The 57,671-nt window shown below is 58.8% G+C and carries 50 protein-coding genes and 3 pseudogenes (1 of these 53 running past the window's edge); 32 read left to right on the forward strand and 21 right to left on the reverse strand.

Annotation, left to right across the window (positions count from 1 at the left end; all coding sequences use genetic code 11):
* Window positions 1-50: 50 nt before the first annotated feature.
* A complete protein-coding gene (locus tag AC2W7L_RS10060) occupies window positions 51-506 on the reverse strand; it encodes a DUF3093 domain-containing protein (RefSeq protein ID WP_167196850.1) in 456 nt (151 codons plus the stop codon).
* Window positions 507-570: 64 nt separating this feature from the next.
* Between AC2W7L_RS10060 and dut the strand changes: the two genes are divergently transcribed.
* From dut to AC2W7L_RS10075, 3 genes are read left to right on the forward strand one after another with little or no spacing between them, the layout of a single operon-like run.
* Window positions 571-1,044 carry a dUTP diphosphatase gene (dut, locus tag AC2W7L_RS10065; RefSeq protein ID WP_486004346.1) on the forward strand — a complete coding sequence of 158 codons (474 nt, stop codon included), beginning with the start codon at window positions 571-573 and terminating at the stop codon, window positions 1,042-1,044.
* A gap of 6 nt (window positions 1,045-1,050) precedes the next feature.
* Window positions 1,051-1,887, forward strand: a complete 837-nt coding sequence (locus AC2W7L_RS10070) for a DUF3710 domain-containing protein (RefSeq protein WP_486004347.1) — start codon at window positions 1,051-1,053, stop codon at window positions 1,885-1,887.
* Window positions 1,888-1,893: 6 nt separating this feature from the next.
* Window positions 1,894-2,271: an OB-fold nucleic acid binding domain-containing protein gene (locus AC2W7L_RS10075; protein WP_486004348.1), complete on the forward strand. Its 378-nt coding sequence runs from the start codon at window positions 1,894-1,896 to the stop codon at window positions 2,269-2,271.
* A 76-nt stretch (window positions 2,272-2,347) separates the two neighbouring features.
* On the opposite strand, the gene AC2W7L_RS10080 is transcribed toward AC2W7L_RS10075, so the two are convergent.
* Complete coding sequence (locus AC2W7L_RS10080) at window positions 2,348-3,034, reverse strand: potassium channel family protein (protein WP_167196838.1); 687 nt, start codon at window positions 3,032-3,034, stop codon at window positions 2,348-2,350.
* A pseudogene (locus AC2W7L_RS10085) lies at window positions 3,031-3,704 on the reverse strand (potassium channel family protein). The gene AC2W7L_RS10080 and the pseudogene AC2W7L_RS10085 overlap by 4 nt, the downstream one beginning before the upstream one ends.
* 136 nt (window positions 3,705-3,840) lie before the next feature.
* On the opposite strand from AC2W7L_RS10085, the gene AC2W7L_RS10090 reads away from it, so the two are divergent.
* The 5 genes and pseudogenes from AC2W7L_RS10090 (at window position 3,841) to AC2W7L_RS10110 (ending at window position 7,129) form a co-directional block, all read left to right on the forward strand.
* A complete protein-coding gene (locus AC2W7L_RS10090; RefSeq protein ID WP_486004349.1) occupies window positions 3,841-4,131 on the forward strand; it encodes a hypothetical protein in 291 nt (96 codons plus the stop codon).
* On the forward strand, window positions 4,107-5,750 hold the full coding sequence (locus tag AC2W7L_RS10095; protein WP_486004350.1) for an APC family permease: 1,644 nt from the start codon (window positions 4,107-4,109) through the stop codon (window positions 5,748-5,750). The genes AC2W7L_RS10090 and AC2W7L_RS10095 overlap by 25 nt, the downstream gene beginning before the upstream one ends.
* Window positions 5,751-5,757: 7 nt before the next feature.
* A pseudogene (locus AC2W7L_RS10100) lies at window positions 5,758-5,844 on the forward strand (hypothetical protein); the annotation flags it as partial.
* Window positions 5,845-6,071: 227 nt separating this feature from the next.
* A complete protein-coding gene (locus tag AC2W7L_RS10105) occupies window positions 6,072-6,578 on the forward strand; it encodes a hypothetical protein (protein WP_486004410.1) in 507 nt (168 codons plus the stop codon).
* Window positions 6,575-7,129 carry a class I SAM-dependent RNA methyltransferase gene (locus tag AC2W7L_RS10110; protein ID WP_486004351.1) on the forward strand — a complete coding sequence of 185 codons (555 nt, stop codon included), beginning with the start codon at window positions 6,575-6,577 and terminating at the stop codon, window positions 7,127-7,129. The genes AC2W7L_RS10105 and AC2W7L_RS10110 overlap by 4 nt, the downstream gene beginning before the upstream one ends.
* Here AC2W7L_RS10110 and AC2W7L_RS10115 read toward each other — a convergent pair.
* Window positions 7,110-7,349 (reverse strand): hypothetical protein, encoded by a 240-nt coding sequence (locus tag AC2W7L_RS10115; protein WP_486004352.1) that lies wholly within the window; start codon window positions 7,347-7,349, stop codon window positions 7,110-7,112. The genes AC2W7L_RS10110 and AC2W7L_RS10115 overlap by 20 nt on opposite strands.
* Window positions 7,350-7,623: 274 nt before the next feature.
* Between AC2W7L_RS10115 and acnA the strand changes: the two genes are divergently transcribed.
* Both acnA and AC2W7L_RS10125 read left to right on the forward strand, forming a co-directional pair.
* The gene (gene acnA, locus AC2W7L_RS10120) at window positions 7,624-10,308 is read left to right on the forward strand and encodes an aconitate hydratase AcnA (RefSeq protein ID WP_486004353.1); all 2,685 of its coding nucleotides are present in this window, start codon (window positions 7,624-7,626) and stop codon (window positions 10,306-10,308) included.
* Between the two features lie 329 nt (window positions 10,309-10,637).
* Entirely contained in the window at window positions 10,638-10,781 is a 144-nt protein-coding gene (locus tag AC2W7L_RS10125) for a hypothetical protein (RefSeq protein ID WP_486004354.1), read from the forward strand.
* A 168-nt stretch (window positions 10,782-10,949) separates the two neighbouring features.
* Here the strand turns inward: AC2W7L_RS10125 and AC2W7L_RS10130 are convergent, their stop codons facing one another.
* From AC2W7L_RS10130 to AC2W7L_RS10145, 4 genes are read right to left on the reverse strand one after another with little or no spacing between them, the layout of a single operon-like run.
* Window positions 10,950-12,095, reverse strand: a complete 1,146-nt coding sequence (locus AC2W7L_RS10130) for an NAD(P)/FAD-dependent oxidoreductase (protein WP_486004355.1) — start codon at window positions 12,093-12,095, stop codon at window positions 10,950-10,952.
* Window positions 12,092-13,528, reverse strand: coding sequence for a sodium:solute symporter family protein (locus tag AC2W7L_RS10135; protein WP_486004356.1), 1,437 nt, complete (start codon window positions 13,526-13,528; stop codon window positions 12,092-12,094). The genes AC2W7L_RS10130 and AC2W7L_RS10135 overlap by 4 nt, the downstream gene beginning before the upstream one ends.
* The gene (solA, locus tag AC2W7L_RS10140) at window positions 13,525-14,676 is read right to left on the reverse strand and encodes an N-methyl-L-tryptophan oxidase (protein WP_486004357.1); all 1,152 of its coding nucleotides are present in this window, start codon (window positions 14,674-14,676) and stop codon (window positions 13,525-13,527) included. Before solA ends, AC2W7L_RS10135 begins: the two co-directional genes overlap by 4 nt.
* Window positions 14,663-15,373, reverse strand: a complete 711-nt coding sequence (locus AC2W7L_RS10145) for a GntR family transcriptional regulator (RefSeq protein WP_486004358.1) — start codon at window positions 15,371-15,373, stop codon at window positions 14,663-14,665. The genes solA and AC2W7L_RS10145 overlap by 14 nt, the downstream gene beginning before the upstream one ends.
* Before the next feature lie 407 nt (window positions 15,374-15,780).
* Between AC2W7L_RS10145 and argH the strand changes: the two genes are divergently transcribed.
* From argH to AC2W7L_RS10175, 6 genes are all read left to right on the forward strand, one after another.
* A complete protein-coding gene (gene argH / locus AC2W7L_RS10150) occupies window positions 15,781-16,863 on the forward strand; it encodes an argininosuccinate lyase (protein WP_486004359.1) in 1,083 nt (360 codons plus the stop codon).
* Window positions 16,821-17,297, forward strand: a complete 477-nt coding sequence (locus AC2W7L_RS10155; protein WP_486004360.1) for a hypothetical protein — start codon at window positions 16,821-16,823, stop codon at window positions 17,295-17,297. Before argH ends, AC2W7L_RS10155 begins: the two co-directional genes overlap by 43 nt.
* Window positions 17,275-18,003 (forward strand): GntR family transcriptional regulator, encoded by a 729-nt coding sequence (locus AC2W7L_RS10160; RefSeq protein WP_486004361.1) that lies wholly within the window; start codon window positions 17,275-17,277, stop codon window positions 18,001-18,003. Before AC2W7L_RS10155 ends, AC2W7L_RS10160 begins: the two co-directional genes overlap by 23 nt.
* Before the next feature lie 130 nt (window positions 18,004-18,133).
* Window positions 18,134-19,558: a sodium:solute symporter family protein gene (locus AC2W7L_RS10165; protein WP_486004362.1), complete on the forward strand. Its 1,425-nt coding sequence runs from the start codon at window positions 18,134-18,136 to the stop codon at window positions 19,556-19,558.
* Window positions 19,559-20,362: 804 nt separating this feature from the next.
* On the forward strand, window positions 20,363-21,016 hold the full coding sequence (locus AC2W7L_RS10170) for an HdeD family acid-resistance protein (protein WP_486004363.1): 654 nt from the start codon (window positions 20,363-20,365) through the stop codon (window positions 21,014-21,016).
* A gap of 55 nt (window positions 21,017-21,071) precedes the next feature.
* Entirely contained in the window at window positions 21,072-21,473 is a 402-nt protein-coding gene (locus tag AC2W7L_RS10175; protein ID WP_486004364.1) for a phage holin family protein, read from the forward strand.
* A 301-nt stretch (window positions 21,474-21,774) separates the two neighbouring features.
* Here AC2W7L_RS10175 and AC2W7L_RS10180 read toward each other — a convergent pair whose 3' ends face one another.
* Window positions 21,775-22,203, reverse strand: a complete 429-nt coding sequence (locus AC2W7L_RS10180; protein WP_486004365.1) for a DUF7144 family membrane protein — start codon at window positions 22,201-22,203, stop codon at window positions 21,775-21,777.
* A 208-nt stretch (window positions 22,204-22,411) separates the two neighbouring features.
* On the opposite strand from AC2W7L_RS10180, the gene AC2W7L_RS10185 reads away from it, so the two are divergent.
* A complete protein-coding gene (locus AC2W7L_RS10185; protein ID WP_486004405.1) occupies window positions 22,412-23,476 on the forward strand; it encodes an AI-2E family transporter in 1,065 nt (354 codons plus the stop codon).
* Window positions 23,477-23,937: 461 nt separating this feature from the next.
* Here AC2W7L_RS10185 and AC2W7L_RS10190 read toward each other — a convergent pair whose 3' ends face one another.
* Window positions 23,938-24,162 (reverse strand): hypothetical protein, encoded by a 225-nt coding sequence (locus AC2W7L_RS10190; protein WP_486004366.1) that lies wholly within the window; start codon window positions 24,160-24,162, stop codon window positions 23,938-23,940.
* A gap of 667 nt (window positions 24,163-24,829) precedes the next feature.
* Between AC2W7L_RS10190 and AC2W7L_RS10195 the strand changes: the two genes are divergently transcribed.
* The 6 genes and pseudogenes from AC2W7L_RS10195 (at window position 24,830) to AC2W7L_RS10220 (ending at window position 31,588) form a co-directional block, all read left to right on the forward strand.
* Complete coding sequence (locus tag AC2W7L_RS10195; protein WP_486004367.1) at window positions 24,830-25,516, forward strand: GAP family protein; 687 nt, start codon at window positions 24,830-24,832, stop codon at window positions 25,514-25,516.
* A gap of 117 nt (window positions 25,517-25,633) precedes the next feature.
* Window positions 25,634-27,343 carry a SulP family inorganic anion transporter gene (locus AC2W7L_RS10200; protein WP_486004368.1) on the forward strand — a complete coding sequence of 570 codons (1,710 nt, stop codon included), beginning with the start codon at window positions 25,634-25,636 and terminating at the stop codon, window positions 27,341-27,343.
* A 39-nt stretch (window positions 27,344-27,382) separates the two neighbouring features.
* Window positions 27,383-28,021 (forward strand): GAP family protein, encoded by a 639-nt coding sequence (locus AC2W7L_RS10205; RefSeq protein ID WP_486004369.1) that lies wholly within the window; start codon window positions 27,383-27,385, stop codon window positions 28,019-28,021.
* A 153-nt stretch (window positions 28,022-28,174) separates the two neighbouring features.
* Window positions 28,175-28,240: pseudogene (locus AC2W7L_RS10210) on the forward strand (mechanosensitive ion channel family protein); the annotation flags it as partial.
* A gap of 9 nt (window positions 28,241-28,249) precedes the next feature.
* On the forward strand, window positions 28,250-28,951 hold the full coding sequence (locus AC2W7L_RS10215; RefSeq protein WP_423059377.1) for a mechanosensitive ion channel family protein: 702 nt from the start codon (window positions 28,250-28,252) through the stop codon (window positions 28,949-28,951).
* Window positions 28,952-29,113: 162 nt separating this feature from the next.
* Complete coding sequence (locus AC2W7L_RS10220) at window positions 29,114-31,588, forward strand: LuxR C-terminal-related transcriptional regulator (RefSeq protein WP_486004370.1); 2,475 nt, start codon at window positions 29,114-29,116, stop codon at window positions 31,586-31,588.
* Between the two features lie 9 nt (window positions 31,589-31,597).
* Here the strand turns inward: AC2W7L_RS10220 and AC2W7L_RS10225 are convergent, their stop codons facing one another.
* From AC2W7L_RS10225 to AC2W7L_RS10235, 3 genes are read right to left on the reverse strand one after another with little or no spacing between them, the layout of a single operon-like run.
* Window positions 31,598-32,020, reverse strand: coding sequence for a DUF6325 family protein (locus tag AC2W7L_RS10225; protein WP_486004371.1), 423 nt, complete (start codon window positions 32,018-32,020; stop codon window positions 31,598-31,600).
* Window positions 32,021-32,059: 39 nt separating this feature from the next.
* Window positions 32,060-32,236 carry a hypothetical protein gene (locus tag AC2W7L_RS10230; RefSeq protein WP_486004372.1) on the reverse strand — a complete coding sequence of 59 codons (177 nt, stop codon included), beginning with the start codon at window positions 32,234-32,236 and terminating at the stop codon, window positions 32,060-32,062.
* A gap of 17 nt (window positions 32,237-32,253) precedes the next feature.
* Window positions 32,254-32,445: a PLDc N-terminal domain-containing protein gene (locus AC2W7L_RS10235; protein ID WP_486004406.1), complete on the reverse strand. Its 192-nt coding sequence runs from the start codon at window positions 32,443-32,445 to the stop codon at window positions 32,254-32,256.
* Between the two features lie 202 nt (window positions 32,446-32,647).
* Here AC2W7L_RS10235 and AC2W7L_RS10240 point away from each other — a divergent pair, with 202 nt between their 5' ends.
* The 3 genes from AC2W7L_RS10240 to AC2W7L_RS10250 are packed head-to-tail and all read left to right on the forward strand — an operon-like array spanning window position 32,648 to window position 34,572.
* Window positions 32,648-33,787: an AI-2E family transporter gene (locus AC2W7L_RS10240; protein WP_486004373.1), complete on the forward strand. Its 1,140-nt coding sequence runs from the start codon at window positions 32,648-32,650 to the stop codon at window positions 33,785-33,787.
* 22 nt (window positions 33,788-33,809) lie between these two features.
* Window positions 33,810-34,241, forward strand: coding sequence for a DUF6325 family protein (locus AC2W7L_RS10245; protein WP_486004374.1), 432 nt, complete (start codon window positions 33,810-33,812; stop codon window positions 34,239-34,241).
* Window positions 34,231-34,572 carry an SHOCT domain-containing protein gene (locus tag AC2W7L_RS10250; RefSeq protein ID WP_423059267.1) on the forward strand — a complete coding sequence of 114 codons (342 nt, stop codon included), beginning with the start codon at window positions 34,231-34,233 and terminating at the stop codon, window positions 34,570-34,572. Before AC2W7L_RS10245 ends, AC2W7L_RS10250 begins: the two co-directional genes overlap by 11 nt.
* 776 nt (window positions 34,573-35,348) lie before the next feature.
* On the opposite strand, the gene AC2W7L_RS10255 is transcribed toward AC2W7L_RS10250, so the two are convergent.
* The 3 genes from AC2W7L_RS10255 to AC2W7L_RS10265 form a co-directional block, all read right to left on the reverse strand.
* Complete coding sequence (locus AC2W7L_RS10255; RefSeq protein ID WP_423059268.1) at window positions 35,349-35,843, reverse strand: DUF1269 domain-containing protein; 495 nt, start codon at window positions 35,841-35,843, stop codon at window positions 35,349-35,351.
* 158 nt (window positions 35,844-36,001) lie between these two features.
* Complete coding sequence (locus tag AC2W7L_RS10260) at window positions 36,002-37,873, reverse strand: alkyl/aryl-sulfatase (protein WP_486004375.1); 1,872 nt, start codon at window positions 37,871-37,873, stop codon at window positions 36,002-36,004.
* Between the two features lie 129 nt (window positions 37,874-38,002).
* Entirely contained in the window at window positions 38,003-38,551 is a 549-nt protein-coding gene (locus tag AC2W7L_RS10265; RefSeq protein ID WP_486004376.1) for a hypothetical protein, read from the reverse strand.
* A gap of 580 nt (window positions 38,552-39,131) precedes the next feature.
* On the opposite strand from AC2W7L_RS10265, the gene AC2W7L_RS10270 reads away from it, so the two are divergent.
* The 4 genes from AC2W7L_RS10270 to AC2W7L_RS10285 all read left to right on the forward strand — a co-directional run bounded on the left by AC2W7L_RS10270 (window position 39,132) and on the right by AC2W7L_RS10285 (window position 51,353).
* A complete protein-coding gene (locus AC2W7L_RS10270) occupies window positions 39,132-43,997 on the forward strand; it encodes a COG1361 family protein (protein ID WP_486004407.1) in 4,866 nt (1,621 codons plus the stop codon).
* A 46-nt stretch (window positions 43,998-44,043) separates the two neighbouring features.
* Window positions 44,044-47,811, forward strand: coding sequence for a DUF5979 domain-containing protein (locus AC2W7L_RS10275; RefSeq protein WP_486004377.1), 3,768 nt, complete (start codon window positions 44,044-44,046; stop codon window positions 47,809-47,811).
* Window positions 47,812-48,030: 219 nt separating this feature from the next.
* On the forward strand, window positions 48,031-48,921 hold the full coding sequence (locus tag AC2W7L_RS10280) for a formylglycine-generating enzyme family protein (RefSeq protein ID WP_486004408.1): 891 nt from the start codon (window positions 48,031-48,033) through the stop codon (window positions 48,919-48,921).
* Between the two features lie 107 nt (window positions 48,922-49,028).
* The gene (locus tag AC2W7L_RS10285; RefSeq protein ID WP_486004378.1) at window positions 49,029-51,353 is read left to right on the forward strand and encodes an arylsulfatase; all 2,325 of its coding nucleotides are present in this window, start codon (window positions 49,029-49,031) and stop codon (window positions 51,351-51,353) included.
* A 359-nt stretch (window positions 51,354-51,712) separates the two neighbouring features.
* Here the strand turns inward: AC2W7L_RS10285 and AC2W7L_RS10290 are convergent, their stop codons facing one another.
* From AC2W7L_RS10290 to AC2W7L_RS10305, 4 genes are all read right to left on the reverse strand, one after another.
* Complete coding sequence (locus tag AC2W7L_RS10290; RefSeq protein ID WP_486004379.1) at window positions 51,713-53,341, reverse strand: SulP family inorganic anion transporter; 1,629 nt, start codon at window positions 53,339-53,341, stop codon at window positions 51,713-51,715.
* The gene (locus AC2W7L_RS10295; RefSeq protein WP_486004380.1) at window positions 53,338-54,306 is read right to left on the reverse strand and encodes an HAD family hydrolase; all 969 of its coding nucleotides are present in this window, start codon (window positions 54,304-54,306) and stop codon (window positions 53,338-53,340) included. The genes AC2W7L_RS10290 and AC2W7L_RS10295 overlap by 4 nt, the downstream gene beginning before the upstream one ends.
* Before the next feature lie 223 nt (window positions 54,307-54,529).
* Window positions 54,530-54,949 (reverse strand): DUF7144 family membrane protein, encoded by a 420-nt coding sequence (locus AC2W7L_RS10300; RefSeq protein ID WP_486004381.1) that lies wholly within the window; start codon window positions 54,947-54,949, stop codon window positions 54,530-54,532.
* A gap of 360 nt (window positions 54,950-55,309) precedes the next feature.
* Window positions 55,310-55,912 carry an HIRAN domain-containing protein gene (locus AC2W7L_RS10305; RefSeq protein WP_486004382.1) on the reverse strand — a complete coding sequence of 201 codons (603 nt, stop codon included), beginning with the start codon at window positions 55,910-55,912 and terminating at the stop codon, window positions 55,310-55,312.
* Between the two features lie 232 nt (window positions 55,913-56,144).
* Here AC2W7L_RS10305 and AC2W7L_RS10310 point away from each other — a divergent pair, with 232 nt between their 5' ends.
* Window positions 56,145-56,486 carry a histone-like nucleoid-structuring protein Lsr2 gene (locus AC2W7L_RS10310; protein WP_486004383.1) on the forward strand — a complete coding sequence of 114 codons (342 nt, stop codon included), beginning with the start codon at window positions 56,145-56,147 and terminating at the stop codon, window positions 56,484-56,486.
* 51 nt (window positions 56,487-56,537) lie between these two features.
* Here the strand turns inward: AC2W7L_RS10310 and AC2W7L_RS10315 are convergent, their stop codons facing one another.
* Window positions 56,538-57,188, reverse strand: coding sequence for an ABC transporter permease (locus tag AC2W7L_RS10315; protein ID WP_486004384.1), 651 nt, complete (start codon window positions 57,186-57,188; stop codon window positions 56,538-56,540).
* A 27-nt stretch (window positions 57,189-57,215) separates the two neighbouring features.
* Between AC2W7L_RS10315 and AC2W7L_RS10320 the strand changes: the two genes are divergently transcribed.
* Window positions 57,216-57,671, forward strand: the 5' portion of a protein-coding gene (locus AC2W7L_RS10320; protein ID WP_423059279.1) for an endonuclease/exonuclease/phosphatase family protein. It continues 6 nt past the right edge of the window; only the first 456 of its 462 coding nucleotides appear in the window; the start codon lies at window positions 57,216-57,218; its stop codon lies beyond the right edge, outside the window.

Genomic DNA, 57,671 nt, shown 5'->3' on the forward strand with positions numbered 1-57,671 from the left:
CAGCAACCTCGCGCGAGGTTGCTGGGCCGCCGTCAGGTAGTAATTGGGGGTTAGGGGTTGAGGGCGGCTGCCAGTTTGTGGGGGTGCCGTGACGACACGAGCCAGTACGGGGTGGGGTCCGAATCATCGTCGAGGTGGATGCGGACGACGGACTTCGCCCATGGGCGGATCTTGAGGAAAGCGCGAGCATCGAGGTCGACGCCCCGGGCCTGGCGGGCCTCCTCGCCGTCGAAGGCTTCCGCACTCGGAACGAATGTGCGGTCGATATGAGCCTCGCCCACGAACAGCTGTCGTTCGGTGACGATGATCGACAGCGTCAGCGAGTTCAGCCACCAGGCGAAGAGGATGAAGCTGACGACGGGAAGGATGATGGTGCCGAGCTGCCAGACGGGCATGACCATGAGCGCCGTCGACGCAGCGGCGACCACGACGAGGATCCACATGCCGATCGAGGGGCGGACCTTCTCCTGATAGACCACATGGGTTCCGGATTGAGTTGTTGCCATGGGGCCATTGTCCCATAGCGAGAAGTTTGGCCACGCTCAGGCTGGAGCGTTAGAGTGCATCTTTGTGACGGAAACCGTGAAGATCAACCTTCAGCTCCTCGACGCGGGCATGAGCGCGCCCGGCTACGCGCATGCGAGCGATGCCGGGGCGGACCTGTGTTCGACGATCGATTTCGTGCTCGAACCCTTCGAACGCCGAGTCGTGCCGACCGGAATCGCGATCGCCCTGCCGGAGGGCTACGCCGCTTTCGTGCACCCGCGGTCCGGGCTGTCGAGCAAGCACGGGGTCACCGTCGTCAACGCACCGGGCACCATCGACGCCGGGTATCGCGGCGAGATCAAGGTGCCGCTGATCAACCTCGATGCGAAGACCCCGCTGCGCGTCGTCCGCGGCGACCGCATCTCTCAGCTCGTGATCCAATCGATCGCCCACGCCGACTTCGACATCGTCGAATCCCTTGAAGACAGCGCCCGCGGCGCCGGGGGATTCGGATCCACCGGCGGAATCGACGCCGGCCTCAGCGAAAAGGAGAAGTGAGGACTCATGGGACTGTTCTCCCGGTTCAAGAAATCCACGCCGACGAACGAAGACGACGTCCGCGCCGATGAAGAGTTCACCGACGATGACGAGCTCGACGCTCAGGACGCGGACACCGACACCGAGGATGCCGACACCGCAGACGACGATGTCGACGAAGCCGATGCGTCCGAGTCCGATGACGACATCGACGAGGAAGAGGCGCTGCTGGAGAAGTCCGCGCCCTTCGACCGGTCCGAGAAGGGCCCGTTCGACATCTCCGAGGAATACCCTGAGCATGATCGTCTCGACCTCGGCGCGCTCAAGGTGCCCGTCGTCGACGGAATGCAGGTGCGCCTGGACACGGACGACGATTCCCAGCGCGTGCTGGCAGTGACCCTCATCCACGACGGCGGAGGCATCCAGCTGCAGGCGTTCGCGACACCGCGCTCCGAAGGTCTGTGGAACACGGTGCGGGCTCAGCTCGCCGAGTCCGTGACCAAGCAGGGCGGGGAATCGACCGAACTGCATACTTCGCTGGGCAAGGAACTGGCCATCGAGGTTCCGGCAAAGACGGAATCCGGTCGGCCCGGCAAACGCGCTATGCGCTTCGCCGGCATCGACGGACCGCGCTGGTTCGTCCGCGCCGTGTTCTCCGGCAAGGCTGTGACCGATGACGATGTGCGTGCCGAACTCTCCGCACTCTTCCGCGGAGTCGTCGTCGACCGTGGTGCGGAAGCCATGGCTCCCCGCGAGCTCATTGCGCTGACCGCCCCACAGGTCGACCAGGACGAGACGGAGGAGAAGGACGAGGACGAGCTCAACCCCTTCGAACGCGGCCCCGAGATCACAGAGGTCCGCTGAACGCCGATGCGCAACCTCATTCCTCGCCTCGTGCGTGACTTCGGATCCCGTGAGGCCGAGGCCCGGGCCGATCTGCGTCTGGTCAGTCAGATCCCCGGGGCCGTCCCGGTCGAAGAGCTGGAGGCGCGGAAGACCTCACGCATCGCCGGAGTCGTCTCGGCGACGACGCAGTCGTGCAGCGGCGACAGCCCCAGGCTCGATATCACCGTTGCCGACGGCACGGGCGAAGCCCGCGCCCAGTTCCTCGGACGCCGGGAGATCAGCGGCATCCGTCCCGGATCCCTCATCGTTCTGGAAGGACGATTCTGCGGCAAGGACGGAGTGCTCACCGCACATAACCCCGTCTACGAACTCCTGCAGACGCGCGACGACTCGGACGACTGACCGGGCTCAGGGGCTGAGCTGACCGGTCACAGGGACTGAGCGGCCTCGACCACTCGATGCCCACAGACGACCGAACTCAGCCGTCGGCGTTCCCTTCCGTCTTCGCGGTCTCCTGCAGCAGCGCGAGCAGCGCCGGCTCCTGATCGGGGGAGGAGAGGAAGAACAGTTCGTCTCCGGCCTCGATGACATCATCGGCACTCGGAGCGAACGCCCGCGAGTTGCGGATGATCGCCACCAGCACCGTATCGAGCGGGAAGGTGATCCCGCCGATGCGCTCGGCCACAAGCTCGGCGTTCTCGTGCACGGTGAACTCGAGCAGTCCCGCCTGGCCGCGTTCGAAACTCATGAGGTGGACCAGACCGCCGACTTCCACGGCCTCCTCGACGAGCGCGGTCATCAGGCGCGGAGTGGAGACCGCGACATCGACTCCCCAGTTGTCGTCGAAGAGCCATTCGTTCTTCGGATTGTTCACTCGCGAGACCGTCCGCGGCACCCCGAACTCGGTCTTCGCGAGCAGCGAGAGCACCAGATTGGTCTTGTCGTCTCCCGTCGCGGCCACGACGACGTCGGCCTCCTCCAGTCCCGCCTCGGCGAGTCCGGCGAGTTCACACGCATCGGAGAGCAGCCATTCGGCACCGGGAATGCGCTCATGACCCAACGCTTCCTTGCTCTGGTCGATGAGCAGGACCGAATGGTCCTTGTCCAGCAGCTCCCTGGCCACCGACCGTCCGACGGAACCGGCTCCGGCGATGATGACCCTCATTCTTCTTCCTCCACGGTACGCACGGGCTGATCGAGGATCCGTTCGATCTCGCCGAGGCGTCGACCGGAGCCATGAGATGAACGAGATCCCCGTCCTGGAGGAGCAGATCGTCGTGGGCGACGATGCCCTCGGACAGGCGGGTGACGTAGGCGACGCGAGCCTTGGTCCGTGTTTCGATCTCCTTGATCGGTCGCGCCACCCAGCCCGGATCCAGATGCACCTCTGCCAGGACGAGGTTGCCCGAAGGCTCACGGTATTCGGTGATCGACCCCTGTGGGACGAGCTTGCGCATCACCTGCTCGGCTGTCCACCGCACGGTGGGCACGGTGGGGATGCCGAGACGTTCGAAGACCTGCGCACGGTTGGGATCGTAGATGCGGGCGGCGACATTGCTCACCCCGAAGGTCTCGCGGGCGACACGCGCGGCGAGGATATTCGAATTGTCACCGCTGGAGACGGCGGCGAAGGCGAAGGCATCAGCGGTCTTCGCCTGGGACAGGGTCTCACGGTCGAAACCGATCCCCGTGATCGTCGAACCGCTGAAATCCCGACCGAGCTTGAGGAACGCGTCGGGGTCTCGGTCGACGACGGCGACGGAGTGCCCATTCGCATCAAGGGCTTTGGCCAGGGAAGCCCCGACTCGGCCGCAGCCCATAATCACGAAGTGCATGGGTAATCCTTCCCGCAGTGATCTACCATTGGTTGCCGTGGCCAGCAGTTTTTCTGATGCCGTCAAAAGACTACTCGTTGGACGGCCCTTCCGCAGTGAGGACAGGCGTGCGCCTGCGCTGAAGAAGCGCATTGCGATGCCCGTCTTCGCCTCCGACATGCTCTCCTCGGTGGCCTACGCGCCCGATGAGATCCTGCTGGCGCTGTCGCTGACCTCGCTGGTTGCTCTGACCGTGGCCCCGTGGATCGGTGTGGCCGTCGGCATCGTCATCCTCGTGATCGTCGCCTGCTATCGCATCAACGTCAAGGCGTACCCCTCCGGCGGCGGAGACTACGAGGTCGCCTCGAAGAACCTCGGCTCCGGTGCCGGACTCGTCGTGGCCGCGGCCTCCTCGTCGACTACGTGCTCACCTTGGCCGTGTCGATGACGGTCTTCGCCGCCTATATCACCACAGCGTTCCCGATGCTCGCGCCCTACCGTGTGCCCGTGGCCATCGTCGGCATCCTGCTCATCTGCTTCGCCGGTCTGCGCGGCTCACGAGCCACTCCGATGCTGCTGGCCGTGCCGACCTATCTGTTCCTGGGTGCCGTCTTCCTCACAATGTCGGTCGGTCTCATCCGGGTCGGACTCGGCGACACCCCACAGGCCCAGACCGCCGACTATACGGTCGTGCACAGCAACATCGGCGACCAGGCGACTCTCGGCCTGGCCACCGTCCTCATCGTCCTGCGCGCGTTCTCCTCCGGAGCGGTCGCCCTGGCCGGTGTGCAGACCGTGGCCACAGCGGTTCCCGCGTTCAAGAAGCCACGCGGCAAGAACGCCGGCAACACCCTGCTGCTCTCAGGCCTGCTCGCCGCTCTCATGCTCACGGGGCTGACCTATCTGGCGTCGGTCACCGGCATCAAATACGTCGACGATCCGCATCTCTACCTCGTCCGCGGAGACGGCAGCCCGGTCAGCGCCGAGTACGAACAGGAACCCGTTCTCGCACAGCTCGCTCACGCGATCTTCGACAACGCGCCGGTGATGTTCTTCATCGTCGTCCTCATCACCGCCCTCGTCCTCCTCGCCGCGGCGAACACCGCGGTCGAAGGCTTCCCGGGACTGGCCTCGCGTCTGGCACGCGACGAGTTCCTGCCACGGCAGCTCGCGACGAAGGGCGACCGACTCACCTTTTCAAACGGCATCCTGCTGCTGGCCGCGGCGGCGATCGTCCTCGTCATCGCCACATCCGCCTCGGCGACGGTGCTCATCCAGCTCTACCTCGTCGGGGTCTTCGCCAGCTTCGTCCTCGGCCAAGCGGGAATGGTCCTGCACTGGCGCAAACGCCTGCGCCTGGTCATCGACTCGAAGGCCAAGTTGCGGATGCACTTCAACCAGGTTGTCAACACCATCGGCTGTGTGCTCGCCGCCGGCGTGCTCATCGTCGTCATCGTCTCGAAGTTCCTCGCCGGCGCCTGGCTGGCGGTCGCCGCCATGGCCGGGCTCTACCTCGTCATGGGCGCCATCCACCGCCACTATTCGCGTGTGGCCCGCGAGCTCGCTCCCGACGCGGACGTGAACTCACGGACGATCCCGTCGAACACGCACGCCATCGTCGTCGTCAGCGAGATCGACAAACCCACCCTGCGGGCTCTCTCCTATGCCCGAGTGACCCGGTCGAGTCAGCTCGAAGCCGTCACCGTGGCCGTGGACGAAGAGGCCGCTGCCGATCTGCAGAAACGGTGGAACGAGATGGAGCTGCCGGTGCCGCTGACCGTGCTCGGCTCCCCGTACCGCGAACTCGTCCGCCCGATGCTCGCCCATATCCTCGCCATCCGCCGCAGGTCGCCCAGGGACCTCGTCATCGTCTACATTCCGCAGTTCGTCGTCGGCCGCTGGTGGGAGCACCTCCTGCACAACCAGGTGGCCCTCAAACTGCGCACCCGGCTGCTGCTGGTGCCCAATGTCGTCGTGGTCTCCGTGCCCTGGCGACTGAAATCCTTCTCTCGACAGTACGGCGGAGACGGACTCGATTCCGACCCCTCGCTGTACAGACAGGCCTAGAACACGCATGAGCGACACTTCGGTTCCCGCCCGGGAACTCACCCTCGACATCGAGGCACCGGCGGCCGGCGGCACCACCGTCGCCCGACACGACGGACAGGTTGTCTTCGTCTCCGGAGCCCTGCCCGGTGAGAAGGTCCGAGTCCGCAGTGAGGCAGGACCGCCCGCCCGGTTCCTCCGCGCCGCCGTCACCGAGGTGATCGAAGCGTCGGCCCACCGCGTGATGGACCGACGCCTCGAGTATCTCCCCACCGCCTCGGCCGTCGACCCTGCTGGGGGCGGCGCGCCGAGACCCCGCCCGGTGCGGCAGGATTCGGCGGAATGGAATACGCCCACGTGGACCTCGCCCACTCCCGCATACTCAAGGCCGAGGTGCTGCGCGACCAGCTCTCACGCATCGGCCACATCGACTTCGACGCCGAGGTGCTGCCGGCACCGGGCGAGACCGACGGCACGGACTGGCGCACGCGTGTGCAGCTGGCCGTCGACGACGAGGGGCGGGCCGGAATGCTCGCCCCCAGATCGCACGAGGTCATCCCCGTGACCACCCCACCGTTGGCCGCCGGAGCGCTGCACGACCTCGACCTCCTCAGCCTGCGTGTGCCCGGGGTCCGCCGTCTCGAATTCGCGTGGGCCGGCGATCACGGTGCGCTCATCGTCCGCGGTCGGCCCAACGCGCAGGTCCTCGACGCGATCGAATCCTGGTTGCCGACCTCCTTCGCCCTCCTCGCCGAGCGGCCGAACCGGAGAAGAGCCGTGGCCGTGGCCGCGGCGCTCGTCCCCGCGGGCGCGGTCGTTCCCATGCGCCCGCTCCCGCCCTGCGCGTGATCCGCGGCGGGGCCACCCTGACCGAAACGGTCGACGGGCGTGACTTCGTCGTCGGCGCCGACGGCTTCTGGCAGGTCCACCGTGAAGCAGCCGCACTGCTCAGCTCCACGGTCGTCGAGGCACTGCCGGCCGATGTCGAGGCCATCACCGACCTCTACTGCGGGGTCGGACTCCTCGGCATCTCCGCTGCCCGGGCCACCGGTGCACCCCTGTTCGGGGTCGAAGGAGTGGAGGCGGCCATTGCGCATGCTCGAGACAACGCCGCTGATCTCGACGCCCGGTTCCTCGCACTCAGCGTGGATCGGGCCCGTCTGCCCGATTCGGACGTCATCATCCTCGACCCGCCACGGGCGGGCGCAGGGAGGAAGGCCACCTCGGCGATCATCGAATCCTCCGCACGCACCCTGGTCTACGTGTCCTGCGACCCGGCCACGCTCGCCCGGGACCTTGCGGCGCTCACGGGCGGGGGATTTGAGATCGAGAGTCTCACCGGCTTCGATCTCTTCCCGTTGACCGCGCACCTGGAGACGGTCACGGTCCTGCGGCGGTGACCGGCCGGCGGGGGAGGAGGACGAGCGCGATGAGGGCGATGAACGTCGTGAGGAAGCCCCATAGCCCCCACCAGCCGCCCGATCGGCCCTTCTCCTTTGCGAACGAGCTGCAGACGACGGCGAAGATGATGCCGACGAGCAGTGCGCCGAAGCCGAATCGGCGCCTAGGGTGAACGGGTCCATGGGGTCTCCTCGGTGGTGGCACGCTGGTGCGATGCATCGTGTGACTGTGCTTTCCACGCTAGGCCGTGGGACCCGGCCGCGGCCCTGGTGGTGCCCGCACGACGGCGTGCGGAAAACCCGATCGAAGCGAATCGCGACGCCGTGTGCCATGGTGGTCAAAGCCCCTCAAATGCGATAGAATTTATCTTGACGTCAAGATACTTTTGGAAACATATGTGTCGCGTAAATCGGTGCGTGATGCAAGGGTCCGACCGCCGAGTCGGGCGGATCCGGTTTCTTGGTTGAGTGTCGGATGAAACAGGAGAATCACGATGAGCAACGTCGATACGTTCAAATCGAAGAGCACCCTGACCGTGGGCGATAAGGATTATGAGATCTATCGCCTGGATCAGGTCAAAGGGTCGGAGAAGCTTCCCTTCAGCCTCAAGGTGCTGTTGGAGAACCTGCTGCGCACGGAAGACGGCGCAAACATCACTTCGGAACATATTGAAGCCCTCGGCAGCTGGGACCCCAATGCCGAACCCGATACGGAGATCCAGTTCACCCCGGCCCGCGTGGTGATGCAGGACTTCACCGGTGTGCCCTGCATCGTCGACCTCGCCACCATGCGCGAGAAGGTCGTCGAGCTCGGCGGCAGCCCGGATCAGGTCAACCCGCTGGCTCCGGCCGAGCTGGTCATCGACCACTCGGTGCAGATCGACCGCTTCGGCACCGCCGACGCCGTCGAACTGAACATGGACATCGAATACCAGCGCAACGGTGAGCGCTACCAGTTCCTGCGCTGGGGCCAGACCGCATTCGAAGACTTCAAGGTCGTGCCTCCGGGCATGGGCATCGTCCACCAGGTCAACATCGAGCACCTGGCCCGCGTGGTCATGCCGCGCGAGGTCGACGGAGTTCTCCGGGCGTACCCGGACACCCTGGTCGGCACCGACTCGCACACCACGATGGTCAACGGCCTCGGTGTGCTCGGTTGGGGCGTCGGCGGCATCGAGGCAGAGGCTGCCATGCTCGGCCAGCCGGTGTCGATGCTCATCCCGCGCGTCGTCGGCTTCAAGCTCACCGGTGAGATCCCCTCCGGTGTCACGGCCACGGACGTCGTCCTCACGATCACCGATATGCTCCGCCAGCACGGAGCCGTCGGCAAGTTCGTCGAGTTCTACGGCAAGGGCGTCGCCGAGGTGCCGCTGGCCAACCGCGCCACCATCGGCAACATGAGCCCCGAGTTCGGTTCGACCGCCGCGATCTTCCCGATCGACGAGGTCACCATCGACTACCTCAAGCTCACCGGCCGCACGGATGAGCAGATCCAGCTCGTCGAGGACTACGCCAAGACGCAGGGACTCTGGCACGATCCGGAGAACGAAGTCGAGTACTCCGAGTACCTCGAACTCGACCTGTCCACCGTGGTGCCCTCGATCTCCGGACCGAAGCGCCCCCAGGACCGCATCGAACTCTCCGATGCCAAGAGCCAGTTCGCCAAGGACATCCACAACTACGCCGCTCCCGGCGAAGAGAACAAGTCCGTGGACGTCAGCACTGCCGACGGACGCAACTTCGAGCTGGCCAACGGTGCCGTGGCGATCGCCTCGATCACCTCCTGCACCAACACCTCGAACCCCTCGGTGATGATGGCCGCCGGCCTGCTGGCACGCAATGCCCGCAAACGCGGACTCAACTCGAAGCCGTGGGTCAAGACCTCGATCGCACCGGGTTCGAAGGTCGTCACCGAGTACTACAACAAGGCCGGCCTCATCGAGGACCTCGAAGCGCTGAACTTCTACATCGTCGGCTACGGCTGCACCACCTGCATCGGCAACTCCGGTCCGCTGGACTCGGAGATCTCGAACAGCATCCAGGACAACGACCTCTCGGTCACGGCAGTCCTGTCGGGCAACCGCAACTTCGAGGGCCGCATCAGCCCCGATGTGAAGATGAACTACCTCGCTTCGCCTCCGCTGGTCATCGCCTACGCGCTGGCCGGAACCATGGACTTCGACTTCGAGAACCAGCCCCTGGGCAAGGACTCGGATGGCGTCGACGTCTACCTGGCCGACCTCTGGCCTTCGCCTGAAGAGGTCGAGTCGGTCATCTCCTCGTCGATCTCGACCGACATGTTCGACAACGAATACGGTCGCATCTTCGATGGTGACGAGCGCTGGCAGCAGCTCGACACCCCCGAAGGCAAGGTCTTCGAGTGGGACGACGAGTCGACCTACGTGCGCAAGCCCACCTTCTTCGACGGCATGGGCCTCAAGCCCGAAGCCGTCAAGGACATCAAGGGTGCTCGCGTGCTCGCGAAGCTCGGCGACTCGGTGACCACCGACCACATCTCGCCCGCAGGTTCCTTCAAGGCCGACACCCCGGCCGGCAAGTATCTCGTCGAGCACGGCGTCGAGCGCAAGGACTTCAACTCCTACGGCTCGCGCCGCGGCAACCACGAAGTCATGATCCGCGGAACGTTCGCGAACATCCGTCTGCAGAACCAGCTCCTCGACGGAGTCCAGGGTGGCTTCACCCGCGACTTCTCGCAGGAGGGCGGACCGCAGACGACGATCTACGACGCCTCCGTGAACTACCAGGCCGCCGGCACCCCGCTGGTCGTCCTCGGTGGCAAGGAGTACGGCTCGGGATCCTCGCGTGACTGGGCTGCCAAGGGCACCAAGCTGCTCGGCGTCGAAGCCGTCATCACCGAGAGCTTCGAGCGCATCCACCGCTCGAACCTCATCGGCATGGGCGTTCTGCCGCTGCAGTTCCCCGCCGGCGAATCCGCTGATTCGCTCGGACTCGACGGCACCGAGACCTTCTCCATCGAAGGCGTCACGGAGCTCAACGAGGGCAAGACCCCGGCGACCGTCAAGGTCACCGCCGAGAAGGAAGACGGCACGAAGGTCGAATTCGACGCCGTCGTCCGCATCGACACCCCGGGTGAAGCCGACTACTACCGCAACGGCGGCATCCTGCAGTACGTTCTGCGTCAGCTCGCAGAAGCCTGATCGCAGGAGACGCGCTGAGGCGCTGTGAGTCTGTGACTCGCGGCAGTCGGTTCGTGCTGAGGCGCTGAACCGGAACACAGCGAGGGCCGGTGGGACTCTTCCCACCGGCCTTCGTCGTGCCCGGATGCGTGCGGCCGCGCCGTTGATCGAGCATCCCTCACCGTTCGTGTCACGTCCTCCACTCAGTTCGGCATCCGTCACCGTTCGTGACAAAAACACACCGCTGCCAAGGAATCCGTCACCGTTCGTGGCAAATCGCCTCGGTGCAGCGGTGCGCTGTGCGGCGAAGGGTGAGGGACGGTCGCTGTCGGTCAGTAGCTCGAGGGGGCGTGAGCGTTTCAGCAGCAACCGACGGTCGGGGATCGGTCGCCAAATGGGTCAAATCTGACGACTTCGGCCAGTATGCGCAAGTATTCGATGCCGGTTATGTTGCGCCTGCGGCACTCAGGTTTGAGGTGAATTACCTCAACTGACGATGCACCAAAATCACAGCTGGCGTGGACGAGCCGGGTTCAGCCCAACTCAGCTCCTCCTCCGATGCGCAAAAATTGGGTCTGCTGCTTTGAGACTCGGCTGATACTGGAATCTGGCTTGTGCCCGGGAAAGGAACTTGCCCGGGCACTCGACTCTGGCTACGGCTACTATTGTCGGCCGATAAAGTTCGCCGGTGATTCCTGAGTGATTCCCTTTGTGAAGCGTGACGGACGAAACGTACTGAGGAGGTGCGAGCTGTCACCTCGTAATTCGTCAGCGACGAGCCGTCCTAGCAGGGGAGCCATTGTCATTCCACTGTGAGTGACAAGCGAGTAAGCCCGGTGGTGTTCGTCGAGATAGCCGACGATGCTCAGTCCGTCCTCGGGGAAGCTGCGTCCGCTGAAGATGACCCTATCGACCGGAATGCGTTGTCCGAACACCGACTCGAGTTCGGCCTCCATGACGGCCCGGACCTCGTCGAGCAGCTCGTGACTCTCTCCTTCTTCCGTACGCGCTTCCACGGAAGGAATCTGGACGAACATGCTACCGTCGCGACGCGGACGAACGTTGATCTTGTCCGAAATGATGATCCGGTTGAGGTTCACGTCCGTGGGAGCAGTCACACCGAGCAGACTGTGCGTCCGTGGTCCGGGCTGAGACAGATCGGCCACGGGCAGCAGGAGACCCGATCGATCTGCGATAGCTCCGGAGTCTGCGCCGGCTGCGATGATCACTTGGTCGAAGTTCCGAGTGCCTCCGTCGGCGAATTCCACGGCCGCCCCGTCTGCGTTGGTCTCCACGCGGATGACTTCTGCAACTTCCGGTGCAATGCCGGCCTCGTCGAGGAAGCCCTCGACGAGGCTGCCGAACGCTTCGTTGTCCAGGTGGGCTTCGAGAGGAAAGAACAAGCCTGAGTCCGTCGGCCAGTTGACGGTGGGTTCGAGCTCGCGTAGGCGGTCGGAGCCGATTCGCTCGACCGGGTAGTCGAGCTCAGCCGATTCAGTGAATCTCTCGTCATATCCGGTCACGTTGTCCGGCGAGCTGTCGAACATGATGCACCCGTGCTGGTGGAACCAGGTTCCATGACTGGCGAATCGTTTCTGGAACTCCTCGTGAGCTGCGATTCCGGCACGGTTGAGTCGGTGGTAATCGGCGGGCAGCTTGTGGTTGGCGTTGATCCAGGCGAATGACCGACTGCTTGCTTGTGCGTAGGGGCCGGTCTTGTCGACGATCGTGACGTCATGGCCGTCTTCGACGAGGTTGAACGCGGTGGTGAGTCCGAGGACTCCTGCACCGACGACGAGTATCTTCATGAAAGGGCTCCTTCTTCTTCGGAGAGTGTTCGGGCTTGCGGTTTCTTCACGGCAAGCATGATCAGGTAGGCGATGAGGCTCGCGATGATGCCGAAGACTGCGTAGGGAATGGTGGTTCCTGCGATGTGGGCAACCGCGCATACGACGAGGCCGGCTGCCATAGAGACGTATCCGATTGAAACGTCGAGGATCCATTTGTTGGTCAGGACCATGCCGAGCAGGAACGGTACAGCCAGCATCGAAGCCGAGTAGGCGTAAGTGGCGACGAGCCAGTTGAGCGCTGTGGGGAAGACGATGGCAAGGACTGCAGCGATTGCAGAGACTGCGACGGTGCACCAGCGAGACATCGCAACGAGGTCGGAAGATGTGTCCTTGTTCTTGACGAATGCTGGCCTGAGATCATTGACCAAGTTGACCACGACCGAGTGCAGTGCCGACCCGGTGGTCGAGACGATCGTGGCCATGAGGAACGCACCGTAGGCCGCAATGAGCCAAACGGGCAGCTGGGCGAGGAACCACCCTGCCGCCTGTTCGCGGCCGTCGATGCCGAATTGGTCAGTCATGCTGCGAACTGAAGCCCCGATGATGAGCGCATAGACACCGGAGATTCCGATGAGGATGCAGCTGAGGTAGATGCCCTGTCGGGCCTGTTTGACGTTGCTGGCAGCGAAGATGCGCTGATAGTAGAGCTGGTTGGTCAGCGTTCCTGGAAGGATGGAGAACAGCCACAGCAGGATCGTCAATCCGCCGGCAGCAGTGAGTCCGGTGGGCATCGTGGTCAATTCGGCCGGGAGGTTCTTCACGATCGTCGACGGTCCGCCGGCGTTGATGATCGCGTATGCGCCGACAACCACTGATGCGATGACCATGAAAACGCCGAAGAAGAAGTCCGACCACGCGACTGACGTCAGCCCGCCGGGGAGGACGAAGGCGATGGAGACAACTGCCATGATGATGATCAACGGTGTGATCCCGATGCCCGTGACCGCGTTGAAGAGGTTGGCGAAGGCGATGAACTGTGTGGCCAACCAGCCGAATGGGACAACGATGACGGCCAGCGCGACCATGGAGAGCATGAGTCGGTGCTCGCCGTAGAGTTTCGTGAAGACTTCGGGGATGGTCGAGAACGTTCGGCGGCGCAGCCATCCTGCGAAGATCGCAATGATGAGGAGACCGACGATGACGAAGATCTCGTACCAGAACACTGATAGGCCCCATGCGTAGGCGATGCCGACGTGGGCGACGAGTACGCCGCCACCGACTGCGGTGGCGTATTGGGTGAAGGCGATGACGTAGAGCGGGAGGTTACGGCCGCCGACGACCCAGGAGTCATTGGATTTGGCTCGTTTGCCGACATAGAACGAGATGAGTGCGCCGATCCCGATGACGATGGCAGCAGTGACTGAGATGAGTACTGTGGTGCCGATGTTCATGATGAGCTCCGATCAAAGCGCTGAGAGTCCATGATGGCGATCGCATCTGATGAGGTGCCCGTTTCGACGAAGTCGCTGACGATGGAGCCCATCATCGGTGAGAATTTGAATCCTTGACCGGACATGCCCACAGCTAGAACGATGCGGGAGTCGGCGCTCGAGGGACCGACGATCGGTGCACCGTCGACGGTGAATCCTTCTGTCCATGTGGACACCCGGTAGGGAATGGGGTCGACTCCTGGCATGAGGCGGGCCACGGCGTGTTCGGTTGATTGGACGACTTCGTTTTCGATGAATCGGGGGAGGTCATCGACCGAGTCAAGTGTTTTCCAGGCGAGGTGGTGGGGAAGAATTTTGATTCCGAGTCCGTCGAGGGCAGGGAAGCAGGAGAATCCGCCTTCTGGATGTCGACGGATGGAGATCGGCATGTGTTCTGGCGTGTGCAATGGGACGTCTTTGGCTGGGAACCACATGGCGACCAAGCGCAATGCTTCGACGGTGCTGGAGTCGAACTCGGTCAGTTCGTTCACCCACGGGCCGGTGGAGACGACGATCTTGTCGAACGCGTGAGCGCCATCGGCGGTGTCGACCATGACCGAGTGGCTCAGTGATCGGATGTTGAGCACTCGGGTATAGGGCTTGAAGTTGGCCCCGAGTCGCTCGGCTTCCTTGCGTGCAGCCAGTACAGCAGCTTCTGGTCGAAACACTCCGGCAACCGGATCGAAGACGCCGACTTCGTCGCTGTCGAGCCCGAACTGCGGGTACCGCTTCGCCATCTCCGTTTGCGAGAGCACTTCGTGGTCGAGGTCCGCGGCCTGAGCACAGTCGATGACGGCGGCAACGTCTTCGATGTCGGGATGGCCGATCATGAGACCTCCGCACATGGTGAGTACGGAGGTGTTCTGATTCGACTGTAGCTCCTGCCACTTGTCGAAGGACTTCCTCAGGATGGGCACATACTCCGGGCCCTCTTTATAGATGGTCCGAAAGATTCGCGACTCGCCAGCCGATGCGCCTCGGTCGTTGGGGGAGTTCCACTGGTCGAATACGGTGACGTCGTATCCGCGTGTGGCGAGTTGCCATGCGGTCATTGTTCCGATGATGCCGGCTCCGACGACGGCGATTTTCTCGGGGTTAGCTGTTGTCAATTTGACTGACCTCCAGAGTCATATTTCGGGGGTGGATGTAGAACTCGGCGACCTCGATGATGGAGTCATCGGCCAAGTGAGTGGTGCGCTGTTGGCAGACGACTGGTTCCGAGGAAGAAATTTCGAGGTGGCTGGCATCGAACGTCCCCAGGAGAGCTGCTCTGAGGACGGTGTTTGCCCGTCTGATCCCAAGGCCGAGTGAGTTGTAATAGGCGATCGTGGTCAGGTGCTCCAGGTTCTGCGAGAGGACTTCTGGCGCACGGCTGAGATTGATGCAGCACCGTTCGAGAGCCAGTGGTTGACCATCAGCGCTGTACTTCATCCTCGTCAGCGCAGCAGTTGGTTGCCCTTTTGGGAACACGTTCCGGCTGAGTGGAAATGATTCGGCTGAGGAGACTTCGACGCTGACGACTTTATGGTCGCCGTCGACTTCAGGGCTGGTCAGCGAAGGATCCATCATCCGGAGCAGGTTGGTGCGCAGGCCAGTTGAGGCGACTACCGTTCCGGAACCGCGTTTGCGAGAGACGAGGCCAGCTTCAACCAGGGCGTTCATGGCCTTCTGCACGGGGTTGCGACTGACGCCAAAACGCTCCATGAGTTCCTTCTCCGTGGGGAGTTTCTGCCCCACGTCGAAGAGCCCTCTGTGGATGTCTGCTTCGATGCTCTCGCGGATCTCTAGGTGCTTCGCCGTCGCCATACTGTGATGCTAGACACGTTCAAACGTAATGACAATAGGTTATAAGTAATTACTTTTTGGTGCCGGCCGGACGCGCGCAGTTGGTCTTGGATGTTCGTCGGCGGCGGGACTCGATGCTGTGCGATCGAGGGGTGGGGAAGTGCCCAGGCTTCCCGCTCATGCGAATGGGACTGCGAAATGTTGCGGCGTCTCTGCGGCTTCTTGGAAGGGGAGGTTCCATCGTGCCGCTTGGTCGAGCCGTGCCTGGTCTCGGGCTGTGAGGCAATTCTCGAAGTGTCTGATCGGCTTATATGCAAGTAGCGAATCGGCGGTGATTTGAAAGCACCCAAGCTGAGCCATTGCGGAGTTCGCGCAATAGTGTAGTGTGTATCACGTTGTACGGACATTCGGATGTTAGGACTTTATCTGTGAGTAGACTCGACCGCACTCCCGATGGTGTGGTGCATCGCCTTCTGATTGATCCCGCCATGAAGCGCGATCTGGCCGCGAGCTTCGAATACTTCATCGAAGTCAACAAAGTCCACATCGCCATGTTGCAACTGGTTGGCGAGCTCGATGCGCGGACAGCATCGGCCTTGAACACTGCAAACGACGCCATTCTCGGCGAGGGCGCGCAGGCGTTGCCCTTTGACCCGAGGCACGAAGACCTCTACTTCACCATCGAAGCGGCAGTCATTGCCAAGGTGGGTCCAGAGATCGGTGGCTCAATGCATACCGGTCGAAGCCGCAACGACATTCTCGCGACTATTGCTCGAATGCGGATGCGAGAAGAACTGATTGAAGTTCTCGAACTCGTTAACCGACTTCGAGACACCGCGCTGTGTCTCGCTGACCGGCACGAGCGAGATGTGGTCAGCGGGTATACCCATCTCCAAGCAGCTGAGCCGATTACGCTGGCTCACTATTTTGCTGCACTGTTCGAGGCCATTCAGCGGGATCATCAAAGGATCCTTGCGACTGCAGAGAGAGCCAACCAGTGCCCTCTGGGCAGTGGGGCCATGGCTTCGACGACGTTTCCCCTCGACAGAGAGTTTACGGCAGAGGCGCTTGGGTTCGACGGGCCGATGGATAATTCACTCGACGGGGTCGCTTCACGCGATTACGCGGTCGAGGCGCTTGGCGCATTGGCGATCCTCACGAACAATCTCAGTCGCTTCGGGGCTGAACTGCAAGTTTGGGCGACCGCTGAGTTCGGCTACCTTGAGGTCGATGCCGACATCGCCGTGACGAGTAGCATCATGCCGCAGAAGAAGAACCCTGTGACGCTCGAGCACATCAAGGCGAAAGCCGCGCATGTCGAGGCTGCTTGGATTTCGAGCCTCACGGCACTCAAATCCGCTCCTTACTCTCATTCGCGCGATCCAGTGTCGAATCACTCAGCTGGGTCTGGAATGGCATTGCCGAGGCGAAGGCTTCGATCGAACTCTTCACCCACACTCTCGAGCACATGTCTTTCGATACCGAACTCATGCGACGTCGTGCATCGATGAACTTCAGCTGCGTGACCGAACTTGCGAACGGCATCGTCCGAGAGCACGATCTGTCCTTCCGAACGGCCCATCACATCATCGGGACGCTAGTGAAGGACACCCTGGCAGCAGGAAGGGCTTCCGAATCCATCACCGCCGAAGACATTGCCGCTGCATCCGAAGACGTCGTCGGCTACCGCCTCCATGTCTCTGAGGACATGGTCGCAAAAGCTCTCGATCCGGACCAGAACGCGCAAGCTCGTGTGACTCACGGTGGACCTGCGACTAAAGAGACCGGACGTCAACGACGTGTCGAAAAGGACGTACTTGCTCGCGATCGGGCTTCGGTAGCTCGACTGATCAAACAGAGGAAGGAGGGGCAAGCCATGATGAAGCACCGTAAGCTGATACCAACGGAAGGTAGACAGCGAAGTGACAGAGCAACAGTTGGATGAAACGAGCGCGGAACCTCTCCATGCGCAGTTGCGGAAGATCTTCATCGAGAAGATTCGCACTGGCAGCTGGGAACCCGGAGAACGAATCACAGCAGAGTTGGAGTTGAGCGAAGAGTACAAGGTAAGTCGCTCAACGATTCGTCAAGCCGTGCTGGCGTTGGTCAACGAAGGGTATCTTTCTCGCAAACGCGGAAGGGGTACATTCGTGAACCCGGAGAAGCGAGATCTTTCAGTCTTGGACCTGAAGTTCTCGATTCCTTCCGACTCGGAGCACCAGCTCCTGAAAGTCGCTGCGGACCAGGTCAATTCGACCATGGCACGCCATCTATCGGTAACGGATGACGAGCCACTCACATTGTTGCAGCGTGTGCGCTATATCGACGGTGAGCCCGCCGCGCTAGAGTCTTCCTGGCTCGTTACCCGTCGTTTCCCCAACTTGTTGAACTCAAATATGTCACTGCCTCTGTGGGACATCCTGCAGAACGATTTTGATACACAGATCAACTATGACAGCACCGCGATCGAACCGGTGATCCTCACTGAGGAAGAAGAGCATCTGCTCTCCTGCCCGACCTCGCCGACAGCAGCCCTGCTGATTACACGATTGGGCTCGACGAGTGACGGGCAACCGGTGGTCTACAGTCAAAGCCTCTTCCGTGGAGACACGAGCCGAGCGATATTCCGCTCGAATGCAGGCGGTCACTGACCGTTACTCGAACAATGAGAACCTGAAATTTGGGTAGCGGCAACAGAACTGTCGCGCACACAGTTCGCTCCACAGCGCTGATTGGTAGGCATCGATCTACAAACACACCAGCCTGTTCAAGGGAGCCCTCATGTCTGAACCCACACTCTATTTGGCGACCAACGCCTTGGTCCTCACCGCGACAGTTCTCTTTGCAATTTGGATCAGTCGGAAATCACGAAACGCCGAAGGATGGTCCGTCGGTGGGCGCAGCCTCCCGTTCATTGTGGTTCTCTTGACTCAATTCGCCACAGCCTCGGGTGGAGGAATGCTCGTCGCTCAAGTGGGCCTGGGCTATCAGTTCGGGTGGGGAGTAATCACATATGGACTCTTCTCTGCCGGCGGAGTAATGGGGCTCATCTTCTTAGCAAAATGGCTTCGCGCTCACGATTTCGTCAGCCTGCCAGACATAATCAAGAAGCTCTACGGTAATCACAAGTTCTTGACTACGATCATCACATTGATGACCATGGTCGTCCCTTTCGGCTGGCTGTGCACGCAGCTCGTTGCTTTCGCCAATCTCTTTAGTACGTTCACTGGCATCAGTCCGACTCTCCTCGCCATCGGATTTGCGATCGTCGGACTTATCTTCATACTGCCAGGAGGAATGACCTCGGTGGCCTGGACAGATGCCCTGTTCGGAGGGCTCATGGTGATCATGGGTGTCACGACGGTGTTTTTCGCCCTCAACAGCTCCGGCGGGTGGACAGAAGTCATGGCAACGGCCACACCGGAACGCTCCAGCTGGTACGGCTTCATTGCTCCTGGCCTACTCACCATCGCGCTGTGGTTCATGTCCGTATTGCCAGGGACGATGACAAACCAGATGTACTTCCAGCGAATCTACGCCGCAAGCACGCTCAAAGCCGTAGTATGGTCGCTCATCGGCACTGGCGTTCTGCTCCTAGGCACCAAGTTTTATGCAGCCATACTTGGCATGTCTGCATACTCGATGAACCCGGATCTCGCCAACCCCGAAGACGCCGCCGGCACCGTCATCTCTCAAATGCCGCTGATCCTCGCCGTCCTCTATTCGACCTTTATCTGTGCGACACTGTTGTCGACCGTGACCAGCGCTGTTCAGTCGGTTGTCGTCAACGTGACACAAGACCTCGTGAAGTCATACTCAAAGACGGAGGTTTCACCTGGCCGAGAACTGTCGCTTTCACGAGTGTTCAGTGTGGTGGTCCTTGCTCTCGCACTTGTACTCTCACTAGCATTCCCCGGTGCGCTCGATTGGATCGTTGCCTCTTACGCATATTCTGCAGCTGGACTATTCTGTCCCATTTTCCTCGGTTTCATGCTTCGACGTACTAGCTTGCTCGGGCCGAGTAGTGCCATTGCTGGAGTTCTAGGCGGAGTCGCGGGAGCTGCAATTGCTCAGGCAGTCGGCTCGGTGGTTCCCTATGCGATGGTGGGTCTTGTCGTCTCGGCCGCAGCCATGCTGATCGTCGGAGCATCCACGCCTCGTCGGATGACCTCTGACCAAGAGATTGATGCCACTGCGGTCGTCTGACCACAAGCGGGGAGGTCGGGCCGGCCACTTTCGCTGCTGGCTCGATCTCCGCCCGGGCCGGAGATCCGGGACAAGATGTCGATCGTAACTTCCAGTGTGCCTGTTTTGCTCTACTCAGCGCTGAGGGCGGTACTGATAAAGAGCGGCCTAGATTAGATTGCAGTGGCCACGTCCGGGAGGCATTCCATTTCAACGTTCAAGTCTCGCCAGGCGATTCCGATTGTAGAGATCGGGACCTCCAGACGGACCCTCTTCGACTGATTGTTCGATCGATACAGCTAGACCGGGCTCGATGCGCTTGACCTGGTGCCAGGCGTCGAAATGATGGCCAACAGGCACAACTACCCAGAAGGCCAATTGCAGCTTTCGGTTTCGTGCTTTGGCAGAGGGGCAGACGACAACCCGATGCTCGGGAACTCCGATACCCAACACACTCGTCGATCTGGAGCCGCCCACCATCCTCGTGAAAGCTCGAGCGATTCGCGGTGGGTGTCTGATAACTGCGCTTATCGGGGCATGGAAGACGTGCGGTGTCGCGTGAGCCTGAGTGTGCGGAAATTCGGGAGTCAGGCAGCGCTCACCATTAGCTCGACTGCTCAGCCTGTCGATCTCACCGTGCCGCCGATGGCGGCGCGAACACTCCGTCTGTTGGGGCATCCCAATACTCTGTGAGTCTCTGGCCGTAGACGAAACACAGAGGGCCCTGAACATTAGAAAAGCACGTCCTGTGATGCAAATGTGACTGTCCGCAACACTAGTTGTCAGTACGATGGAAGAACTAACTATTCCTAGCGAGGAGAATCAATGTCGACTTCACCCGCGTCTGAGCCAACCAATCCGAAGGCGAATAGTGAACAGCACGACCGTATCCCTGAGGCTCCGTCATCAACGGGGGAGTGGGGCTCGAAGGACTTCAGCAGAGGGACTTTCTGGGTGCTCATCATCAGGGGAATTGTCGCAGTCGTTCTAGGATTACTTTTAATTCTTGCGCCCTCTGCAGTCGTCGTGATCCTAGGAATCAGCATCGGCGCGTGGCTGTGCGGCGACGGTGTTCTGACGATACTCAACTCAATCACTTCGCGAAAGAACGGCGACAGTTGGGGCTGGGAACTTGCGTCGGGCATCGCTTTCGCACTCATCGGCGTTGTCATCGTGTTGCTGCCGAGCATTTTTACAGTTGTCACCGGGAGCGTCATCCTTTGGATGGTTGCTTTTGGGATACTCACCCGAGGGATTCTCGGCCTGTTCTCACAGTCACTAAGACGGTGGTCGAAGGTGATGGCAGTTGTGGATATCGTCTTCGCCCTGGCTCTGATGCTCGCCTTGCTCTTCAACCCGACGGCGACAGTCGTTGCACTTCTTCTGATTGTCGGAGTTTATGCCATAGTTCTTGGACTTATTATGGTGACAACGGCGATTTCCATTCGATCACAGGCAAAGCAAAGGGCCGTGCAATGAGTTGCCAGATCAACGCCTTCAGTGCGGTTGGCTGTAATTTCACCAGGAGTGACCGATGACTCGGTTCTTAATCCACACTGCAATATCTTTCGTGCTTTCAGGGGTTGCCTTTATACTTGCGACTGTTTTGATCGACGGCGTGGATCTGGAGTTCAGTGGGTTCGTCATCGCGGTAGTGGTTTTCACTGTGGTGCAAGCCCTCATGGGACCGTTCGTTTTCAATGTTGCTCGGCAATACGCTTCGGCAATTCTGGGTGGAATCGGCTTGGTCTCCACATTGATTGCTCTGGCCGTAGCCATGCTGTTTCCTGGCGGATTGCGAATCTCCGGAGTTTCCACGTGGATCTCAACAACGGTGCTCGTGTGGGTGGTCACAGCTTTGGGGACATGGATTCTCGGTTACTTCATATTGGAACGATGGTGGGACCACCGCAAAGTTCCACGTCGCGAGAAGTGAGTCTCCTTATCCCCTGACTCAAAACCTTCAAACCCGCGCGCTTGGGATCTGTGATTCCAGAAGATCGACAACGGTCGGGCTCAGCCATTGACGGCAATTGCAAAGTCGAGATCGCTGCACAACTTCAGCAATCACGTTGTGGACTACGGACAGTCCCAATGAAAGTCGATCACCTGTGCCAGCAAAATTCGGTACCACGAACCGTTGCGTAGATGTGTTTATGGACCGCAAAACGTGAGTGCAACCGAGACTTCGCTGAGCACAGGTGCCCAAATGCATCATCACCAAGCCAACATGGAAGCTATTGGTCGATGAGTCCTGATTTCGCGATCGACCACATTGCAAAAACATCAACAGCGATGATCAGGATCGCCCAGAGAGGGTAGAGGGGGAGGAAGAAGAAGTTGGCACCTGCGCTTAGGCACAAAAAGATCAGAGATACCACGGCAGCAACGCGACTTCCGACTGCCAGACCGATGCCGGTCACAATCAACAGGACTGCCAGGACGAGATGGATCCAACCCCAAGTAGTGAAATCGAATGCGAAAATGTAGTTTGGCAATGTGAGGAATAACTCGTCATTGATCAGCGCGGCGAGGCCTTGAATACCCTGCATGATGCCGACCAGGACTTGTATGGCGACAGCTAATGCGACCCCACCTTGAGACCAACCGATCACGGCCGTCTGCCGAGTGTTCCTTCGAGTTGGCGTTTCCTTGTTTTCAGTCATTTCTGCCTGCCTTGCTGCCAGCGGCGAGTCGATCGACGCTGGATCTCAATTTCGAATGACGAAGTTGTGGATGTCCAATCGCAATGGGTGCGTTTAGATAATCTAATCGCCCGTATTTACACGGATTCGACGGATCACCCCTAACAGGTGAATTCCTCGGAGGATCGGGCGCAGACGAGAAGCAGAAGCTTAAGCTGGGGCCGTGGACATGCCCAGACACGGAAAAGTGAACCGGCTTCTACCGCGCGAAACCTTAATCATCGTCACGGTGGCTGGCATCATTGTCGCGGCATTGGGATTGCGTGCCTTCGCTGACATCATCGCTCCCGGCCTGCTGGCTCTAATCCTTGTTATCGCTGTCCAGCCGTTGCGAGCCAAGGCACTCGCGCTGAAAGCTCCAGCATGGCTGGCCACTTTGCTCACATTGATCGCGCTCTATTCCATTGTGGCTGGCTTCACGCTCATGATTGTGCTCGCGGGCGGGCACTTCGTCACGGTGCTGAGCGACTACAAGCCCTACTTGCAGGAGCTTGTCGACGACGCTGGCTATGCCCTCGCTCGGACGGGAATTGGTTCAACACCAATCGAGTCTGCGCTGAGTTCAATCGACATCAGTAAGTGGATCGGATTTGCGACCAGCCTCATCGGTGGTGCCGCGGGACTGCTGTCCAGCGCCACGTTCATTGTGATCCTCCTGTTCTTCGTCGCTCTTGACGCTGGGTCATTCGTCGAGAAGCTGCGCTGGGTGCCCGCAAGCGGTTCCCGAATGGCATGCGCATTTGCCATCTTCGCCAAAGGCACCCGTGACTATTCTCAAGTGTCGACGCTGTTCGGCTTGATCATCGCTCTCATCGATGTCGCCGCGCTATACGCCCTTGACATTCCGGACCCGTGGATGTGGGGGATGCTCGCGTTCCTGACCAACTATATTCCGAACATCGGATTCATCATCGGCGTCATTCCGCCAACCTTGATCGCCCTCATGGAGCATGGGCCGGGTACTGCGCTGACAGTGGTGATCGTGTACTCAGTGGTCAACTTCGTCATCCAGACACTCATCCAACCGCGGATTGTTGGGAATCAAGTCGGGCTCTCTGGCACTGTCGCGTTCCTCTCACTCGTTTTCTGGGCAATGATCTTCGGCGGTATCGGAGCGGTGCTGGCAGTGCCGTTGACGCTCCTCGTCCGAGCGATCTTCATCGATGTCGTGCCCGAACGAGCGTGGATCTCACGCTTGATATCCAGTGACAATTCGGACGGGGGCCAGAAATGACCGATGACGAAGAACTCGTCCGACTGCGCACCGAGGTCGCAACCTTACGTTCTGCACTCGAGGCGCAGACGTCGTCAAGCACGACCGGCACGACTGCTGCCGAATCGAATCGGACCCGCCTGATCTTCGCCGGTATCCTCATTGCAATGGGCGCGGTGTTAGCGCCGATTTCCGTGGTGGCAATATGGGCACACGATGTAGTCGGTGACACTGACCGCTACGTGGAAACCGTGACACCGTTAAGCTCCAGCCCCGCAGTGAAGGCCGCGATCACCGATCGTGTTGCTGAGGTAATCATCGAGTCGTTGTCGGTTGACGAACTCGCCGCTTCAGCGCTTGGAGCCGTGGCGCAGCAAGATTTCGTACCGCCCAAAGCAGCACCATTGATACCAGGACTGGAAGCGCCCGTCGCTAGCGCCATTGGCAATTTTGTCCATGGAACGGTGGAGGAGGTTGTTGACTCAGAAGGTTTCGAACAGGCCTGGGTGGCGGCGAATCGAGAGGCCCATGAGCAAGTGGTTGCACTTTTGACGAACGAGAACAGCGAGGATATTGATGTTCCTGATGGCCAGGTGAGCATCAATATCGCAGGGTTCGTCGACGCAGCAAAGAACCTGCTGATCGACCGTGGATTCGAGATGGCCGAGCGGATCCCAGAGATCAACGCCAGTTTTGCTGTGTTCCACTCAGCTTCGTTGTACAAAGCGCAGACTGCGTTCAGTTTGCTCGACACCGGTGCCCGTGTCCTGCCCCTGCTGGCCTTGGCCTTTCTTTGTGGAGGTATTTTGGTGGCACCAAGTCGCCGAGTTGCGATACTCGGGACCGGAATCGCCGTCGCGGCGATGATGGTTGCCTTGGGTATTCTGCTGAACATCGTCAGGCCGTTCTACCTTCAAGCTGTTCCTGATGACGTGCTTCCCAACGCTGCGGCAGCAGTCGTCTTCGACCAATTCACACAGTTCCTCACAACCTCACTACGTGCTGTTGCTGTCATCGCTCTCGTCATTACCGTGGCAGCGTTTCTCCGCGCTGAACGCGGCGCTGGAAAGATGATCAGAATAGGAGCTGGGCGAGCAATAGTACGCGCCCGCGAAAGATTCAGCCTGTTTCGCGGCCCTGCCTCAAGGTTCATCACTCGCTACAGAAAGCTCGCTCGCACGGCTGTGATTGCCGCCTGTGCCATGGTCTACATTCTTCTTCCGCATCCGTCAGGAGCTAGCGCGCTGGCGATTGCGATTGCCATGGTGATTTGTTTGACAATAATCGAACTGTTCGTCGCCGGCCGTCCAGCTCTGGCCAATCCACGAGGTCAGACCGGTTCCGTGGCGGCGAACACATCAAAGGAGGCGCAAGATGACATCTTTGGCGACAGCTCTTGGAGACGTGCTCCCCACGGCTCTCGGCGTAGCACTGAGTCCATTGCCAATCATCGCAATAGTCCTCATATTGATGTCGACGAAAGCCGGACGCACTGGGCCCGCATTTGCCCTAGGGTGGGTGCTTGGTTTCACCGTCGTGGCAACTGTTGTTCTCGTCGTCGTGGGGTCCGGAGATGTTGTCTTCGACGACTCCGCATCGTCATTCCCATCAGCGATCAAGCTGGCACTTGGCATCGTCTTCGCCTTGTTGGCTGCCAATGTCTGGCGGAAACGCCCACGTGAAAATGCTCCTGCATCACAACCAGGATGGATGACCAAGCTCGACACTGCCAAACCATTGTTTGCGTTGTCGATCGGGGCATTGCTTTCAGGAGTCAATCCAAAGAATCTGGCACTGACGGTGACGGCTGCGATGGCGATTGCCACTGCAGAGTTACACCCGACGCAAGAAGTCGTGAGCCTGATAGTCTTTGTCGCTATCGGAAGCATCTCCATCGTTGGTCCAGTGGCCGCATATCTGTTTGTGGGAGAGCGCATGACTCCTGTCCTGCAGAAGTTGAAGCGGTTTATGGAACAGCACAACACGGCGATCATGTTAGTAGTTCTCTCGTTGCTTGCCCTATCCAATTTGGGCAAGGGCATCGGTGGTCTCATCGGATGATTGCTCGACGACTCCGTCGTGCATGTACCTGTTGCCGTCTCCGGTGGCGGTCGGACTGAGTTCCTTCCCACCCTTTCCGGGTGAAAACACCTCATTGACGGCGATTTCGGGCGCATAGTGGAGTTCGAAGACAGGGTTCAACTGTCAGTACAGGAGACCGTAGCTGTGCAAGCGCCACTCGTCGGAGTCACTAGAAAGAACATCGTTCGCGAACTGTCTGCGGGCATCACGCTCATTGCGATTGCGATCCCTCTCAACATCGGCTATTCCCAGATAGCGGGCCTGCCTGCAACAGCAGGGCTGTACGCGCTCGTCGTGCCCACCATTGTCTATGCCTTAATCGTCTCCAGCCGACAGCTCGTTGCGTCTCCGGATGCCGCTGCTGCCGCACTGGTGGCATCCAGCATTGGCGGACTCGCAGTCGCCGGCTCCGAGAACTATGCGGACATGGCATTGGCTCAAGCCATCATCAGTGGTGTCTTGCTCATTGCCATGTCAGTTCTGAAACTCGGATTTCTTGCAAACTTTCTGTCGAAACCAATCCTGGTCGGCTTCGTCGGCGGTCTTGCTCTTGACATACTCGTGTCCCAGTGCGCCAAGATGCTCGGAATCAAAATTGACTCTGGAGGCGAGTTCGTCGAGAAGCTCGCAGGGTTGATCACAGGATTGCCGGAAACCAATCTCGTCTCGCTGATGATCTCTGTAGGAGTTGTGCTGGTACTGATCGGCGGGCGTAAACTCCTCCCTCAGGTTCCCTGGGCACTGATCGCTATGATCATCACGACCGTCATCGTCGCACTCACGCACGCAGACCGGGCAGGAGTGTCGGTCCTTGGTCCTGTTCCTTCTGGTCCGCCGCCTTTAACGTGGCCACAGCTAGAGTGGCTCGATTGGCTGGCACTCGTCCCGTCGGCTATCGCGCTGACGATGGTCACGGCTGCTGAAGGGTTACTGGTGTCAAGGTCATATGGGGAGCGTCGCGGCTACCCGACGCAACCAGACCGAGACCTTCTAGCATTCGGCGTCGGCAATTGTGCAGCAGGATTGAGTGGAGCGTTCGTCATGGGGTCGTCGACGAGTCGTACCGCAGCAATGGACCAAGTCGGCTCTCGAACTCAGTTACCCTCGATAGTGCTCGCAGTCGGGACGCTCCTCCTCTTACTTTTCGGTACCTCGCTTCTGGCAGAGATTCCCTCCCCGACAATCGGCGCGATCGTGGGAGTTGCAGTCATTCCGTTGCTAGGCGTGCGGGACTTTATGTCTATCGCCAAGAAGGACCGGTTCGAACTCGCTATCGGCGCGGTCTGTTTCCTCGTGACGTTGCTCATCGGCTCGATACCAGGAATTCTGGTCGCGTTCGTCTTGGCTTTGATCAATCTCGCCAAACGTAGCGCTTCTCCGGCGATCGATGTTCTGGCCGCCAACGACAATCCGAGTGAATCACTCTTAGAATCGGCTCCGCGCGGACAGGTGACTGCTCCTGGAGTCATCGTCATTCGAATGGCTGCCCCCATCTTCTTCGCCAACAGCAACGAATTCTCCCAGGCAGTAAAGGGCGCGGTCACTGCGGCCAAACAGAACGGTGATCACGTGCATTCAGTCGTCATCGACATGGAAGCAGTCACTGACGTCGATGTCACGGCCGCAGAGTCGATGGAAACTCTGCGTGAGTGGCTTGACCATAATGATCTCCGGCTGGCTTTCAGCCGAGTCCGAGACAATGCCAAACCACGGTTACACCGCATGGGAATCCTGCGTGGAAGCGATGCTATTTATGACACGAACCGCGCTGCAGTATCCTCGGTTTCGAACTCTGACCCAGCGTGAGTTGCGACGATGTTTGCCCTCATAGGGTCACTGCTACCGATGGTCTTCGGAATTGTGATCAGTCCGATTCCGATCATGGCTGTTGCCATCATTCTCTTGTCTCCGCAAGCGAAAAGCGCGGGAATCGGTTTCGCATTCGGATGGATCGTCGGAGTCTCAGCGGTTGTCGCTGTATTCTGCTCTCTTTCATCCGTTGCTCCAGAGCTTCCAGCAGACACCGGACTCGTTCGAAGCGGCATCGATATTGTGCTCGGAGTCGCATTGGTCGGCGTAGCACTTCGACAATGGCGATTGAGGCCGAGCAAGAACGAGAGCGGCTCCTTACCTGGTTGGTTGGCAAAGGTGACGAGCATGCATTGGGGCGGAGCCTTGTTGTTAGGTGTCGCTCTGTCTGCTTTCAATCCCGAGAATCTCCTCATGGCCGCCAGCGCAGGCGTCTTAATCGGAGCGGAAGACCTGGATCTGATGTCGCAGGTGGGCACTATCGTCGTATTCTCAGTGCTTTCAGCGTCCTCGGTCGTGGTCCCCGTCATTGGCTACTTCACAGCAAGGGAGTTTCTGGCACCGCGACTACAAGCAATACGTGACTGGCTTGCCCGTGAGAATACAGTGATTATGGCCGTACTATTGGCGACCATTGGACTGGTCGTCTTAGGCAGGGGCTTCGCGTATCTCTAGGGCCGGTACAGAACAGATTGTTCATCACATCTCGTTGGCTCGACTGGGAGGTCAGTTAGACATGCACATCGTCGGGCTTGCACCCGAAGAGGAACCATCATGGACCTAACTTCGCTCCTTCCTGACTCGATCACGTGGGTACGCATACTTCTCATGATCGTAGTTCTTGTTGTCGGTTGGATACTTTCCCGACTATCGCGCCGCGGTGTCACTCGATTACTGCGACGTTTGAGCGGCATCACGCCCACGATGGTGACGGTGATCGCACGGCTGACCGGATACACGATTATCCTTGTCGCTGTCGGAATCGCCTTGGCGCTTCTAGGAGCTGACATCCAACCGCTGCTTGCTGTCGTCATCGTCGTCGGCGTCGTTCTCATCCTTGTTCTTCGAGGCGCTTCAGAGAACTTCGCGGCAGGGGTCCTCATCCAATCTCGTCGCACGCTCGATGTTGGTGACGAAGTGCAGATAGACAGTCCGGCAGGTGCTGTGGTCGGCCGAGTCCTTGAACTCAACGCACGGGCAGTCGTCGTCCTCAGCAGGGATGGTCGGACGATACATGTACCGAATGCCAAAATTCTCTCCGACTCTGTTGTGAATCACTCCCGGCATGGTTGTCGGCGAAGCAGCGTTCAGATCCGCTTGCAGGTGTCGCGGAACTATCTCGAATCCACGATTCGTTCCATTGGAGCCGCCATTGATTCAGCTCCTGGAGTCGTCACCACGGCTCCATCTCGGATCCTTATCGTGACAATGTCGCCGAGCAAGGTGACGCTTGAGGGACAATTCTGGCACCGCCCAACCGAAGATGTGACTGTTAAATCAGCGGTCGTGAAGTCTGTCTTTGCCGAGCTTGATTCACAGGGTTACATGGCGACAGTCACTAGTGAGCCGGGAGAGCCACCGTTGGTTCCCCCTGAAGCAATTTAGAGCTCAGTCGGCAAGTATCCTGCTCTCTCTCAAACTATTCACAAAAACCGTTGCGCCAGTTATTGTGAAATTGTGGCTTCATTCAACGTCGATGCACTTCACGTAGGTCGGGGGCAACAAACTGCACCCGGTGAAAATTGTGGAGTTTCGGGACGAGAACGAGTGGCCGAAATTATCGAGAGTTGCGTTCATGCGAACCGAGTAACGGTAGTCTCTGCTCCCAGCGGGTTTGGGAAAACAACGGAGGTAGAGCATTGGGCTTCAAAATACTCCGCAGACGCTATTTGGCTGACACTCGGGCGATTCGATAGCGACGTAAGATCTCTTGACCGACATTTGCTACGAGTATTGCAGACCCATTTTCCTCACGATACCTTCCTGGACGACTCTGACTTCCATGATCCAGCCCGCGCCTACCGTGCGGTCTACCAATACTTCGAAACGACCCGCCGACCACTGATTCTCATCATCGATGATGCGCATCGAGCGCTCGGGGCAATCAATGATGGCATCGTCGGCGCACTCATCGAGGATGCCCCCGAAGCACTGCGTATGATTGTCATCGGCACGACATACTTGGATTTGGCGTTCTCACGACTACTTCTTTACCAGCCAGAGACCAAAATCGACTCCAGAATCCTGGGATTCACCGAACTTGAAATCCGAAACCTCGTCGCAACGTCTGGTTCGACGTTGACGCCGACTGAAATATACGCACACACTCAGGGATGGCCGATCGCTGTTCGGCTACTTGCTTTCACTGGTGCACCTCCAGGTGAGGGCGTCACTATCCAGAACGTGGAGATCAGTGAGCAGCTCGGCGACTATATCGAACGTCATGTGTTGGCGACACTGTCATCAGAAACTGCCTTACTTCTTTTAGAGATGACCGTGTGCGAAGAGCTGACGTCACAGATTGCTGAGGCGATCACCGGCAGCCCCGGCGCTGGCCGGACACTAGCGGAGTGCGCCCAGCGAGGGCTATTCCTCACCCAGCGATATTGCGGATCTACTGTCTACTACCGTTGGAACACTGTGTTCGCCCACCAGTGTCGCCTGATTTTGAAGAGAACTGATCCAGTCAAGTTGGCTGAATTGCACCTCCGGGCGGCTGAAGTCCTCGAAGTCGACCAACCTCTGCACGCAGTGGAGCACGCGCTGTCTGCCGGCTCTGCATCGAGAGCCTCCGATATACTTCTGCGCCACTGGCTTGGCCTGATCGTCGGCAACGATGCTGCGGCGGTCGAGAGAATCTGCGCCATGTTCCCCAACCCTCATTCCGACGATCCCCGAGTGCTATTGGTCCGCGCATGCGCGCAGGAAGTGATGGGCGAGCACGCGCTGTCTCGAAGCCTGTTTGCACGCGCGACAAATCTCTTACGATATGACCATGGTTTAGTGGGCAGCAACGAGACTCTCCTGCTCGCCAGACTTCTCTTGGTCGACGACATAGAGTCAAGCGCACAGTCGAGCGACGAGATTCGGCACCTCTTAGAGACTTCGGAGATCCTGACCACGGTCGATCGAGCCTCTCTTCTCTACTTAGTGGGGTGGACTGAACTGCGCCATCGTTCGAATCCTGATCTGATCGAAGAGTACTTGGCCATGGCAGCGCGGGACGCTCAAGCGAGTCACGACCAGCCGCTTCGTCGAAAGGCACTGGGGCAACTCGTTCTGGCTCACGCGTGGGCAGGCCACCACCAGCAAGCCCTCCAGGCTGCGGACGAAGCAGACCAAGACGTTCCGAAGACAGTCACCCCTTGGGACTCTTACGCCGGTGGGGGGCTGCTACTCGGGCGTGGGTGGGTAGAGTATTGGTCCGCAGACGCAGATGCCGCCTACGAGTCGTTTCTCAGCGTCATCAAATCCGACGAGTCAAGAACGACTTTCGGGAGCTCCGCTCGGATGATGCTTGCGGCTGCTGCTGCCTCATCTCGCAATCCGCGCTTTTGCCGACGCGCCGCGTCCGAACTCCACTCCATAACAACTGAAAAGACACAAGAGGTACGGTGGGGCGCGCTGAAGGAGTGCGGCGTTGCGATGCTCGAAGAAGCTGCGGGACACAGGAAACGTGCAATGGCCATCGCCCAGTCTCATGTAGGAACGCCTGAGCTTCCGTTCGTTACCATTCTTTTGGCAGCGATATTACGTCGTGGCGGTGACTTGACTGGAGCGATCCGTCTCTTGCGCAGCCAGCCAGAATACGAAGAGACGTCATATCTTTCAGTGACATCACGAATATCACTTGCTCTGTTTCAGGCCGGGAATGGGAAACGCGAGCTCGCCCACGAATGGTGTGAGGCCGCGCTCGAAGTGGCAGCTGCGGAGAATATCCGGTTGCCTTTCTGCGACGGTGATCTTTCTGTACGCCAGTTGCTGGCAGCCCACGTACTCCGCTATCCGACTCACGAGACGTTCATTGCGGACTGCCTTGCGTTCAACCGAGATGAACAGTCCGTCTGCCCGTTGTCTGAGCGCGAACACGATGTATTCGTTCTGATGCAGACGGCGATGACATTGAGCGAGATCGCGGAGGAACTGCAGTTGTCGATCAACACGATCAAGAGCCATCAGCGCTCGATCTATCAGAAGCTCGATGTCACGTCCAGACGAGAAGTTCGTCAAGTTCGGCTGTGATGCTGTCGTTCACGAAGAATTGTGAAGATCCAGGACAGCATTGAGGACTGGTGCAGGAATCGGCTCGATCGACTCAACGACTCCACCGGAGTTGAAATTGTCCTGTGAGAGTTTCGTGAGCCAGGGCTGCTCGAACAACGCAACGATCAAATGGGTACTGTCGGCAGTTCGCGCAGCAAGTTGACGAACATCGTCGATGCCGATCAGGCCGGGGACTAACGGAGATAGCCCGGCCAATCGAACTGCTGTCGATGAGGCTTCTTGACACCACAATTCACCGTCGGGCAACACGTCCACGAAAACGAGATCGAGCAGTCGAACATGGCCTTCAGCGATAGGAGTTCCAAAGGCCTCGAGCACGGCCCCCTCAGCAGAGCTCGAACTTACACTGGCCATCACGATGACTGAAGGCCCAAGACGGAGAGGTTCCATCACTGCCATTTTCACCACGCCCAGACTGAACGGCGAGGGTTAACCCAGAGCCTTCGCCTTGATCTGGTGAAACTCTTCGGAGGTGATTCTGCCCGATTCCAGCAACGCCGTGGCCTTCTCGATTTCATCAGCGGGAGAATTCCCGGCTGCCTGGCGGATATAGGCGTTGGCGGCTTCCGCGGCACGTTGAGCGTCCGCGTCTCGGCGGTCGGCCATGCTGTTGCCCCGAAAGATCAGGTAGACGAGCGCGTGATGAACGGAACCAACAACAGAAAGAGTACCCAGAGTGCTTTGTCCCAGCCGCTGAGTGAGCGATCGCGAAAAATGTCGGTGATGATGCTGAAGAGAGCCATTAAGTACGCGATGAACACAAACGCGAGAAAGAACCACCAGATGATTGACCAGAAATTGCTCCAGAATTCCATCACGTAACTCCTTATAACGGCTCAGCAAAGCCCTGTTGGCCCAACTTCGATGCTCATCACATTATCGGGAGGATATTGGCGACTGCATCTTGATCGCCCAGAGAAGGTGAGGTCGAAGATGATCGCTGTTGCCTTCTGCCGGCATCATCCGTTCCGGGCTACCCGCTGCCGTCATTGCGCTTGGCGACTGTAGATTGCGAGCATGTCACGCAGTCCTGTAGGCCGATTCAACGGCAGCCGTCGACATCGAGGCGCTCTTCTTCATCCGGTGAGGTCCGGGTTTGCCGTAGCTGTTGGGGTGATACTCGCAATTGCGCTGACGGCGGTCTTGTATCTTTTGTCATCCGTTCTCGTCTTGCTGGTATTAGCATTGTTCCTCGGTCTCGGCCTCGACCCGGTGGTACGTCGTTTGCAAGGGTTCGGCCTGAGCCGGGTATGGAGTGTCTGTTTAGTTGCATTCTTGTTTGTGGTGTTGGTTGCCGGGATCCTCATCTTCATCGTGCCGGCCACCATTCAACAGATTAAACATCTGATCGACGCGGCACCGGAAACGATAGAGTCGTTAACGCAAACTTCGTGGTTTCGCGCAGTACAGACGACTGTGGGCAGTAACGGTGACGACACGGCAAACCGGATCTGGACCTCGATCTTTGATCTTTCGTCATTCTTGACCGTTTCAGGTGGGGTACTGAAAGCTGGACTGAGCACTCTCGGCGCTATTTCGAACGCCGTCATCGTCATCGTCTTGACCTTGTACTTCGTGGTGTCGTTCGATTCTTTCAAGCAAGCGCTCGTCTCGCTGCTTCCGAAATACAAGCGTGCAAGGTTTTCGGCCCTCACTGACGAGGTCACTGCGTCAGTCGGCGGAGTCGTGGCGGGAGGAGTCACTCTCTCAACTATCAACGCATTGGTGGTCTTCGCGATCAATATAGTGCTAGGGTCACCCATCGCCGTCCTCATGATGCTCGTCGCGTTCTTCGTCACATTGGTGCCGCTGATGGGATCTCTTCTTTTCCTCGTCATCGGTTCATTGGCATCGCTGGTCATCAGTCCCACTGCATGCCTCGTTTTTGCGGTGACATATCTGATCTACATCCAGATCGAAGCCTATGCCGTGACCCCCAAGATCATGGGCCGGGCTGTAGCCGTTCCTGGAGTTCTCGTCATCATCGGCGCAATTGCCGGAGCCACGCTGATGGGACTGCTTGGTGCGCTCGTCGCTATTCCGATTACCGCATCCGTCTTGATTATTCTGCGGCAAGTCGTGATCCCTGCCCAGGACGCCAAATCGTCACCGACAGAAACCTCAAAGAGACGCTGGATGGTCAAGACGTACTCATGAAAGATCAGGAAAGGAAATCACCATGACAGAATTTCGCTACGGCCCCGTCGAGCTGTACCTTGTCGAGCTTGACGGGAATCGACCGGAGTCCGAAACTATCGCCGCTCTCAAACAGATGGTGGCATCTGGAACCGTACGGGTCCTCGATATCCTCCTCGTGTCACGAGACGAGGACGGAGAACTCACCACGATCGAGACCGCACAGGAGATGACGAATCTTGGTCTCACCGACGGAGAGCCTCTTGCACCTGGACTGACCGGAGAAGCAGACGTATCAGCGCTGGCCGAGTACATCCCTCTGGGAAGAACGGCATTCCTCGTAGCTCTGGAACTGACTTATCAGCGCGAGCTGTCCGAAAGACTGGCCGAGTCCGGGAGCCGCGTACTGCGCACGGAACGAATTCCAGCCCCGATCGTGAATGCAATGGTCGATGTACTCATGGATGAAAGTTGAGGAAGAAGAAATGCCAATGATTCGCCGATTCGGCCGCCCTGGACTGCTCGGGCTCGCTGCACGTACAGCCGTTGTTGCTGGAACTGCGGGAGCCGTTTCAGGAGCGATGAACAACGCCAGGCAGAGAAGAGCGCAAGCGGACTATGAACGAGAACAATATGAGATAGCAGCACATCACGCTCAACAGAGCATCAATAATCCCGACGCTGTCTCGTCCCATACGCCAGACGATAGCGTTATCGGAAAGATTCAACAGCTCTCATCACTTCACGACTCCGGCGCTCTCACCGACGAGGAGTTCTCTGCGGCTAAAGCCCGCATACTCGGGTGAGCCATTTAAACAAGTCTGGCGGCTCTGCTTTGCCCGCAGAGCTGCCAGACGTCATAGAGAAACGGACGGATGTTGGTGATTCCGCAGTAGCGGCGGGCGGTTCGTCCGTTGGCATCGGTTTCGAAGGGCGCTATTGAACGACTGCTGGTCGCAGTCGGGGAGCCGGACGATGCTTCTTCGACGGGGCCATAGTTGAACCTATCTGGGGCCACACTGATCCCGTTGGAGTGACTCGGGCAACCTTCAACCTCGTCGCGGGAGAATCAGCGAACTCGGTATGAGGAAACTTCCTGGCGCATGGCGCTTACACCTGCAGGAGAGTGTCGAGGGTCGTCGTTTGTGACTTCGGGGCAGTGGATCCTTTGAAGCGCCTAGACACTCTGCAAAGAACAGCCGCACAATGCCTATCGTGGCGTTGCGCTCATTGACTGCTGAACTCACAATTTGGAGGGCCAACACGTGTGGTACGGCGATCGGTTCGTAGGGGACAGGCCGGTGTTGAGTCAGCGGAGGGGTCTCAGGGGCGCGAACGTTCTGAACTGTGATTGGGCGTGTGTTCGATAGCGACATTCTAAGGAGACCCAAACAAGTGCAGCGATGCGCTATCAGCGGTTGGCCGATGGCCGGCGTGGAAGTTAGTAAGCTAAAAGTCGTGCTGAGTACCAGCAAGTGCTAGTACTCAGCACGCACTTGACGATTGCGATGTGTAGTGGGCGTTTCAGGACCGGCGTGGAGTGATCGTATGAACTAAAGTTCACAATGCTGAACACGAATGATTAGCGATCTCCGGAGAGGTCGTGAGCGAGTTCCTTCTCCTGGTCTTCCGTCAGCGAGGTTTGGTCGACCTCTCCGCGGAATGGTGCAATTGCCTCACCGAATTTGTCTTCCGTGAACTTCGTGGCGAACAGGACGATTGTTGGGCGACCATCCTTGACCGCTGCATTCACTCGAGAACGAAACTCGTGAGTGATTCCCGCTCTGTCCAAGCCCGAGAACAGAGCTCCAAGCGCCCCGCCGAGGACAAAACCGGCGACAGGCACGAAGCAGAGAATTCCGAGTAGTGTCCCAAACAAGGCACCGTTGGCCGTGCCTATGCCAACTGAAGCGCCCTGGTCCGGTGTCTGAACGTGCGTCTTACCTTTCTCGTTAACGGTCACTAGTGCGAGACCTTCGACCTCGACGACCAGGTCGTTGTTGAGGCGCTGTATCTCTTCATATGCGCCCTCCGCGTCTTGGATACTATCGAATGAGATAATGATGAGTTCAGACATGTTCCGATCCTTTCGATTCTTGTTGATATTCCGGGACGCGTCGGTACTTCCTGGACGTTTCCCTAACTCCATGATGTGGAGCTATTTGAAGGAAGAACGCATTAGTCACCCTGTGTGGGTGATGTGGTGTCGACTGCTCGACTGGTCAAGCAGCGGCCTCAAGGCAATACGATCTCGAAATTGGGGTCGCCTGGTGTCAGAACGCTGAAGACTTTTTTCAGTTCTTCGGCATCGCCGTCATAAGAAATTTTCACTGAATCACTGTCGCCCGCCGCCAGTTTGAGCAACCGAGGCTTGTCTAACGAGATCCGCAGCGGTGAGTCCTGTGAGGGTGCACGTTCGACGTAAATGAGCACGCCGTTGGACAAAGTGATATGGAAGCTTCGATCCTGATCAGTCAACGTCAGGTCAAAGGCCGCTTTCACTCCCCAGGCCTTGGGCCCGTCGACAGTGATTGCGATCGCGTCGAGGATCTGCTCGGGAGTCAGCTGAGCCATGATCAACGGTGCGTTCGTTGTTGTCGGTGTACCGAAATTCCCGTGCCGCAGTTCTGTCGCCCCCGAAAGGAAGAAATTCCTCCACGTGCCGTTCTCCGCCCCATAGCCGAGTTGCTCAAGCGTATCGGCATAGAGAGAGCGGGCCTTGGCATCGTCACGGCTTACGAAGACCGCGTGATCGAGAAGGGTCGCAGCCCATCGGAAGTCCCCGGAATCGTAAGCTTGCTCCGCAAGGTCGATCACGGCGTCCATTCCCCCCATCGCGTGCACGTAGCGCTTGGCGAGTTCGGCCGGCGGATGTGGCCAGAGTCGTGCGGGGTTTCCGTCAAACCAGCCCATGTAGCGCTGATAGATCGCTTTCACATTGTGACTGACTGACCCATAGTAGCCATGGGTACTCCACGCATTCTCCAGTTCCGGAGGCATAGTGATCTCTTCGGCGATCTCTGCGCCCGTCATGCCTTGGTTGATCATGCGTAATGTCTGATCGTGTAGGTACGCGTAGAGATCGCGTTGCGTGGAAAGGAACTTTCTAATGTTGTCGCTTCCCCAGGTCGGCCAGTGATGAGACGCGAACACGACTTCCGCTTGATCGGCAAATCGTTCAATGGCTTCGGTGAGATACCGCGACCACACATGCGGATCTCGGACCAATGCGCCCCGCAAGGTGAGCAGATTGTGGAGTGTATGCGTCGCATTCTCAGCCATGCACAGGGCCTTGTACCGCGGAATGTAGAAGTGCATTTCCGATGGTGCTTCAGTTCCGGGTGCCATCTGAAACTCGAACTCGACTCCGTCGAAGGTGTGCTTCTCACCCGTGGTCGTCACCTCAAGAGTGGGTTGTAGAAGCGTCGCCGCGCCTGTGGAGGTTGTCTGTCCTAAACCGGCTCCGACCTGGCCGCGTGGACCCCGTTCGAGACGTGCGCCGTACATGTAGCCCGCGCGTCGGCCCATGGCGATTCCGGCATAGACGTTCTCTGCTACCGCATGTTCGACGAATCCCTCTGGGGCGACGATCTCGACCTTGCCTGAAGCCACGTCGTCGCTTGAGACCACTCCAAGCACTCCGCCGAAGTGGTCGATGTGACTGTGGGTATGAACCACTGCCACCAATTGTCGCTCTCCGCGATGGTGATGGTAAAGCCTCATCGCTGCTGATGCTGTTTCAACCGATATCAGTGGATCAATGACGATGACGCCTGAGTCGGTTTCGACAAACGACATGACCGACAGATCTAGTCCTCGAATCTGATAGAGGCCCGGCACCACTTCATACAGGCCATGCTTGGCGACCAACTGCGACTGTCGCCACAGGCTCGGATTCACGGACTCAGGGGCTTCGCCGGAAATGAAATTGTAGCTCGTGGCATCCCAGACGACGTCGCCCTCGTCGTTGCGAATGACTGGATCGGCTAGGGTTCCAAGGAATCCGCGGTCCGCATCTTCGAAGTCTTGGACATCGTCGAAGGGTGACTTGGCCGCAATTCTGGCTTGAGCGTCCCTGATCGCGGAACTGGGTTCCTTCTGCTGCATGATGGCTCCTTCTTCACTCGTGGTTTCTCCATCCTTGTTCCTCGGCGCTGGATCAATGCAGAAGGTCGCCCGTCTCAGGTGACCAAGGCGGTCCTGAGTCAGAGACCAAGTTGCCGCTGCTGCGCTCAGCTAGATGAGGGCGGGAAAAGTCAGCATGATGACTACGCTGATTATTGCTACCACCACGGCGAGGGCGAGAAGGGCCTTTTTTGCTGTCTGTGCCTGCTTACGTTGAGACAGTGCAGTGAGGAAGAGAACAAGAGCGAATGCCACCGTGAGCAAGGTGTAGTTGTCGCCCTGCTGATTCTTCTCGAGCGCGGACTGAAACTTCGCGTCGGCCTGCTGATCCAGATGGGCTGCGTCCGCGGCCCCGGACGGCGAGTACTTCGGATGGGCCAGAGGCCCCGACTGGCTCCGGCCTCCAGCATTCCAGGCCTCGAAAGCTACCTTGAACTCGGGCGTGAAACGATCTTCGATGTAGTTCCTCAATTTTCTGTCTCCATCGGCGAGCACCCATTCGATGTAGATGGAGAGATCGTACTGTCGTGCATCTCGTGCACGGCTTTCAGCCGAGGTCGCCTGAATTCTCAAACTAGACGCTTCGCTGAATGCTATCGACATTTCGCCGCCCCACTTAGATGACTGGAAGCCGCACCATGCCGTGAGGACCGCGGTCACTGATAGCAGTAGAAGAGCTACGAAGTCGGTAACGGAACTTTCAGTGTCCGTCGATGAAGTTTCCTGTGAGTCCATCATCAATGTGCTCCTTCCCTGATCAGAGTAGGCAGGCAGTCGAAGTTCGAGCTGGTTGCTCACCTGTTACGGGCGAAGCGCGTTGAAGTTCAGAGCCGTCGGCCAGTCACGATCTCGCCTGGGCCAGAGACGACTGCGGCCTTCTTTGAAACACGAAATCACCTGGGTCTTGGCCAGATGAGCACAGTGTTTATCGGTCCACGAGCGACTCGTTCAGTGTCGCAATTCCTTCGATTCTTGTGTCTTTCGGATAGTTTAATTCGTTCTTCAGACAGCAAGAGATTTTGCTACAACTCTCGTAATTGGCCATAGATCCTGCTAGTTTCGTGATAGTTGTCACACAGCGACGTGTACGCGAAAACTGCAGGAGGACTTGATGTTTCCTCGGAAAAGGCTAGGTTCGGCGACGAGCGATTGGATCGGTAAGCGATCCAAGAGAATCGTGTCGATTGTCCTCGTCTTGCTCTTGGCTATGGTCGGCACGGTGCTTCCTTCGGCCTCGGCAATGGCCGCCGAGTGGGGAATCAGCAAGCAGGTCATCTCAGATGGCCCATATGCTCCGGGAGACAACGTCGAGTTCGTCGTGACGATCTCCTGCTCCGACCCGAGCGGTACCGATCAAACCTGTGACAACACAGAAATGTCTGATGTTCTGCCTGACGGGCTGGTCCTCGTTAGCGCGAGTATCAGCAGCGGCGGCGGAGAAGTCGACGCTGATGTCGAGTCCAACACGGTGACGTACACAAACGAAGAGGGAGTGGGAACCGGCGATCAGGCGCAGATCGCCATCACCGCCAAAATCGATCCTGACCTGCCTTACAGCGAAAGCGGCAAACCGATAGAGAACACGGCGACAGTCGTCTCCGACAACGCCGAGGAGAAGAGCTCATCGGCCACGGTGACACCGGTTGTCGACCTTGACCTATCTGCGGAGGCTGCGAAGACCATTGACCCCGACGAAGCTCTGGCGGTCCCCGGCACGGACGCCACCATGACTGTCGAAGGTACGAATACCTCGAACACTCCGGTCGATACGATGGTCGTTCAAGATCCCGTCGATCCAAGCGCCGACCCCAACCCGTTCACTTACCTGGAATACACCGGCACCGGTGATATCGAGATGCCGGAGAACGCGACCGATGTCACCGAAGAATACTGGGACGGCGATTCTTGGGAGACGCTAGACGACTCCGTCGACCCAGCCGACGTCCAAGGAGTTCGCTACACCTTCTCCGGGGACATCCAGCCCGGTGCCACGGCTACCATTCCTGTTGAGGTTCAGCAGGCCGATGCTGTCGCAGAACTCACCGACCCGACGGCGGTCAACAACGACACTTCAACAGTCGTCTCGCTTGACGGCGATGAGTCTGAGCCAGCGACTGCTGAAGACACCTACCTCATCACACCGCCGAACACCTCGGTGACGGCTTCAAAGAGCTTCTCTCCAGCAGAGGTGGAAGCAGGCAAATCGACCACTGTGACCCTTGGTGCGACCAACACCGGCACGGCGGTCGACTCGCTGATCATCACCGAACCCGGGCCAGGCACTGACAGTCCTTTTGAGGGAGACGACGCGCTGACATTCACGGGGTGGGGAAGTGACTCGTCGGGTGCCGGAATCGTGTGGCCCGCTGATGCGACCGAGGCAACCGTGGTGTACACCTGCGCCGACGGCACGGAGGTCACTGAATCGACGACCACTGTTGACACGATGCCGGCGACTCCATCGCAGACCTGCACCATCGTGGGATTCACCGTCGAGTTCACCGGTGACATCGTCAACGGTGCCGAGGCAACGATTCCGTTCACCGCAGACACCGATCCCGACCAGGAACCCGACCGTGTGTCACACCCCAATGAGGTCCAAGCCGAAGTCCCGAACACAGACCCGGCCACGGCGAACGACGAACTCGTCACCCTGCAAGACCGGCTTGCAACGGACATCGAGAAGATCATCACTCCCTCGACGATTCCTGCAGCTGAAGGCCAGAACGTTGTGGTCCAGCTGCCCAGCAGCCTTCTGCCCTTCGGTGAGGACGGGTCGACGACTGAGGCCGACACCTTCGTCGTGCAGGACCCAGTCAACACGGACAACCCGGGAGAGTTCTGGGACAATTTCACCGCCACCGGCGTGCGCAGCACCTCAGTCCCGGCCAATGCGACATTGACCGTCGAATACTGGGACGGCCAGTCGTGGCAAACCGCTCCCGATTGCCCTCCGACGCATGGCCCAGCAACTGTCAACTGCGACCTCCCCGAAAACGCGCAAGGGGTGCGGTTCACCTATGACGCCGACGACGGGGAAGGTTTTCCACCTGGAACCGAGTTCCAGCCCAACTTCACCGCAGACTACACTGGACCGGCAGATCGAGACGAGCCGATCGAGAACTGTGCGGCGTCCTCGGCCGCCGCCGAGACGGTGGACCGGACCGAACCCGTCGAAGGATGTGACACTGTCGACCCGTTCCCCACTGACGGATCGGGCACTGTCGATTTCCTCGACAAGACGATGCTAGGTGACCCAGCAACAGTGCGAGCTCGTACAGACGACCAAGTCACCGGTCGCATCACCTGGTCAACCGGCGGGTTCTCCGGAGTCGATCCGATGGCCATCTCCGATATCGCTGATCCTGAGAGCACTGATATTTCGGATTCGTTCTATGACGCGTTCAATCTCGCGCAGATCGAAGCAATCGATTCCTCGATTGACCCATTAATCGAATACGACGCAATCTCGGGCGTCGAACTCTACAACGGATCGGAATGGGTGCAGGCAACCAACTCACCGTGTACGAATTCGAATCCCTGCGACGGCGGCATGGACGCAGTGCCACTGACCGCGGAAGAGCAATCCTCAACCATCTCAGCGCGTGTCATCTACACCGAGTCACCGACGCGCCCTGACACCAGTGATGATCCCACCGCACCGATCAAGGGTGATGGAGTCGCGCGATCGGTACAGGACGACGGTCGCCATCTGGACTTGACCTTCCAGGTGCGCGACTACAAGCGCAGCAACACTGACGAACCTGTGCTCGGCGCGACCCGCGGAACGATGTACAACACCGACGACGCCGGCGTGGTCAACAACACTGCTCGCGCAACGGCAACGTACCGGGACCGAACCTACACCGACTCGGACGGCGATACTGCCGAGATTCTTGACGAACCGCTCAACGTTGGAGTGAAAAAGGATTGGTCCGGAGGTCCTCTCTCCGTTCCGCCGGATGGAACTCCGCATGAGTACTACCCGACGACCGAGGCCACGATCACCGGCACCAACGAGTCCGGATCGAAGATCGACCGACTTCGGATCGCTGATCCCGGTGCAGAAGACTCCTCCGACGTAATCACAGCAGATGGAACCAAGCCTTTCGACGCCTTCACCCTGCGTGGATTCACAGCCATCACGCCCCCTGAGGGCACGGAGACAACAACGGTGACGTTGACGTACGACGACGATTCCACTGCGGACTTCACGCGAGACGAAGCTTTGGCACTGACGACGTCCGAGCTAGCCGATGTGGTTGGCGTGGAGACCTCATTCGACGGGCTGATCGCGCCCGCAGCCGCCGGAAGTATGGAACTGAACCTGCAATTGCGGCAATTCGATCGATACACCGGTGACCCGATCACGGTCGACGACTACTCGCCGGAAACAAATGGCGCGATCGCAACGATCGACGATCCGGGAGGAACGGATGAAGATAAACGCCAGGTCTATGACGACGCCACGATGGACCTCCAAGACGCCGACATCGATTTAGATGTGACGAAGACTTTCGATCCCGACACCATCACTGAGCCGAACCACGGCGCTGATGCCGATGACACACCGGTGACCATGACGATCACAGGCCAACCCCAAGGACCATCGCGCAGCGTTGAAATGGTCCTGACCGACGATGACCCTCAATTCTGGAACCAATACGACTTCGTCGGATTCGACCCGAGCGCGCAATTGGCCGCGCCGATCGACCAGGTCCAGGTTGATGTTCTCACCGGCGGGACCTTCTCCGGCGACCCAGACTCCCCAGATCCAGTCACCGTTGATGGTGCCGACTGGATCGAGGGCACCCCAAGCGACACGTTCACACTGCCGGACGGAGTCAATCCCGGCGACGTCCAGGGGCTGAGGTTCACCTTCACCCGGGCCGACGGACAGATCTGGGAAAACCCGGCCACACCGAAACAATCAGTGCCTCTTGACGTGCTGCGGCGCGATGACATGCGCTCCGGCGGACCAGTCCAACACGACCTGGCCTCAAACCCGAATGCTCCGGGCGAAACCGAACCCGGCGTGGCCAGCAACTCGGTGGACGGCACAACGACGGGCGCTGATCTCATCGTTGATCCAGATACCGGTGAACAAGTCCCGATCTCTGCCTCAGACTCCGCCGACGCACAGATCCGATACATGCACGCCGTCAATGGTGTGAGCGTGAAGAAGGACTTCGACGGAACAGTCACCGACGGATCGCAAGGACCCACCTCCACCTTCCCGATGAACATTACAATCACCAACACGGGACAGCGTCCGATTACCGACCCGGTGATTACTGACCCGATGCCCACCGATGACGACGGTGCGCAGCTGAAGCTCGCGGATACAGACACTCCCTATTCGTACTCGCTATCGGGATCCGACCCCGACCCGGACACCCCCAACCTGCCGGACAACCCCGACGAGGTATCGGTCGACCAGGAAGGGGACATCGACAACCTCGAGTTCACATTCCCCGAAGGATCGGTGCTCGAAGTTGGACAGAGTTACCAAGTCACCGTGATGGTCAACTTCCGCTTCGGCCTTCCCCCACAGACTCCGGTGGACAATACCGTCGGAGTGACAGGAGACCGACCATGGGATGACTGTGAACCACGATTGGACGACGAAACCGGACAATGTCAGGCCGATGCTGACGTCCACCCAACGGGAACTGCCGTCATCAGCCAAGACAAACTGGTCAAGGCCACCGACGACGATGAACTCGCAGTCATGGTCGATCCGGACTACCCCGACCAAACCGCCGAATGCACTCCAAATGACGATGGGTTCTATGCCTACCCCTGCACCCCGGTCATCGCTCCCGGGCACAACGAGACTTGGCAGATCAACATGGAAAAACGTCGGCAACTTGCCGATGGACCAGGCGGTACTCTACGACCGCCTTCCTACCCCAGGAGATGTGGGTTCCTACGCCACTTCCTCTGCTCGGGGCTCAGAATGGTCTCCCACGCTGACCAAGGACCCACCCCCAGCGATCACCGATGCACCGGACGGCGCATCGTCGAAGGTCTACTACTCAACCACGCAGGACTACTGCATGGACGACATCGAGGACCCCACCAATCATCCATGCCCGACCGATGACCCACAGACGGGCTGGGTGGAATTGACCCCAGACACTTCTCCGGACGTGTATGAAAACGTCACAGCAATCAAGGTCGTTATTACCATGGACCCGGAGAACCTCCTCGATCCGGGCGATTCAGTCAGCGTGGAAGGCACCACCACAACTCCCGCTGGGGCCCCGGAGGCAGGGGACCGGTCGATCGCCTGGAACTCGGCGGCAGCCGGCGGAGTGGCCGTCACCGCGGACGGCAAAGAGGTCAACATGCTGCCGACGGAAGGGGCGAAGGTCGGAGTCGCGACCGCGACAGGACCACTGACTGTACACAAGACGGCTGCAGGAGCGGGAGCTGACTACGCCCCGGACGAATTCACCCTGCAGGTGCAGTGCACGTCTGCAGTTGATTCGTGGTTGGAAGAAGACCTCGACCCGATCACCATCACTGTGCCCAACGGTGGAGAGACCGAGGTCCCGAACCTTCCCTACGGTGCCGAGTGCACGATTACTGAGGATGACTCGAACGGTCAGACTTCGCTCGACGTCGGCTCCGTGACGATCGGGGAGTCACCGGACTCAGTCACCCTTGACGCTGTGAACAACTATGAACTGGGTGATCTGGAGTTGGCCAAGACAGTTGATTCCGAGGCAGTCGATGAGGACGGCAATCCGATTGAGTACGGTCCATTCGAAGCGAGCGTCGATTGTTCCTTCCTCGGCGATCCCGTCTATGCCGAGGGCTATGGCCCCAATGATCCAATGGTCGTCGACCTCCCGGCCGACGGTACTCCGACCGAACTCACTGGTTTGCCGATCAACGCCGAATGCACGGTGACCGAGACGAACACTGGGGGAGCCGCGTCGACGTCGATGACGGTCAGCCAACCCGGCGAAGACCCGGTGGAGACCGACGGGGACACGGCCAAGATGACGATCGTTGCCAACGATGAAGGAACCGCCGGAACACAGCTGAACGTGGAAAATCACTTTGACGTCGGTTCCATCCACCTCGCCAAAGAGGTCACTGGCAATGGTGCCGACGACTACGGGACCGGACCGTTTGTCTTCGACGTCGTGTGCACCTTTGATGCTGACGGAGACGGCGGTGCAGACGCGAAGGTCGTCTATGACGACTCGGTCAGCCTCGGAGGTGACGACCCGCTTGAAGCCTCGATCGACGATCTGCCCACCGGCGCGTCATGCGATTTCACTGAGACTGACAACGGGGGTGCCACCTCCTCTGAGATCACTCCGAACCCAGTGACAGTAGGGGCAGACGAAACTGCAGAAGTCGCCGCGACCAATGAGTTCGACCTGGGATCGTTCTCTGTCGACAAGGTCGTCGAGAACAACACCGGGCTACCCGACGACGCCTTGGGTCCGTTCGAGGTCAACGCAGACTGCACGTATCAGGGCGCAGACGTCGAGATTCCCGACGGGGCCCAACGTGAACTGACTCCCGGGGAACCTGTCACCTATGAGGGCCTGCCGATCGGTTCCGACTGCGTCGTAACCGAAACTGATGACGGCGGTGCGACATCGACGACCATCTCCGCGCAAGCAACGGACGGCGATCCCGGTACGGTGACCGTCGGACCCGACCCAGCCGAGATCACAGTGACCAACGTCTTTGATCCCGGGTCGGTCACGGTCGACAAGGTCATCGACGGGGAGGGAGCCGACTTCGCCGAAGGACCCTATGAAGTCACTCTGGAATGTACCTTCAATGGAACCGAGGTAGACATACCGGGTGGAGCGAGTCGTGAACTCACGCCGGGCGAGCCGGTGAACTACGAGGAGCTGCCCATCGGGGCCGAATGCACAACGACCGAATCTGAACAGGGACAGGCGACTTCCGTCTCGATCGATCCCGAAACTGTGATCATCGGTGGCGACGACGGTTCGCAGCAGCAGGTGAATGTCTCCATCACCAACACATACGAGGTCGGGGAGTTCTCCGTACAGAAGGTAGTCAAGGGTGACGGAGCCGATTTTGGTGCCGGACCGTTTGAAGTGAGCACTCAATGCAGTTTCGAAGGCAGTGAGATCGACGTTCCTGGCGGGGCGACACGGGAGATCGAGCCGGGAGGCACAGTCACCTATGACGGTCTTCCGGTCGGGGCGGACTGTATTGTCACTGAGACCGATGACTTCGGAGCCACCGACGTCGAAATCTCCTCGAGCGTCGACGGCGGCGAGCCCGGAGAGGTCATCGTTCCAGCAGACGATGGTGCGGCCGCCGAAGTAACGGTGACGAATTCCTACGATGTCGGCACCATCGAGGTCGACAAGAAGCTAATGGGAATCGGCTCTGGCATCTATAACGCAGGACCGTTCGAGGCCACAGTCGATTGCACGTTCCCCGACGGTGAAACCGCAATCGACATCCCTGGCGGAGCCACGCAGGAGTTCATGCCCGGCGACCCAGCGGTCTACGAAGGATTGCCCGTCGGTGCGGAGTGCACCGTGACCGAGACGGACACCGCTGGAGCGACAGAGACCACGATGACCGTCGACGACGGCGACCCGATTGATGGAACCTCTGCCAAGGTCGTCGTCCCACCGAACGACGACGGCGACACCACTTCGGTCGAGGTCCTGGCGACCAACACCTTCAAGACCAGCCCACTGGTCGTGAAGAAGACTGTCGACGGTGACGGCGCGGACTTCGCACCGGATATACCGGACTCGATTGACGACATCGACTCGATCGCTGATCTTCCCTACGCAGCGACTCTGAACTGCACATTCGAAGGCGAAGATGTGCCGATCCCCGGCGGTGAGACTCGCCGGTTCGGCCCCGGCGTCCCGGCAGTGTATCTTGGTCTGCCCGACGGCTCTGAGTGCACCATCGCTGAGACGGACGACGGCGGCGCGACGACGACCACAGTTGTACCAGACTCCGGCACCATCAGCGAAGGCACTGAACCCATCGCAGTCGAGGTGACCAACACCTACGATCTCGGCGAATTCGACGTTGAGAAACTCGTTGAGGGGGACGGTGGCGAGTTCGCCGGCACCGACTTCGAAGTCACCGCCGAGTGCGCCTTCGAAGGTGAGGACATTGACATGTCTGCCGAGGGCATCGGTGGGGCGACCCGGACGGTGAGCCCGGGTGAACCGGCAGTCTACTCCGGACTTCCTGTTGGTGCAGACTGCATCGTCACAGAAACTGACACCGGTGGCGCTACCACAGCGAGCGTATCGACCACGGTCGACGGTGGAGATCCGGGCCAAGTCAAAGTCCCTCCGGCCGACGACGATTCGGCAACTGTGACCGTGACGAACACCTTCGACGTCGGCTCGATCGAGGTGGACAAGGTCGTCAATGGCGACGCACACGATGTTGGCCCTTTCGAAGTGAGCTTGGACTGCACGTTCAATGGAGAGGCTCTCAAGATCCCCGGCGGAGCTGTTCGAGATATTACCCCGAACGATCCGGTGATCTACGACGGATTGCCAATCGGTGCTGAATGCACGGTAACCGAGACCGACGACGGCGGTGCCGAGTCTACGACGATCTCGACGATCGGTGAAGGAGAACCAGGTGAAGTGACAATTGGCGGAGATCCCTCAACAATCACTGTGACGAACACATTCGCAGATGACGACAACACAGCGGATGACAGTTCCGACGGTGGTGGAACCGACGGCAGTGCCGACAGCGGAGGCTCAGACGATAGTAATGCTGACGGTGGTGGGGCCGATGGCGACGCTGATGGTGGCGGCGGAGACCTCCCCCGAACCGGAGCAGTGATCGTGACCTGGCTAATCGTCGGCCTGCTCCTGATCGCTGCCGGTGCCAGTATTATCAGGACCGTTCGTCGACGCGAGTGACTGACTTGCTGGGTTGGACGAGTTCATGTGCTCGTCCAACCCAGTCGGTGCTTTGTGCACTATCAGTATCCCGATCTGAGACAGCGACAAATACGCAAACACCGTATCCAGCGACTGTGTCAAGTATCGACTAGATATGTGTTGGAGTTCTTGAGTTCAGAGGCTGGTGATGAGCCAAGCCATAACTAGAATGATGCCATGGCAGATGGTGAACGCGAGATGATCTTGATCCCAGGCGGCACTTTCCTCATGGGGTCCGATGAGTTCTATCCGGACGAACAACCCGTGCACCGACGAGAAATCAGATCTTTCCACCTGGACAAGTATGCAGTGACGAATGCCGCTTACGCTCAATTCGTCGACTCCACCGGCTACATCACAGTGGCCGAGCGGCCACTGGACCCTGATGACTTTCCTGGTGCAGCGCGTGAGGATCTCGTGCCTGGAGCGTTGGTGTTCACTCCCACTCTCGGTCCGGTGGATCTTCGTGATTGGCGACAGTGGTGGCGCTGGCAACCAGGAGCGTACTGGCGCGAGCCGTTTGGGCCCGGTTCGACGACTCGCGATCGGGAAGATCATCCTGTCGTCCATATTGCTTACGAAGATGCACTGGCCTACGCCATATGGGCAGGGAAACGCCTACCGTCCGAAGCCGAGTACGAATACGCAGCTCGTGGAGGCATGACGGAGACACGTTTTGCCTGGGGTGACGAGCCATACCCCGGTGGTGTCGCCAAAGCGAACTCCTGGCTCGGGCGCTTTCCCTATGACAACCGCGGGGTCGGCGATACGGCACCTGTCGGTTCGTATGCCGCCAACGGCTATGGGCTCTTCGACATGATCGGCAACACATGGGAATGGACGTCTGAATACTACTCGCCGCGTCATGTTCCTCCGTCGGCGAAGCCCGTGAACGCTGGAGAACGGCTTAACCTGCTGGCCGCGACGAGCTCGACCGGCGGGGAAGTCGGCCCGCGCCGGGTACTCAAAGGTGGTTCTTTCCTGTGCTCTCCCGACTACTGCCTGCGGTTCCGACCCGCAGCACGCTCGCCACAGTCCGAAGACACGGGAATGTCACACGTGGGCTTCAGGTGCGCGAAGGACGCTTAAGGCATCACCCAGGGCGGGTGATCCGATGCCGGAGTTCGATGCAACCTCGATAGAGTCGCAACCACGCATGCGCGACGTTGTGCGTGCGCCAGGTTAGGAGTGCACCAATGTCCGACGAATTCCAGGGCAGAATTGAGCTCGACGTTCGCGATTCCGTTGCGGACTGGAAACCGTACGAGCCAACTAAAGCGCCAGACGACGCGCCAAACGTGCTTGTCATTCTCTATGATGATACTGGCATGGCTTCATGGTCCCCATACGGAGGCCGCATCAACATGCCCACGATGGATCGGCTTGCCGAGAACGGCCTCACATATACCCAATGGCACACGACCGCGTTATGCTCGCCGACACGGTCGACCTTCCTCACGGGACGTAACCATCACCTCAACGGTATGGGGAACATCATGGAGGGTACTAACGGCTTTCCTGGCCTGTCAGGACACATTCCCGCAGAATGCGCCACAATCGGTCAAGTCCTCCAGCAAAACGGCTACTCAACGTTTTGGGTCGGCAAAGACCACAATGTCCCAGAAGAGGATATTTCGGCTGGCGGAAGTAAAGAGCAATGGCCCTTATCGCAAGGGTTCGACCGCTTCTACGGGTTCCTGGGCGGCGAGACGAACAACTGGTACCCCGACCTCGTCGAAGACAACCACTTCATCGAGCAGCCCTATCTGCCCGAAGACGGATATCATCTGTCAAGAGACCTCGCCGACCAGACGATTCGTCTACTCCGCGATCAGAACGCCTCGAATCCGTCTAAACCCTGGTACACATGGTTTTGCCCCGGTGCCAATCACGCGCCACATCATGCACCACAGGAATACATCGATAAGTACAAGGGTGCATTCGACGATGGTTACGACGCGTATCGATCGTGGGTGCTTGAGAGAATGATCGAACGCGGTGTCCTTCCGTCCGACACTGAGCTCACGCCCCTCAACCCGATGCCCGAGGACCAGGCAAATGTTGCCGACTTCGTAAAGCCTTGGGAAGAGCTGTCAGAGGAGGAGAAACGCCTCTTCAGTCGCATGGCTGAAGTCTTTGCTGGCTTCAGCGAATACACTGACGCGCAGATCGGTCGGTTGATCGATTACTTAGAAGAAACGGGGCAGCTCGACAACACCCTGATCTTCTACTGTGCTGACAACGGTGCCTCAGGTGAAGGGTCTCCCGACGGATCGGTCAACGAGAACAAGTTCTTCAACGGGTTTCCGGATGACTTGGCGGAGAATCTATCAAAGATCGATGTCCTTGGAGGGCCGGAAACGTACAATCACTACCCCACAGGATGGGCAGCGGCATTCTCTTCACCATTCCAGATGTTTAAACGCTACTCGCAGTTCTCCGGTGGAACATGCGACCCGATGGTCATCCACTGGCCGGCGGGGATCAAAGCCAAAGGTGAGATCCGGCACCAGTATCATCACTCGGTGGATGTCGTGGCCACTGTGCTGGACGTCATCGGAATCGAGATGCCCGAAGTGTTTCGTGGAATTGAGCAGCGTCCACTTGACGGTGTCTCGATGAAGTACTCTTTCGATGCCGAGCCTGATGGGCCGACCCAGAAGAGTGTGCAATATTACGCAATGCTTGGGACCCGCGGCATTTGGAAGGACGGATGGAAAGCCGCCGCAATCCACGCACCACTGACCGGCCACGGTCGATTCGACGAGGACCGGTGGGAGTTGTATCACACAGACGAGGACCGGTCGGAATCCAAGGATCTGGCTGCAGACTACCCAGAGAAGCTACGGGAACTTGTCACCGCGTGGAACGAGCAAGCTGAAAAGAACAATGTTCTTCCGCTCGACGATCGTTCAGCTCGTGACCAGCTCACGATAGAACGACCGCAGGCCGAACCGCCTCGTAATCGATACATCTACTATCCCGATACCACTCCCGTACCGGAGAGCGTTGCCGTCAATGTTCGGGGCAGGTCCTTTAAGATCATTGCTAATGTCGAAATAGAAGCTGATGCACAAGGAGTGATATTCGCTCACGGCTCACGGTTCGGAGGGCATGCTCTATTCATAAAAGACAATCGCCTCAACTACGTGTACAACTTCCTCGGCATACCGCCCGAGCAGACCTACACATCGGGAAAGCTCGAGCCCGGTAAACACTCGCTCGGCATGGAGTTTAACCGGCTGAAGTCTGGCGAGCATGGTGAGTCCGTCGGTCAATGCACACTGTTCATCGACGAACTCGCCGTCGCAGAAGGGCCGATGCGTGCGCAAGTCGGCAAGTTCACGCTTTGCGGCGACGGTTTGTGCGTTGGATATGACAGCGCCGACACAGTCAGCACTCAGTACACGAATCCTTTCCCATTCACGGGCGGCACGATTCAGGGAGTCGGGATCGACGTCAGCAGCGAACAGTATTTGGACTTCGAGCTTGAAGCACTCGGTGCGTTCGCCCGCGAATAGAATCATCGAGGTACGAGGCGGGGCAGGTCACGTCGATCCTGCCCCGTTTTCGTGTCTGTCACAAGGAGCGTCAAAGCACAGAAGTCCCGTACCGTTGAAAGCCTCCACGAGTCAGTGCGAACCTGCTGTCAGGATCCAGCGCACCACTAATTGTCGGACAGAGTATCGCAGTTTCAATCGGAGACAAGCGCAGGTGTGCATTTCCCAAGGCGGCAGATTCCCGCAGACCCTGAAAGACGCCACTATGTTGCTGAGCACAAGTGTGAGACGTTTCAACCGAATTGCAAAGCGTGCAGGATTTCGAGGCAGGCGAGCATCTCACGAGCGCCGCCTGGGCTCCACCTAGGCGAATACGACTCTCACTGATTGGCTTCAAATGCCTCATCGACATCGGTGTGAATGCGACCAGCAGCAACCAACTGCCGAAACCAGGAAGTCTTTGCTGCGAGAGTGGTCGCTCGTACGGGTAGCCCGGCAAGGTGCAGGCAAATACCCTTGTCGGCCAACTCGTGGTCGAGATCGGTGAGCGTGTCAAGGACGGTAACGGTCATGACATCTATTCGTCGGACGTCGAGAATCAGCTGAGAGACTGGGTCGGCCTCTTCAGTGGCCAGTTCGATGATCGCCTGTTCGTTGCTCCGTGCGTTCGCAGTGTAAAGGCCCAGCCCGAGATGGAGGGCGAGCGTGTTACCTCTTTTTTCAACGATTTCGATCCTAGGCGTGTTGATTTCTCGTAGCACGAGGAAGAGCGTGACGATCACTCCGGCCCCCACCGCTGGAAGCAGGCCCGCAGTCAGTCCAATCGCGGCCACAACGAGAGCGATCCAGAAATCGGTGGGGCTAATGTGTGCCCAGCGGATTAATGTGGGTATATCGATCAGGCTCGAAACAGCGACCACAACCATAGCGGCAAGTGTCGCTTGCGGAAGCATCGAGATCACGGGTGCGAAAAGTATGGCAATGAGAACGGCAAGCGTTAACGTGACTAGTCCGGCAAGCTGCGTTCGAGCACCTGCAGCCCGATTGACCGCGCTCTGCGACAGCCCGCCGGCGGCAGGCAGTGTGGAGAAGAATGCGCCTGCGATATTCGCTACTCCGGCCGCTAGCAACTCTCGATCTGCCTCTATCGGTGGCTCGGATGGCTTCCGAATGCCCCGCGCGACAGTTGCCGACTCGAGGAACACCATCATTGCGATTGCCAATGCGCCAGGTACTAGTGCTATCAAGTGCGAAAGATCGGGAATCGCGGGAATCGGCAAACCTGAAGGCACTGGATCAATGAGAGCGACTCCGGCATCGTCAATTTTGGCGAATCCAACCAGTGCTATTCCTGCGACAGCCACGACGAGGGTGCCCGGGATCTTGGGCGCAGTTCGGTTTAACAAGACCATAACGAGGATCGATCCGACCGAGAGCATTACAGTAGGAAGGCTAATACTTTCGAACGATTTCACTGCGGCGGATAGAACACGAATGAAGCCTTCGCCTGAGGGTTCTGTGTCCTCGCCAAGCAATTTCGGAAGCTGTCCAATTGCTACTGTGCCGCCTACGCCGATCTTCACACCCAGGACGGTGGCAACGTTGATGTTCTCGACGAGGGAGCCGAGGCGCAGAATCCAAGCGCCTAACAGAATCAGACCGACCATCAAGGAGAGCGCCATGAGTGTGCCAACAGCATCTTGACTTCCCGATGCAATGCCGGCTGTAACAAGCGTTGTTGCTGTTAGAGTGGCAACTGTAGAGGTCGTGGAAACGCTCATTGCTCGAGACCCACCGATGAGCGCGTATGCCAACATCGGAATGACGCATGTGTAGAGTCCGATTTGGACGGGGAGCTTCGCGATCGTTGCATACGCCATCGCTTGAGGAACGACAACAGCGCCTGCAGTCAATCCGGCGACGATGTCGGGACTCAGCCATTCTCGGCGATACCCGGCGAGCGTGGGCAACAACCAGCGGGATCCGTCCGATGCTCTCAGCGCAGTCATTGGTCTCGCCGCTGTTGGACGGTAGACGGGAACAGTGTCGTCCAATCATTCTTCACGCTCACCCGGGTATAAGGACGGTCGGCTGCCGCCGCAAGAGCACTTTGAGCCCCAGCGTCGTAGGGAGGGTCTCCTCGGTTCGTGTCGTCGTCGTGATGTATCAAGAGCGAGAGCCCACGCCGCGGGCCGAATTTTGTGAAATCGAGCATCGGGACGTCGCCGTTGGAATTGCCCACTGCGAGAAGGGGGCGTCGTCCTATTCGGCTCCAAATGCGTTTGGGCTTTTCCTCTCCGTCGTCGAAGAAGCTCAACGAAGCGGCATATCGCAGGGAGGACGACTCCCAATCGTAGGTCAGGCCGTACGCTGAGCCGATGACTCGCTCCGGCGGAATACCGTAATACTCTTCGGTTATTGAACGCATGAAGTCACGTTCTCCGCCGGAGACTATATAGCACGTAAAACCGTGTGCTTCGAGATACCGGAGCAGTTCGACCATCGGCTGGTAGACGGTGTCTGCGTAAGGCCTTTTCAGGATCGGATGCTGGGCTGTTCGATAGAATTGCTCGACCGATCGCGCATAGTCTTCTACCGAGTTGTGTTCGACAAGACCCACAATCGCTTTGACCAGCAATTCTAGATCGGAATCGTTGCCGTCATAGTGTTTGTCAACCGCCCGCCCAAGCCAGGCGAGATCGCCGTCCTTCACTGAGCGGTATGGCTGTCGCTTGGCCAGCGACGGATCAACTTTGATCGCATCCAGCCACTGTTGCACCACGTAGTGCAGCTGAGTCGGCATCGGCTTCTCCGACCAAAGCGTACCGTCGTTGTCGAAAACGGCGATGCGCTCCGGCCGGGGGACGGCTTCTGGCCCGTCGACGGTCGAAGCGACGAACTCCTCGATTGAGTGCTTGGCAACCGACTCCTCCCAGGAAACCAACTGAGGATTGAGCGACATCTCTTTTACCATCCTTCACATTCGTTGACAGGCAATCTGATGGTTAGCGTGGGGGCTGGAGACGACGTTGAGGTAAAGGCGCTGGTGGTCCGCGGTCCTTGATATCAAAGGCAGAGCCAACCGGGGGATGGACGTGACTGCCAGCGGACTCGGCTGATTGTCGCAGCCAACAGTTCTTATGAGTGTGTGCGGCGGACAATGTGTACGTTCTGCTCCTTGGTCAGCCCGACGGCAGTCAGACCCAGTCGCCCAGCAAACCTGATTTGGTCACTGCCCAGAGCGCGAAGAAATCAATCCCCAGAAGCACTATGGACCACAACGGATAGATAGGGAGAAACAAGAAATTGGCGCTCGCTCCGAGACACAAGAAGAAGATTGACGCCCAAGCGGCTACTCGGCTCCGGGCCGCCAACGCAATGCCGGTCGCTATGAGCACAACACCGAGTGTCAGATGAATCCATCCCCACACGGTGAAATCAAAGGCGAACAGGTAGTTAGGGAGGCTGACGAGTAATCCGTCGTTGATGAGCGCAGCAAGCCCTTGAACGAATTGAAGTACACCAACAAGAGTTTGTGACACTACCGCAAGTGCTATCCCTTCGGTCACCCAGTCTGAGGCAACCCTGCTGCGTCTGAACTCAGTGTGTTCTGACATCGTATTCACCCTTCAAGCTCCGTCTTGGGTTGGCCCTGACGGCGCTATTCAAAGAATGTGTGACGAACAGTTATGCCGTAAGAACCGTAAAACCGACAATTCCACAATCGTCGTGCTGAAATACGTGAAGGTCACCCGCGAAAGGTGATAATTAATCCGACGGGGGAGTACCGTTCGCGATCGTGGTGATATGTGGGCGGTGACTCTGCTCAGGCTCCGAATGTGGTTAGGCGGAGTCGAATGCACTGCAGACCAGACGCCGCCTAGATGCTCGAACCGCGATTTGTCCGCTCATCGTGGCTACATATTTCCTCGCGGCGACAATGCTGGTGATGGGCCAGTTGCGGCGGATAGTCGTAGCTACAGGTTCAGTTCCTCAGCGACCTCTACGGGCATGATCGCGATCGTTACGCCCGCTCGACCCATGACCACCCCGACGAACTGTCTGCCGGAATCGATGGGTTTCGCCAGGCGGCGAGCGAATCCTTTGTTGACGTATCCGTAGATGTGTTTCGAACCGGGACGAGCGACAGCAATCGCATTGGGGTCGTACTTGTTCTCAGGTTCCCGGCGAAGATCAACATGATCGCCGACCCTCAGTCGTGCAGCGGGGTAGTTTTTCCATCCTCGAACGTTCAAGTAGAAGATCCCAAGTCGTGCCAGCGCTAGGTTGCCAGGGGAGGGCTGTTTTCCGGATTCCTGGCTGACAAATCGGAACTCGCCTTCGCGCCGCTCGACGCGGAAGGCAAGGGTGCCGCGCTCGTCGCGGACCAGCTCGGAATCGGCTTCTACCTTCGACAACCACGTCTGGCTCGGGGGCGCAACAGCGTCGATCGAGTCCCGACCGGGCCCGCTGGGAAGTGCATCGTCTGTCTGTGGCTTGTGAGCAGTCGGCGACAGTGCCTTTGCGAGCAGCCAACATCCAAGTGCTATTGCCAAAAGGATGCCGACTGCGACCCACATGAGGAGACCTCCATGTCCACCGTTTCCAGAATTTTAGCCGAACCGGGGACCAGGAGAGGCGAGCTGGTGCGAAAAGATAGAAACTCAAGCCCTGGCACATCACACGAGTAGCTTGACGCGCTGATTAAGAATTGAACACTTGTGTAGCCGGGTCGGGAGCTCGTCCTTATGGACCGCAACCTAACGGTGACGTCCTGCCTCCCGCAGCGTGTGAACTTTGTAGACTGGGCCGATGGCGAGACAACTCATTGAGCACGTCTACGACGACCTCGACGGCACACTCATCTCCGACCCTGCTGAGGGCCGAACCGTCACATTCGCGATCGATGGAACCAGCTATGCGATCGACCTCACTGCAGCTCACGCCGAGGAGTTAGAAGAGAACCTCCGGCCGTTCACCAGAGTGGCCAGAGCGGTCAAGAGTTCGCAGTCCAAGAGGCGCACCAGTGACACTCGGCGAGGACGAGGCGATCTCGAAGAGATTCGCAAGTGGGCCCGAGACAACGATTATGACATCTACACTCGTGGTCGTATCCCAGCGGCTGTCGTCGAAGCCTACGACAACGCCCATTAACTCGATTCTCGCGCGAATGCCCGGCAAGATCGCCGCGTCCACAGCACGACGTTAGGCGACTGATGCAGAGGTAGTTTTTCGCCTGAAGAGGACGATCGAGACTGCATAGGCGACGACGAGGACGCCGATGAGCCAGATCAGAGCGATCCCGATCTCGTTGTTGATGGGTTGTTGGGCAAAGAGCGCGCGGATGGTATTGACGATTGAAGTCACCGGTTGGTTCTCAGCGAACCAGGCGATGGGTCCGGGCATCGTCGCGATCGGCACGAAGGCAGAGCTGATGAACGGGAGGAAGATCAGCGGGTAGCTCAACGCGCTGGCACCATCGACGGTCTTCGCTGCCAACCCGGCGATGATCGCCACCCACGTCAGGGCAAGCGTGGAGAGCACGAGAACGCCGACAATCACGATCCAAGCTCCGGGCGACGCGCTGGTCCTGAAGCCCAGAACCAGCGCGACGCCGATGACGATGCCAACCGATACCAGGTTCGACACCAAAGAGGTCAGCGCATGCCCCCAAGGTACGCTGGACCGGGCGATCGGCATCGACTGGAAGCGATCGACGATGCCGCTTTGCATGTCGAGGAAGAGTCGGTACGCGGTGTATGAGATACCGGATGCAATGGTGATCAGGAGGATTCCTGGTAAAAGGTAGTTGATGTAGGACTGCCCGTCACCGGTGTCGATTGTTCCGTCGGACATTCACTTCGCGCCATCACGCTTGTGTGCATGGTGACGATCGGTACATGGAATCTCGAAAACCTTTTCCGGCCCGGGGATGACTCCGCTCCTGAAGGCTCTCAGGAGTACGAGAGCAAGCTGGATGCGCTGGCGTCGACGATCACAGATCTCGCTCCGGATGTCCTTGCAGTTCAAGAGGTCGGAGACCCGTCAGCGCTCAATGACCTCGCGGGACAGCTCAAGGGCACTTGGCGCACTGCATTAGCCGAGCCAGACGCGCGCGGTATCCGTGTCGGTTTCCTATCCAAATCGGCGTTGACCAAAGTCGGAGAGATCTCGGATTTCCCCGACGGGTTGTCGCCCGTGCAGGTCGATGACGAGGGCGGAACGATTGAGCAGATGGGTCGCTCCGCGCTCAAAGCACGTATCCGAAAAGGCGGCGCGACGATCGACGTCGTCTCAGTCCACCTCAAATCCAAACTGCTGTCGTACCCCGGCGGTCGA

The organism is Brevibacterium sp. LAARM3_SD1, from assembly GCF_057364765.1.

What these genes read in the sequence shown, in the direction of transcription:
- AC2W7L_RS10155 (WP_486004360.1), top strand. Translation starts at nt 16,821, where the DNA reads ATGTCTTTCGATACCGAACTCATGCGACGTCGTGCATCGATGAACTTC.
- AC2W7L_RS10105 (WP_486004410.1), top strand. Translation starts at nt 6,072, where the DNA reads ATGGAATACGCCCACGTGGACCTCGCCCACTCCCGCATACTCAAGGCC.
- AC2W7L_RS10080 (WP_167196838.1), bottom strand. Translation starts at nt 3,034, where the DNA reads ATGAGGGTCATCATCGCCGGAGCCGGTTCCGTCGGACGGTCGGTGGCC.
- AC2W7L_RS10180 (WP_486004365.1), bottom strand. Translation starts at nt 22,203, where the DNA reads ATGACTGAAAACAAGGAAACGCCAACTCGAAGGAACACTCGGCAGACG.
- AC2W7L_RS10225 (WP_486004371.1), bottom strand. Translation starts at nt 32,020, where the DNA reads ATGGAACCTCTCCGTCTTGGGCCTTCAGTCATCGTGATGGCCAGTGTA.
- AC2W7L_RS10315 (WP_486004384.1), bottom strand. Translation starts at nt 57,188, where the DNA reads ATGTCCGACGGAACAATCGACACCGGTGACGGGCAGTCCTACATCAAC.
- AC2W7L_RS10145 (WP_486004358.1), bottom strand. Translation starts at nt 15,373, where the DNA reads ATGGCGACGGCGAAGCACCTAGAGATCCGCGAGAGCATCGAAGCAGAC.
- AC2W7L_RS10305 (WP_486004382.1), bottom strand. Translation starts at nt 55,912, where the DNA reads ATGTGGGTCGCAGTCGGCATCCTTTTGGCAATAGCACTTGGATGTTGG.
- AC2W7L_RS10165 (WP_486004362.1), top strand. Translation starts at nt 18,134, where the DNA reads ATGTCTGAACCCACACTCTATTTGGCGACCAACGCCTTGGTCCTCACC.
- AC2W7L_RS10310 (WP_486004383.1), top strand. Translation starts at nt 56,145, where the DNA reads ATGGCGAGACAACTCATTGAGCACGTCTACGACGACCTCGACGGCACA.
- AC2W7L_RS10060 (WP_167196850.1), bottom strand. Translation starts at nt 506, where the DNA reads ATGGCAACAACTCAATCCGGAACCCATGTGGTCTATCAGGAGAAGGTC.
- AC2W7L_RS10230 (WP_486004372.1), bottom strand. Translation starts at nt 32,236, where the DNA reads ATGGCCGACCGCCGAGACGCGGACGCTCAACGTGCCGCGGAAGCCGCC.
- AC2W7L_RS10175 (WP_486004364.1), top strand. Translation starts at nt 21,072, where the DNA reads ATGACTCGGTTCTTAATCCACACTGCAATATCTTTCGTGCTTTCAGGG.
- AC2W7L_RS10135 (WP_486004356.1), bottom strand. Translation starts at nt 13,528, where the DNA reads ATGAACATCGGCACCACAGTACTCATCTCAGTCACTGCTGCCATCGTC.
- AC2W7L_RS10075 (WP_486004348.1), top strand. Translation starts at nt 1,894, where the DNA reads ATGCGCAACCTCATTCCTCGCCTCGTGCGTGACTTCGGATCCCGTGAG.
- AC2W7L_RS10290 (WP_486004379.1), bottom strand. Translation starts at nt 53,341, where the DNA reads ATGACTGCGCTGAGAGCATCGGACGGATCCCGCTGGTTGTTGCCCACG.
- AC2W7L_RS10250 (WP_423059267.1), top strand. Translation starts at nt 34,231, where the DNA reads ATGAAAGTTGAGGAAGAAGAAATGCCAATGATTCGCCGATTCGGCCGC.
- AC2W7L_RS10295 (WP_486004380.1), bottom strand. Translation starts at nt 54,306, where the DNA reads ATGGTAAAAGAGATGTCGCTCAATCCTCAGTTGGTTTCCTGGGAGGAG.
- AC2W7L_RS10285 (WP_486004378.1), top strand. Translation starts at nt 49,029, where the DNA reads ATGTCCGACGAATTCCAGGGCAGAATTGAGCTCGACGTTCGCGATTCC.
- AC2W7L_RS10070 (WP_486004347.1), top strand. Translation starts at nt 1,051, where the DNA reads ATGGGACTGTTCTCCCGGTTCAAGAAATCCACGCCGACGAACGAAGAC.
- AC2W7L_RS10195 (WP_486004367.1), top strand. Translation starts at nt 24,830, where the DNA reads ATGACATCTTTGGCGACAGCTCTTGGAGACGTGCTCCCCACGGCTCTC.
- AC2W7L_RS10235 (WP_486004406.1), bottom strand. Translation starts at nt 32,445, where the DNA reads ATGGAATTCTGGAGCAATTTCTGGTCAATCATCTGGTGGTTCTTTCTC.
- AC2W7L_RS10255 (WP_423059268.1), bottom strand. Translation starts at nt 35,843, where the DNA reads ATGTCTGAACTCATCATTATCTCATTCGATAGTATCCAAGACGCGGAG.
- AC2W7L_RS10270 (WP_486004407.1), top strand. Translation starts at nt 39,132, where the DNA reads ATGGCCGCCGAGTGGGGAATCAGCAAGCAGGTCATCTCAGATGGCCCA.
- AC2W7L_RS10185 (WP_486004405.1), top strand. Translation starts at nt 22,412, where the DNA reads ATGCCCAGACACGGAAAAGTGAACCGGCTTCTACCGCGCGAAACCTTA.
- AC2W7L_RS10115 (WP_486004352.1), bottom strand. Translation starts at nt 7,349, where the DNA reads ATGCATCGCACCAGCGTGCCACCACCGAGGAGACCCCATGGACCCGTT.
- AC2W7L_RS10300 (WP_486004381.1), bottom strand. Translation starts at nt 54,949, where the DNA reads ATGTCAGAACACACTGAGTTCAGACGCAGCAGGGTTGCCTCAGACTGG.
- AC2W7L_RS10090 (WP_486004349.1), top strand. Translation starts at nt 3,841, where the DNA reads ATGCCCGTCTTCGCCTCCGACATGCTCTCCTCGGTGGCCTACGCGCCC.
- AC2W7L_RS10240 (WP_486004373.1), top strand. Translation starts at nt 32,648, where the DNA reads ATGTCACGCAGTCCTGTAGGCCGATTCAACGGCAGCCGTCGACATCGA.
- AC2W7L_RS10130 (WP_486004355.1), bottom strand. Translation starts at nt 12,095, where the DNA reads ATGAAGATACTCGTCGTCGGTGCAGGAGTCCTCGGACTCACCACCGCG.
- AC2W7L_RS10245 (WP_486004374.1), top strand. Translation starts at nt 33,810, where the DNA reads ATGACAGAATTTCGCTACGGCCCCGTCGAGCTGTACCTTGTCGAGCTT.
- AC2W7L_RS10280 (WP_486004408.1), top strand. Translation starts at nt 48,031, where the DNA reads ATGATCTTGATCCCAGGCGGCACTTTCCTCATGGGGTCCGATGAGTTC.
- AC2W7L_RS10205 (WP_486004369.1), top strand. Translation starts at nt 27,383, where the DNA reads ATGGTCTTCGGAATTGTGATCAGTCCGATTCCGATCATGGCTGTTGCC.
- AC2W7L_RS10170 (WP_486004363.1), top strand. Translation starts at nt 20,363, where the DNA reads ATGTCGACTTCACCCGCGTCTGAGCCAACCAATCCGAAGGCGAATAGT.
- AC2W7L_RS10260 (WP_486004375.1), bottom strand. Translation starts at nt 37,873, where the DNA reads ATGCAGCAGAAGGAACCCAGTTCCGCGATCAGGGACGCTCAAGCCAGA.
- acnA (WP_486004353.1), top strand. Translation starts at nt 7,624, where the DNA reads ATGAGCAACGTCGATACGTTCAAATCGAAGAGCACCCTGACCGTGGGC.